Annotated in this window: 48 protein-coding genes (2 of these 48 running past the window's edge); 24 read left to right on the plus strand and 24 right to left on the minus strand. The window is 50.7% G+C overall.

The features are described 5' to 3' along the window. Positions 1–6,109: the 3' portion of an alpha-2-macroglobulin family protein gene (locus tag ACN0YN_RS00655; protein WP_417383040.1), read on the plus strand. It extends 68 nt beyond the left edge of the window; only the last 6,109 of its 6,177 coding nucleotides appear in the window; its start codon lies beyond the left edge, outside the window; the stop codon is at positions 6,107–6,109. 105 nt (positions 6,110–6,214) lie between these two features. Here ACN0YN_RS00655 and ACN0YN_RS00660 read toward each other — a convergent pair whose 3' ends face one another. The 4 genes from ACN0YN_RS00660 to ACN0YN_RS00675 all read right to left on the minus strand — a co-directional run bounded on the left by ACN0YN_RS00660 (position 6,215) and on the right by ACN0YN_RS00675 (position 12,504). Then, entirely contained in the window at positions 6,215–8,191 is a 1,977-nt protein-coding gene (locus tag ACN0YN_RS00660; RefSeq protein WP_417383041.1) for an ArnT family glycosyltransferase, read from the minus strand. Positions 8,192–8,332: 141 nt separating this feature from the next. Beyond that, positions 8,333–8,719 (minus strand): hypothetical protein, encoded by a 387-nt coding sequence (locus tag ACN0YN_RS00665; RefSeq protein ID WP_417383042.1) that lies wholly within the window; start codon positions 8,717–8,719, stop codon positions 8,333–8,335. A gap of 125 nt (positions 8,720–8,844) precedes the next feature. Beyond that, on the minus strand, positions 8,845–11,445 hold the full coding sequence (gene mutS / locus ACN0YN_RS00670; RefSeq protein ID WP_417383043.1) for a DNA mismatch repair protein MutS: 2,601 nt from the start codon (positions 11,443–11,445) through the stop codon (positions 8,845–8,847). 42 nt (positions 11,446–11,487) lie between these two features. Beyond that, complete coding sequence (locus ACN0YN_RS00675) at positions 11,488–12,504, minus strand: ribose-phosphate diphosphokinase (RefSeq protein ID WP_417383044.1); 1,017 nt, start codon at positions 12,502–12,504, stop codon at positions 11,488–11,490. 264 nt (positions 12,505–12,768) lie between these two features. Between ACN0YN_RS00675 and serC the strand changes: the two genes are divergently transcribed. Both serC and ACN0YN_RS00685 read left to right on the plus strand, forming a co-directional pair. Then, on the plus strand, positions 12,769–13,854 hold the full coding sequence (gene serC / locus ACN0YN_RS00680; RefSeq protein ID WP_417383045.1) for a 3-phosphoserine/phosphohydroxythreonine transaminase: 1,086 nt from the start codon (positions 12,769–12,771) through the stop codon (positions 13,852–13,854). Further along, on the plus strand, positions 13,851–14,609 hold the full coding sequence (locus ACN0YN_RS00685) for a 5'-methylthioadenosine nucleosidase (protein WP_417383046.1): 759 nt from the start codon (positions 13,851–13,853) through the stop codon (positions 14,607–14,609). Before serC ends, ACN0YN_RS00685 begins: the two co-directional genes overlap by 4 nt. Positions 14,610–14,819: 210 nt before the next feature. On the opposite strand, the gene ACN0YN_RS00690 is transcribed toward ACN0YN_RS00685, so the two are convergent. From ACN0YN_RS00690 to ACN0YN_RS00715, 6 genes are all read right to left on the minus strand, one after another. Next, positions 14,820–15,722: a DUF1559 domain-containing protein gene (locus ACN0YN_RS00690; RefSeq protein WP_417383047.1), complete on the minus strand. Its 903-nt coding sequence runs from the start codon at positions 15,720–15,722 to the stop codon at positions 14,820–14,822. A 70-nt stretch (positions 15,723–15,792) separates the two neighbouring features. Next, the gene (locus ACN0YN_RS00695) at positions 15,793–16,539 is read right to left on the minus strand and encodes a DUF1559 domain-containing protein (RefSeq protein ID WP_417383048.1); all 747 of its coding nucleotides are present in this window, start codon (positions 16,537–16,539) and stop codon (positions 15,793–15,795) included. A 24-nt stretch (positions 16,540–16,563) separates the two neighbouring features. Further along, on the minus strand, positions 16,564–17,337 hold the full coding sequence (locus ACN0YN_RS00700; RefSeq protein WP_417383049.1) for a DUF1559 domain-containing protein: 774 nt from the start codon (positions 17,335–17,337) through the stop codon (positions 16,564–16,566). Then, the gene (locus tag ACN0YN_RS00705) at positions 17,327–18,277 is read right to left on the minus strand and encodes a DUF1559 domain-containing protein (protein WP_417383050.1); all 951 of its coding nucleotides are present in this window, start codon (positions 18,275–18,277) and stop codon (positions 17,327–17,329) included. The genes ACN0YN_RS00700 and ACN0YN_RS00705 overlap by 11 nt, the downstream gene beginning before the upstream one ends. Before the next feature lie 48 nt (positions 18,278–18,325). Continuing rightward, entirely contained in the window at positions 18,326–19,285 is a 960-nt protein-coding gene (locus ACN0YN_RS00710) for a DUF1559 domain-containing protein (protein WP_417383051.1), read from the minus strand. A gap of 73 nt (positions 19,286–19,358) precedes the next feature. Further along, positions 19,359–20,273 (minus strand): DUF1559 domain-containing protein, encoded by a 915-nt coding sequence (locus ACN0YN_RS00715; RefSeq protein ID WP_417383052.1) that lies wholly within the window; start codon positions 20,271–20,273, stop codon positions 19,359–19,361. A 206-nt stretch (positions 20,274–20,479) separates the two neighbouring features. On the opposite strand from ACN0YN_RS00715, the gene ACN0YN_RS00720 reads away from it, so the two are divergent. From ACN0YN_RS00720 to ACN0YN_RS00730, 3 genes are read left to right on the plus strand one after another with little or no spacing between them, the layout of a single operon-like run. After that, positions 20,480–21,283, plus strand: coding sequence for a creatininase family protein (locus ACN0YN_RS00720; RefSeq protein WP_417383053.1), 804 nt, complete (start codon positions 20,480–20,482; stop codon positions 21,281–21,283). After that, complete coding sequence (locus ACN0YN_RS00725; protein ID WP_417383054.1) at positions 21,264–23,015, plus strand: CRTAC1 family protein; 1,752 nt, start codon at positions 21,264–21,266, stop codon at positions 23,013–23,015. The genes ACN0YN_RS00720 and ACN0YN_RS00725 overlap by 20 nt, the downstream gene beginning before the upstream one ends. A gap of 2 nt (positions 23,016–23,017) precedes the next feature. Next, positions 23,018–24,142: a tetratricopeptide repeat protein gene (locus ACN0YN_RS00730; RefSeq protein ID WP_417383055.1), complete on the plus strand. Its 1,125-nt coding sequence runs from the start codon at positions 23,018–23,020 to the stop codon at positions 24,140–24,142. 27 nt (positions 24,143–24,169) lie between these two features. Here ACN0YN_RS00730 and ACN0YN_RS00735 read toward each other — a convergent pair whose 3' ends face one another. The 4 genes from ACN0YN_RS00735 to ACN0YN_RS00750 all read right to left on the minus strand — a co-directional run bounded on the left by ACN0YN_RS00735 (position 24,170) and on the right by ACN0YN_RS00750 (position 27,978). Next, positions 24,170–24,553: an Hsp20/alpha crystallin family protein gene (locus tag ACN0YN_RS00735; RefSeq protein WP_417383056.1), complete on the minus strand. Its 384-nt coding sequence runs from the start codon at positions 24,551–24,553 to the stop codon at positions 24,170–24,172. A 9-nt stretch (positions 24,554–24,562) separates the two neighbouring features. Further along, entirely contained in the window at positions 24,563–25,018 is a 456-nt protein-coding gene (locus ACN0YN_RS00740) for an Hsp20/alpha crystallin family protein (protein WP_417383057.1), read from the minus strand. Between the two features lie 483 nt (positions 25,019–25,501). Next, positions 25,502–26,911: an MFS transporter gene (locus ACN0YN_RS00745; protein ID WP_417383058.1), complete on the minus strand. Its 1,410-nt coding sequence runs from the start codon at positions 26,909–26,911 to the stop codon at positions 25,502–25,504. A gap of 59 nt (positions 26,912–26,970) precedes the next feature. Continuing rightward, positions 26,971–27,978, minus strand: a complete 1,008-nt coding sequence (locus ACN0YN_RS00750) for a 3-keto-disaccharide hydrolase (protein ID WP_417383059.1) — start codon at positions 27,976–27,978, stop codon at positions 26,971–26,973. 356 nt (positions 27,979–28,334) lie between these two features. Between ACN0YN_RS00750 and ACN0YN_RS00755 the strand changes: the two genes are divergently transcribed. Further along, positions 28,335–29,774, plus strand: coding sequence for a tetratricopeptide repeat protein (locus ACN0YN_RS00755; RefSeq protein WP_417383060.1), 1,440 nt, complete (start codon positions 28,335–28,337; stop codon positions 29,772–29,774). A 251-nt stretch (positions 29,775–30,025) separates the two neighbouring features. Beyond that, positions 30,026–30,298: a 30S ribosomal protein S20 gene (gene rpsT / locus ACN0YN_RS00760; RefSeq protein WP_417383061.1), complete on the plus strand. Its 273-nt coding sequence runs from the start codon at positions 30,026–30,028 to the stop codon at positions 30,296–30,298. Between the two features lie 81 nt (positions 30,299–30,379). Here rpsT and ACN0YN_RS00765 read toward each other — a convergent pair whose 3' ends face one another. Next, positions 30,380–31,189 carry an SDR family NAD(P)-dependent oxidoreductase gene (locus ACN0YN_RS00765; RefSeq protein WP_417383062.1) on the minus strand — a complete coding sequence of 270 codons (810 nt, stop codon included), beginning with the start codon at positions 31,187–31,189 and terminating at the stop codon, positions 30,380–30,382. 140 nt (positions 31,190–31,329) lie between these two features. Here ACN0YN_RS00765 and ACN0YN_RS00770 point away from each other — a divergent pair, with 140 nt between their 5' ends. The 8 genes from ACN0YN_RS00770 to ACN0YN_RS00805 all read left to right on the plus strand — a co-directional run bounded on the left by ACN0YN_RS00770 (position 31,330) and on the right by ACN0YN_RS00805 (position 40,644). After that, positions 31,330–32,151: a sugar phosphate isomerase/epimerase family protein gene (locus tag ACN0YN_RS00770; RefSeq protein WP_417383063.1), complete on the plus strand. Its 822-nt coding sequence runs from the start codon at positions 31,330–31,332 to the stop codon at positions 32,149–32,151. Positions 32,152–32,314: 163 nt separating this feature from the next. Next, entirely contained in the window at positions 32,315–33,574 is a 1,260-nt protein-coding gene (locus ACN0YN_RS00775) for a sulfate adenylyltransferase (RefSeq protein ID WP_417383064.1), read from the plus strand. Between the two features lie 233 nt (positions 33,575–33,807). Continuing rightward, positions 33,808–34,344: a sigma-70 family RNA polymerase sigma factor gene (locus ACN0YN_RS00780; protein WP_417383065.1), complete on the plus strand. Its 537-nt coding sequence runs from the start codon at positions 33,808–33,810 to the stop codon at positions 34,342–34,344. Beyond that, positions 34,341–35,693, plus strand: a complete 1,353-nt coding sequence (locus ACN0YN_RS00785) for a FecR domain-containing protein (protein WP_417383066.1) — start codon at positions 34,341–34,343, stop codon at positions 35,691–35,693. The genes ACN0YN_RS00780 and ACN0YN_RS00785 overlap by 4 nt, the downstream gene beginning before the upstream one ends. A 102-nt stretch (positions 35,694–35,795) precedes the next feature. Then, complete coding sequence (locus ACN0YN_RS00790) at positions 35,796–36,752, plus strand: DUF1559 domain-containing protein (protein ID WP_417383067.1); 957 nt, start codon at positions 35,796–35,798, stop codon at positions 36,750–36,752. 853 nt (positions 36,753–37,605) lie between these two features. Next, positions 37,606–37,923, plus strand: coding sequence for a hypothetical protein (locus ACN0YN_RS00795; protein WP_417383068.1), 318 nt, complete (start codon positions 37,606–37,608; stop codon positions 37,921–37,923). A 178-nt stretch (positions 37,924–38,101) separates the two neighbouring features. Further along, positions 38,102–39,391, plus strand: coding sequence for a Gfo/Idh/MocA family protein (locus ACN0YN_RS00800; protein ID WP_417383069.1), 1,290 nt, complete (start codon positions 38,102–38,104; stop codon positions 39,389–39,391). 17 nt (positions 39,392–39,408) lie between these two features. Further along, positions 39,409–40,644, plus strand: coding sequence for a PmoA family protein (locus ACN0YN_RS00805; protein ID WP_417383070.1), 1,236 nt, complete (start codon positions 39,409–39,411; stop codon positions 40,642–40,644). 49 nt (positions 40,645–40,693) lie between these two features. Here ACN0YN_RS00805 and ACN0YN_RS00810 read toward each other — a convergent pair whose 3' ends face one another. Beyond that, on the minus strand, positions 40,694–41,446 hold the full coding sequence (locus ACN0YN_RS00810) for a hypothetical protein (protein WP_417383071.1): 753 nt from the start codon (positions 41,444–41,446) through the stop codon (positions 40,694–40,696). Between the two features lie 167 nt (positions 41,447–41,613). Further along, positions 41,614–42,918, minus strand: a complete 1,305-nt coding sequence (locus ACN0YN_RS00815; RefSeq protein ID WP_417383072.1) for a hypothetical protein — start codon at positions 42,916–42,918, stop codon at positions 41,614–41,616. 498 nt (positions 42,919–43,416) lie between these two features. Here ACN0YN_RS00815 and ACN0YN_RS00820 point away from each other — a divergent pair, with 498 nt between their 5' ends. The 3 genes from ACN0YN_RS00820 (at position 43,417) to ACN0YN_RS00830 (ending at position 46,617) form a co-directional block, all read left to right on the plus strand. Next, complete coding sequence (locus ACN0YN_RS00820; protein WP_417383073.1) at positions 43,417–45,174, plus strand: hypothetical protein; 1,758 nt, start codon at positions 43,417–43,419, stop codon at positions 45,172–45,174. A 342-nt stretch (positions 45,175–45,516) separates the two neighbouring features. Continuing rightward, a complete protein-coding gene (locus ACN0YN_RS00825; protein WP_417383074.1) occupies positions 45,517–45,801 on the plus strand; it encodes a hypothetical protein in 285 nt (94 codons plus the stop codon). A gap of 264 nt (positions 45,802–46,065) precedes the next feature. Continuing rightward, a complete protein-coding gene (locus tag ACN0YN_RS00830) occupies positions 46,066–46,617 on the plus strand; it encodes an RNA polymerase sigma factor (RefSeq protein ID WP_145229181.1) in 552 nt (183 codons plus the stop codon). An 89-nt stretch (positions 46,618–46,706) separates the two neighbouring features. Here ACN0YN_RS00830 and ACN0YN_RS00835 read toward each other — a convergent pair whose 3' ends face one another. The 4 genes from ACN0YN_RS00835 to kdsB all read right to left on the minus strand — a co-directional run bounded on the left by ACN0YN_RS00835 (position 46,707) and on the right by kdsB (position 50,919). After that, a complete protein-coding gene (locus ACN0YN_RS00835; RefSeq protein WP_417383075.1) occupies positions 46,707–47,282 on the minus strand; it encodes a Maf family protein in 576 nt (191 codons plus the stop codon). Positions 47,283–47,330: 48 nt separating this feature from the next. Then, positions 47,331–48,263 carry a tRNA pseudouridine(55) synthase TruB gene (gene truB, locus ACN0YN_RS00840; protein WP_417383076.1) on the minus strand — a complete coding sequence of 311 codons (933 nt, stop codon included), beginning with the start codon at positions 48,261–48,263 and terminating at the stop codon, positions 47,331–47,333. A 58-nt stretch (positions 48,264–48,321) separates the two neighbouring features. Beyond that, complete coding sequence (locus ACN0YN_RS00845; RefSeq protein WP_417383077.1) at positions 48,322–49,998, minus strand: CTP synthase; 1,677 nt, start codon at positions 49,996–49,998, stop codon at positions 48,322–48,324. Positions 49,999–50,166: 168 nt separating this feature from the next. Next, entirely contained in the window at positions 50,167–50,919 is a 753-nt protein-coding gene (gene kdsB, locus ACN0YN_RS00850) for a 3-deoxy-manno-octulosonate cytidylyltransferase (RefSeq protein WP_417383078.1), read from the minus strand. A gap of 234 nt (positions 50,920–51,153) precedes the next feature. Between kdsB and ACN0YN_RS00855 the strand changes: the two genes are divergently transcribed. Next, a complete protein-coding gene (locus ACN0YN_RS00855) occupies positions 51,154–51,648 on the plus strand; it encodes a DUF420 domain-containing protein (protein ID WP_417383079.1) in 495 nt (164 codons plus the stop codon). Positions 51,649–51,661: 13 nt separating this feature from the next. On the opposite strand, the gene ACN0YN_RS00860 is transcribed toward ACN0YN_RS00855, so the two are convergent. The 3 genes from ACN0YN_RS00860 to ACN0YN_RS00870 all read right to left on the minus strand — a co-directional run bounded on the left by ACN0YN_RS00860 (position 51,662) and on the right by ACN0YN_RS00870 (position 54,241). After that, complete coding sequence (locus ACN0YN_RS00860) at positions 51,662–52,090, minus strand: response regulator transcription factor (protein ID WP_417383080.1); 429 nt, start codon at positions 52,088–52,090, stop codon at positions 51,662–51,664. Positions 52,091–52,298: 208 nt separating this feature from the next. Continuing rightward, entirely contained in the window at positions 52,299–52,958 is a 660-nt protein-coding gene (locus tag ACN0YN_RS00865; protein WP_417383081.1) for a phosphoribosylanthranilate isomerase, read from the minus strand. Between the two features lie 101 nt (positions 52,959–53,059). Continuing rightward, positions 53,060–54,241, minus strand: coding sequence for a lactonase family protein (locus tag ACN0YN_RS00870; RefSeq protein ID WP_417383082.1), 1,182 nt, complete (start codon positions 54,239–54,241; stop codon positions 53,060–53,062). Between the two features lie 185 nt (positions 54,242–54,426). Between ACN0YN_RS00870 and ACN0YN_RS00875 the strand changes: the two genes are divergently transcribed. The 4 genes in view from ACN0YN_RS00875 to ACN0YN_RS00890 are tightly spaced (at most 23 nt apart) and all read left to right on the plus strand, a layout consistent with a single transcriptional unit that may run on beyond the window. Continuing rightward, a complete protein-coding gene (locus ACN0YN_RS00875; protein WP_417383083.1) occupies positions 54,427–55,770 on the plus strand; it encodes an AAA family ATPase in 1,344 nt (447 codons plus the stop codon). Continuing rightward, positions 55,760–56,707, plus strand: a complete 948-nt coding sequence (locus tag ACN0YN_RS00880) for a metallophosphoesterase (protein WP_417383084.1) — start codon at positions 55,760–55,762, stop codon at positions 56,705–56,707. Before ACN0YN_RS00875 ends, ACN0YN_RS00880 begins: the two co-directional genes overlap by 11 nt. Continuing rightward, positions 56,697–57,002, plus strand: a complete 306-nt coding sequence (locus tag ACN0YN_RS00885; RefSeq protein ID WP_417383085.1) for a hypothetical protein — start codon at positions 56,697–56,699, stop codon at positions 57,000–57,002. Before ACN0YN_RS00880 ends, ACN0YN_RS00885 begins: the two co-directional genes overlap by 11 nt. A 23-nt stretch (positions 57,003–57,025) precedes the next feature. Further along, positions 57,026–57,671, plus strand: the 5' portion of a protein-coding gene (locus ACN0YN_RS00890) for a DNA repair protein (protein ID WP_417383086.1). It continues 56 nt past the right edge of the window; the window shows 646 of its 702 coding nt (coding positions 1–646); its start codon is at positions 57,026–57,028; its stop codon lies off the right edge, out of view.

Below are 57,671 nucleotides of genomic sequence, written 5' to 3' on the forward strand. Positions count from 1 at the left end.
CGTTTATCTCTTCGCTGATGAGAAAAGCGTCACGGAATCCCGTTCCCTGGCTCAGACGTATCAGAAACAGGGGAATTATCGGGATGCCTGGCAGATCTACCAGAAACTGGCGGTACAACCCGGTATTATTGATTCGGGAGTCGTGCATGACTTACAGAACGGAATAGAGTGCCTGCAACGATTAAACAGAATCAATGAGATGGATGAATTCCGCGATGCTGTTTTAAGTGCACACCAGAATCAGCCGCTGGTACTCTGGAAGCTGGCCGAGAGTTACATTCAGGGTCAGAATTATGGGTACATCATTGACGGCAAGTTTTATCGGGGACATCAGAGAGGGGGAGGACGCTATATCGATACTCAAGAGCAGGACCGATTGACTGCCCTGAAGCTGATGCATCAGGCGATTGAGCAATTAAAGAACAGCAATGATTCAGAGCTGGCATCTAATATCTTTTTCAACGCGGCAGAATACTATATGTCCGGTCGTCAGGGCCAGAATGCCTGGAAACTGCAGATTCTGACAGACCTGAATGCATCTCCGGATTTTGAGAGTGTTGGTTCCGAACCCGGCAGCTTCTTTCGCGGAGGTCCGAGTGGAGGCCCCGAGGGGGCGCCCGTGGACGATGCCGGTAATCCCGTCTATTACCGGGTTCCCGCTTCATTTGAAACGGCGAAAAATGATGGGGAACGCTGGCGGTGGATGCTCGATCAATCCATGAAACAGAAGCCAGCGAGAAAAGCGGAGGTGATTCTGCAGATTGCCGATTTTAATCGCAGTCAGTTTGGTGTCCAGACGCTGCGGAATTTTATGCATTATTTTTACCAGCAGAGTAGTACCGAGGATCCACAGGGGGAAGAACAGGTGAATCCCTACTCGCTGGAGAGCCTCAAGGAAACGGAAACGTTAACTCGACTGGCGACAGGCATTCAGCGGATCAATCTGCCTGACGATCTGAATTATATTCGCCTGTATCAGCGTGTGGTTGAACTGGGGAAAAGCAGTGCGGGCGAAAATGCGTTGAATCAGTTAACCAGTATCTTCGAGAATCGCAGACAGTATCCCCAGGCGGCAAAGTACCTGCAGCAGAATATTCAGGTATACGGCGACCCGGGTCAGAATAAACAGCAGCACTTGAATCAGATTGTGGGGAACTGGGGTCAGTTTGATCCGAATCAGGCGCAGGTCGCCGGGCAGGGAGCCGAGGTTGATTATCGATTTCGTAATGGAACGCGTGTGGAGTTTGAAGCCTATCAGATCCATGTCGAAAAACTGTTGACCGATGTCAAAAACTATCTCAAATCACATCCTCAAAGGCTGGACTGGAATCAGGCCAATATTTCGAATCTTGGGTATCGACTGGTTCACAATCAACAGAAAAAATATCTGGGAGCCCTGGTCTCACGCTGGGGCCTGGACCTGAAACCGTTATCCGGGCATCGCGACCAGCACGTCACGGTAACCACACCGCTGCAGAACGCGGGTGCGTACCTGCTGGTTGCCAAAATGCAGGATGGAAATACCAGCCGCATTGTTGTCTGGCTGGATGATACGGCGATCATTCACAAAAGAATGTCAGACAAGACCTGTTATTACGTCGCTGATGCCCGGAGCGGTAAACCGGTGGCGGGGGCGAATCTGGAATTCTTTGGCTATCGACATACGAATGTCGGTCGAAATCAACAGCAGACGCAGACCATTAACTTCGCAGAAAAAACCGACGAAAACGGCCAGGCATTCCCCACGGAATCCCAGCTGGAAAAAAACTACCAGTGGATCACAATCGCCCGGACAGCCGATGGGCGATTTGCCTTCAGCGGATATGATCGTTTCTGGTATTCACCTCAATCTGACCAGAGATTGCATGCGGTTAAGATTTATGGGATTACGGATCGCCCCGTCTATCGCCCCAAACAGAAAGTCGACTATAAATTCTGGGTACGGAATGTGGGTTATGATCTGACGAAGGCAGAGGACTCTGAATTTGCAAATTATAATGTGAACGTAAAACTGATCGGGAAAAATAACAAAACCGTCTTTGATAAAACACTCAAAACAGATGAATATGGTGGCTGTCAGGGAAGCTGGGAGATTCCAGAAGATGCAGATCTGGGCGTTTATCATCTGAATGTTACGGTTGTCTCACCTCAGCAGCCAGGCGTCCGGCGGAAACCCAGAATCGCTTCCAATATTTCATTTCGAGTAGAAGAATATAAAAAGCCGGAATTCGAAGTACTGGTGGAAGCTCCCGATGAACCTGTTGCTTTAGGTGATGTTGTCACCGCAAAAATCAAGGCGAAATACTATTTCGGCAGCCCGGTGGTGAATGGGCAGGTCAAATACAAAGTCACTCGAACAGCCTACAATCAACGCTGGTATCCTTACGATCCCTGGGACTGGTTATATGGTTCCGGTTACTGGTGGTTCTCCGGAGATTACACCTGGTATCCTGGCTGGGGTAAATGGGGGTGTATCGCGCCCGGACCATGGTGGATTCATCGTCCTTCACCACCGCCGGAAGTGGTGCTCTCCAATACGGTGGAGATTGGCGCTGACGGGGAAGTCGAGATCAAAATTGATACCGCGCTGGCAAAAGCGATTCACGGTGATCAGGATCACAAGTACGAAATCACGGCGGAAGTTGTTGATGAGTCACGGAGAACGATTGTCGGGCAGGGATCGGTGCTCGTTTCGCGTAAGCCATTCAAAGTCTTCAGCTGGATGAACCGAGGTTATTATCAGGTCGGCGATACGATGAATGCTTCTTTTAAAGCCCAGACACTGGATTCCAAACCAGTCACAGGCAAGGGCAAATTGGTCCTGTATCGCATCTCCTACAATGAACAGGGAGAACCCAAAGAGACCGCAGTTCAGGAGTGGGACCTCGATCCTGCGGAAGATGGTACGGCCCGTCAGAAAATCGCAGCGACCCAGGCGGGGCAATATCGCGTTGCTTATACGGTGACCGACAGACAAGGGAATCAGATCGAAGGGGGAAGCCTGTTTTCCATCCGTGGCGCAGGCTTTGATGGCAGGGAATACCGTTTCAATGATCTGGAACTCGTGGTTGAGAAAAAGCATTATCAACCGGGCGAAAAAGTCAAACTGCTCATCAATACGAATCAGCCAGGCAGTACGGTCCTGTTGTTCATTCGGCCTGTGAATGGAGTTTATTCCAAACCGAAAGTACTCAAGCTGGCAGGTAAAAGTACGGTTTATGAACTGGATATCGCGAAGAACGATATGCCCAACTTCTTTGTCGAAGCGGTCACCGTTCATCAGGGAACCGTGCATACGGTTGCCAGAGAAATCGCAGTACCACCTGAAAAACGGGTCGTGAATCTGGAAGTCGAACCTTCCGAGAGCGAATACCTGCCGGGCGAAGAAGCGACAGTCAAACTGAAGGTGACCGACGTGGACGGGAAACCGGTTCCCGGGTCCCTGGTGGTCAGCGTCTATGACAAGAGTGTGGAATATATCAGTGGCGGTTCCAATGTGAGTGATATCAAATCGTTTTTCTGGAAGTGGAAACGGTCTCATCATCCGTCAACATCCGAAAGTCTGAGTCGTTATTTTCACAATCTGTTACGTCCCGAGGAAGTGGGGATGCAGGTGATAGGTGCCTTTGGGAATCTCTCCCTGGAATCAGAGTCGCGGTACCCGAATTATGCGGCAGTCGGGGGAGGCTTCGGTGGAGGTGCTATGAGGAAATCAGGTATGAAAGAGGGGATGGTAATGGAAGGATTGGCAATGCCGATGGCAGCCAGAGCGGTGATGGCGGACGCAGCGGCGCCGGCCGATTCCTCCGCTGTGATCGAGCCTGTCGTGCGCCAGAACTTCGCTGATACTGCCTATTGGAATGCCATGATCACGGCTGATGCCGAAGGCCTGGCGGAAGTCTCGTTCAAAATGCCCGAAAACCTGACCAGCTGGAAAATTCGCAGCTGGGCAATGGGAGAGGGGGCCCGCGTTGGTGATGGAGAACAACTGGTTGTCACACGCAAAAATCTGATTCTGCGTTTGCAGGCCCCTCGCTTCTTTACGGAGACCGACGAGGTCGTATTGAGCGCGAACGTACATAATTACTTGAAGACTGCCAAAGATGTGAAAGTCGTTCTGGAACTGGATGGGGACACTCTGGAACCATTGGATGATGCTACTCAGACAGTCACGATTGACGCCAACGGCGAACAACGGATCGACTGGCGTGTGAAAGCGGTTCGTCCCGGCTTTGCCGTGATTCGCATGAAAGCGTTAACCGATGAAGAGTCTGATGCGATGCAGATGACGTTCCCGGTGAAAGTGCATGGTATTCTGAAAACAGAGTCTTTCACAGGTATGATTCGCCGTGATGCAGATCAGGCCGAGATCAGTTTTCAGGTTCCCGATCAACGCAAAGCGGAACTGAGTCGACTGGAACTCCGCTACTCACCCTCACTGGCGGGAGCGATGGTCGATGCTCTGCCTTACCTGGTCTATTCACCCCATAAAACAACCGACTGCACACTGTATCGTTTTCTGCCGACGGTAATGACACAGAATATTCTCAAACGGATGGGATTAAATCTGAAAGAAATTGAGGAGAAGCGGACTAATCTGAATGCACAGGAGATTGACGACGATCAGAAGCGGGCCGCACAGTGGAAACGCTATGATCAGAATCCGGTCTTCAGCCAGTCGGAGGTAGAGCAAATCGTCAAGCAGGGGGTCGCTGATTTAACCAGTATGCAGCTGGCTGATGGAGGCTGGGGCTGGTTTTCCGGCTGGCAGGAACGTTCTTCCCCCTACTTCACCGCACGAATCGTCCAGGGGCTGGCTCTGGCCAAACAGAACGATGTGGCGCTCGTCCCCGGTACTCTGGAACGGGGGATTGAATGGTTGAAAAACTATCAGGAGAAAGAACTGCAGAAACTGCTGAATGCTCCGTCAAAGAAAAAACCATATAAAACGTCGGCTTCCAATCTGGATGCGTACGTGTTTCTCGTGCTGGTCAACCAGGGGGTTACGAATCAGAAGATGTACGATTTCCTGTATCGGGATCGGACCAAACTCTCGGTTTATGCTCTGGGAATGCTGGGGCTGGCATCGCATGAACTGAAAAATCAGGAACGCCTGACGATGATCGTCAATAATATGGATCAATACCTGGTTCAGGATGCGGAAAATCAGACCGCTTATCTCAATCTACCTGAAAGTAATTACTGGTGGCACTGGTACGGCAGTGAAGTCGAAGCCAACGCGTACTACTTAAAGCTGCTTTCAAAAACTGATCCGCAGAATCCGAAGGCGGCGCAACTCGTCAAGTATCTGTTGAACAATCGCAAGCATGCGACTTACTGGAACTCCGTTTCCGATACTGCGATTGCGATTGAAGCATTAGCAGAATACTGGTCCGCCAGTGGAGAGGATCAGCCTGATCTGACGTTAGATATTTTTCTGGATGGGCAGAAGCAGAAAACGGTTCAGATCAACGCTGAGAATCTGTTCTCCTTCGATAATAAACTGGTGATTGAAGGAGCAGCACTGACATCCGGTGCCCATCGACTGGAAATCCGCAAACAGGGGAATGGGCCGTTGTATTATAACGCGTACGTGACGAATTTCACGAAGGAAGATTTCATCACCGCAACAGGACTGGAGATCAAAGTACAACGAAAGTATTACCGGTTGATTCCGGAAGAAGCTTCCATAAAGACCTCTGGCTCAAAAGGTCAGGCCGTTGATCAGCGGGTTGAAAAATACCGACGTGAGGCCATTGAGCATGAAACAGAACTGACCAGTGGAGACCTGATCGAAGTAGAACTGATATTCGAAAGCAAAAACGATTACGAGTACCTGGTCTTCGAAGATTTCCGGCCGGCGGGGCTGGAAGCGGTCGACCTGCGCAGTGGCTATTCCTGGAACGGCCTGGGGGCCTATCAGGAGTTTCGTGATGACCGTGTGGTCAACTATCTGCGTCAGTTGCCGCGCGGAACGCATAGCCTGAGTTATCGCCTGCGGGCAGAAATTCCAGGTCACTTCAGTGGTCTGCCCACACAAGGGTACGGAATGTATGCACCGGAACTGAAAGCCAATTCTGATGAAATCAAACTGAAAATCAGGGATTAGACTGTGTCCAGTTTTACTGTAGCGTCTCCAGGTCCATTTGGTTCGAGTATATTAGATTGACAGACGCTATCGTTAAATGTGATGCGCTCAAGTCATCAAGTATTGTCAGAGAGGATCCCAGGAACGGCCGTTCCAGCGATTGAGCCGGTTTTGAGCAACGTCGAACAGATACAAGGTGCGGTTCGGGAACATCGACTGCAGTTGAGCGGGAGTATGCTGCTCGGGACGGTAACGGCCTGTCAGGACCGGCGTGTTTAACTGGGGATCATTGATGACATAATCGATGTGCCTGTCAGAGGGATCATGCTTAACCAGTACCAACGCACGTTGTCGCATATAAGGATGGTGTTTCAGCATCATTTGAAACCAGTAATGTTTCAATCGGGAGAATGCGACATTGTTGACCACGATTTCCAGCTTGGAGACGGTCCAGAGCGGAGGAACTGCGATCAGATTTGTCGCAAAGGCGATTAATATCATGGCGGCCCAGAGCCAGCACATCAGAGGTCGCTCGAGTTGATGCCAGATACGAAACAGGGTCTGAGTCACCCGCGCAAAGAGGAGTGCCCATAGAGGTCCGGTTTCGAACACGTAATGCCAGTGCATGATGCCGTCGTACCAGTAGGGAATATGCACCACATGCAGAGAGACGATGGAAGCAAAAATCAGCCACCAGCGACTCCAGCGTCGGCATTCGGTGATCAGGAAGAGCAGTCCGGCCAGCGCGAGCGGTACCAGTCCCAGTGTCCATTGCAGGCTGGCCAGCAGTCGGTTTTTAACGTTCGAGGCAGCTAAAGCAGGCGTCAGATTTTCGGCCCACTTATCATAGTTCTCCAGGACTTTCGGACCGAGCTTCTGTTCTCCCCGCACGACATTATCGAAGCCATACACATGGCGTGGCGTGTAGATGTCTGTGTAAAGCTGGTAAGGCATTTTTAAGCCGTTACCAGTGATGGATTGATTGTAAAAGTACATGACCGTCAGACCGCAGACCAGAGGGATGGCCAGGCCTGTGATGAGGGGCGCGACAGACTTTTCTGGTGTTGCGTCGGGCGAAGAATGTTTCTTTTTTTTCAGGTACCAGCGAATGGTTTCCACACCCAGCCAGATGCCAAAGGGGAGTGCAAAACCCGCTGCAGTCATGGGGCGACAGAGCATTGCGAAGCTCAGTCCCAGACCTGCCAGCAAAGCCTCGCTGAATGAACGCGTTCTTTGCATTCGTAAAAAGAAGTACAGGAAGATCGACAAGCCTACCAGCGTCGGGTGATGTGCCAGCAGCAGGTTACTGAAGATCGCCATGCCAGGTGAGAGGGCTACGATGAGACCGGCCAGCAAGCCGACCCCGTTTCCGGACAGTTCTCTGCCGGACCAGAAAATAAAAAACGAGATGATGGCTCCCGCCAGCCAGTAAGCCAGATACGGTTTTCCGCAGGCCACAAACGGAGCCAGCCAGAAACCGGTACCGGGGAAATAGCGGCTGGCCATTTTGCCTTCATTCAGGACATGAACCTGATCGAAGACTTCAGGTGCCTCAGGGTGACTGGGAAACCAGGTCTGTCCTTTTCGGAATGTTTCCGCCTGAAAGAGATAGCTATATTCATCATGATAAGCGGGGGGTAAGTCGCCGAGTTTGAGATGAAGTTCCTCATTTACGGTGTGAGAGGCAGTCCAGCAGCTGATCGTGAACGAAGTTCCCGCCACCAGCAGGCTGAGTACGACAGCGAACAGATCCGGTTTATTTTCACTTTGTCGCTGGTTGACCCATTCCTGTGACAATCGGGGAATTAAAGTGCGGGAGAGAAATCGAACATGCAGAGCAGGGCGGATCCACCAGCACAAGGGGCTGAGAAGTAACAGCAGGAAGTAGGGAGTGGTATCAACATTCACATAGAGAAAAAAACGTGTAAGTAATGGCAGTTGCTGATTGTCTGCTTGAATCCGTTGCCACTCGAAATAGCCCAGAAAACAGAACAGAACGAGTAGGATCAGGAAATGGATCAGTGGAACCCAGACGGAAAGTTCTGGTTGAGTCTGCTCACTCTCGGGAGTCTGATTGACTGATGCAGGCAGTTTGGGTTCCATGAGTGAGTGGTTTTCAGAAAGCTGGAGATGGTTAATTATATGTATAATTAAAGAGTATAGCTTGAGACTTCGTCAAAAAGAAAGGGCGTGACCAGTTATGGTTCACGCCCTGCATTTGTTTTAGTCAGTTAACCTGTGGGGTTATTTCTTCGCCGTTTTTTTACTGGACGCTTCTGCCAGAATCTTGTCCAGAATTGATTTCTGAGAGGGTTCCAGAACAGTGACAATTTCTGCGTCTTTTTTCTTATTCAATTCTGCGAGCTGCTTTTTCAGACTGTCAATTTCTGATTTGTAGCTGGCCTGAATCTTGTAAATTTTATCCCGTTGTTCATCGGAGAGATTCAGTTTGCCATAATGATTGGGGAGCCGCCCTTTGGACTTTTTCGCAGCAGGCTTGGTCTCTTTGGCTGTGGCCTCTGATTTCGTCGTCTCTTTCTTTTGTGCCGGCAGGGAGTCGACTGAGCAAATGGCTAAGGATACGCCTGTCAGTAAAACAGCAAATACTTTCAGATAGTAATTTGAAATCATCGCATACTCCTGTTCTCTGGTGAAATACAAAGTTGAAGCACTCGTGCACTTCTGTTGTGTATATTGTGAACAGGTGATATCGACAGGATCAACTGCCAGGCAGTGTAAATTTGAAAATATGCAAATTAGTTCAGTTGTTCTCGGATGCGGTATAATTCTTCCAGCGCGGCGAGAGGCGTCATTTCGTCGACGTTTAAGTCTCTTATTTCATCCAGAACAGGATGTGCCGTATTTCCAAACAGGGAGAGTTGCTGATGCGATGATTTTTTGTCGACGCGTGGCGGAATTGTCGTCTGTCCACTCTCATCGAAATGGTCTTTTTCCAGTGTGCTGAGAATCTGATTGGCGCGCTGAATGACCTGATCCGGAATACCCGCGAGCCGAGCCACATGGATTCCGTAACTTTTGTTGGCAGAGCCTTCGACGATTTTGTGCAGAAAGACGATTTCCCCATCCTGCTCGTGGACAGCCACATTCCAGTTGCTGGCCTGTTTGAGCGTCTGAGTTAATTCGGTCAGTTCGTGGTAGTGTGTCGCGAACAGCGTACGCGATTTAATTTTGTCGTGCAGGAATTCCGTCATCGACCATGCCAGGGAAATCCCATCGTAGGTACTCGTGCCACGCCCGATCTCATCGAGAATGACCAGGCTTCGGTCCGATGCGGAATTCAGAATACGGGCCGCTTCGGTCATTTCGACCATGAAGGTACTCTGACCTTTGCTCAGTTCATCGCTGGCTCCCACGCGGGCGAAGATACGATCGGCGATACCAATTCGTGCTTCACTGGCTGGAATGAAGGAGCCGATCTGGGCCATCAGCGTCAGCAGAGCCGCCTGACGGATATACGTACTCTTACCCGCCATGTTGGGACCGGTGATGATCTGCACGCGACCATAGGGTTCTCCCAGCAGCACATCGTTGGGAACGAATTCCCCGGAGGGTTGCAGGCGGTCGAGCACGGGGTGTCGGCTTTCCCTGATATCGAGAACCGGATCTTCTGTCATTTCGGGGCGCGTGTAACCGGCGTGCATTGCCAGGTGCGCCAGGCCAAACAGGACGTCAATCTGCGCCAGGATTTCCGCTGTTTTCTGAGTTCGCGGTGCTTCTTTGGCAACCCGTTCGCGCAATTCGTCGAACATCGACTGTTCAAGTTCAATCGCCCGGTCTTCCGCTTTGAGCACTTTTTCTTCGTACTCTTTCAGTTCGGGAGTGATATACCGTTCCTGGTTTTTCAGCGTCTGTTTGCGGATATAGTGATCGGGAACCTTTGCGGCATGGGCGGCAGAGACTTCGAGGTAATAGCCGAAGACTTTGTTGTAGCCGACCTTGAGATTGGGGATGCCGATGCGTTCGGATTCTTCATTGCGATAGCCGGCGATCCATTCTTTGCCCCCTTTGGAGAGTGAGCGGAGTTCGTCCAGTTCATCGCTGAAGCCCGGTCGAATGACGCCCCCTTCGTTCAACGTTAACGGGGGATCTTCGATGATCATGGTCTCAATGTCGGAGCGAACTTCGGCACACAGATCGATGTCTGCTTCCAGCGACTGCAGCAGTGTCGCTTTGCGGCCTGTCAGTTTTGCTTTCAGTTTGGGGAGCAATGCCAGTGTCTGTGCCAGAAAGCTCAGGTCGCGTGCGCTGGCACGCCCGGTTGCGATGCGTGCGGTGAGTCGCTGCAGGTCGTAGGTTTTCGCAAGTTGCTCGCGCACTTCAGTGCAGAGCACCGGGTTTTGCGAGAGTTCTTCGACGGCATCGTGACGGCTTTCAATCTGCTTGAGACTGGTTAATGGATTGGCGATCCAGTCGGTCAGTAACCGCGCTCCCATTGAGGTGACGGTTTCGTCCAGAACCGAAATCAGACTGCCTTCCCGCTTGCCTTCCCGAATGGTTCGCGTCAGTTCCAGACTGCGGCGGGTGGCTTCATCGATCAGCAGGCGATCGCCACGCTCGTAAGGCTCGATCTGATTGATGTGTGGGATCGCGCTTTTCTGCGTGTCCTGGACGTATTCAAGCAGGGCACCGGCGGCTGTGATGGAAGGAGTGCCTGCTTCCAGGTTGAAGCCTTCCAGCGTTTTGGTACCAAAGTGTTCCAGCAGACGTTTTTCGCATTCCCCTTCTGCAAACGACCAGGGCGGCCGCTCGGTCAGCATGGTGTCCAGATGACCGACGGCATTCTGCAATGCCGTATTCCCTTCGGCGAATATACACTCCGCCGGATGAATGCGGGCCAGTTCGTCAACCAGATGCTCGGCAGTCGTGTTGGATGTCAGGAAGCGACCGGTCGAAAGTTCCAGCCAGGCGAGGCCGATATTCGATTTGCCAAAATAGATGCTGGCCAGGAAGTTGTTCTCATGCGGATCAAGCAGGGCATCGTCTGTCAGGGTTCCGGGGGTGACGACCCGGGTGACTTCCCGTTTGACCATTCCCTTAGCTTTCTTCGGATCTTCCACCTGATCGCAGATGGAGGCCCGGTAGCCGGCATGAATCAGCTTATACAGATAGTTGTCCAGAGAATGATGCGGGAACCCGGCCATCGGGATCGGGTTGCTGGAGGTTTTGTCCCGACTGGTGAGTGTAATTCCCAGAATACGGGCCGCGATCTCGGCGTCTTCATGGAAGAGTTCGTAGAAATCACCCATACGAAACAACAGGAGCGTACCTGGATTCTGGCGTTTGACTTCCAGATACCGCTCCATCATCGGGGTCAGCTTCTTGCCTGATTTCGTCATGCGTCCTGATTTTCTCTGACTGTTAGCGATAAAAAGAGAGTGTTATTTCTTCGTTCGTTTTTCCGGAAACAGCGTACTCACACTCGTCCGGTCGTGAATGGATCGAATGGCGGCGGCAAAGGAGTGCGCGACCGAAAGTACTTCGATGTTATCCGGCAGCGGATCAATCTGAGTTTCCAGGGTATTGGTCATAAACATCTTTTTCAAAGGACTCGCGCCGATCCGCTCGGCTGCTCCTTTAGACAGAACGCCGTGTGTCACCGCGGCATAGATGTCTTTGGCCCCTTTCTTCTTCAGAACTTCAGCCATACTGACCAGGGTGCGGCCGGTGATGGTGAAGTCATCCACCAGGATCACATTTTTCCCTTCGACTTCACCGATGACTTCCAGAACTTCAACGGTCTCGGAATGGTCTTTGCGAAGTTTGTTACCAATCACAACGGGTGTTCCCAGGAGCTTCGCGAAGTCAGAGGCTTCTTTGGCAAAGCCGACGTCCGGACTACAGACCACCAGATCTTTGATATTCATCTTGCGAATATGATCGCTGATGACATGGCGTCCATACAGGTGATCGACGGGAACACTGAAGAAGCCCTGAATCTGCGGGCTGTGCAGGTCCATCGTCAGTACGCGGTCGGCGCCGGCGACTTCAATCGCGTCGGCACAGACGCGGGCCCGGATCGAAACCCGTGGCTCGTCTTTTTTGTCCCCCTTGGCATAACTGAAAAAGGGGATGACCGCGGTAATCTGCTGCGCGCTGGCCCGTTTCAGGGCATCAATCCAGAACAGAAGTTCAACAAAGTTATCGTTCACAGGGTAGTGGACGCCTTGAATGATATAGACATCGCGCCCCCGCACATTTTCCAGAATCCGGACGAAGATATTCCCTTCACTGAACTGGTGGGCTTCACAGGGTGTCAATCGAATACCAAGCTCATCGGCAATGGCTTGTGCCAGGATGGGATTTCCCGAGCCGGCCATGATGGTCAGGTCGCCTTGGGGAGGTTGAAAAGACTGGACGCGGGGTCCTCTGGAAAGTGGATTGGGAGAGCTGGACATTAAATAACAGATCAATCAAACAGGGCAATGATTCGCCGGAAAACGTGACTATTCTTGGGAATTCTGGATAATTTAGCTCTGCTCCATTTATGAAGAAAAGCAGACTCCATAATATCGATGCTGAATGGCAAAACAAGCGAACGCTTGCCAATATCCTCAAGGATGGTTCCAAGAGGTACGGTATCGTCCGTAATATTGACACAAAACTGGTGACTCAGGACTGAACCCATCAATCAGTCCGCAACTGATGTTGAGATATCTAAAATGACAGAAAGAATTTACAACTTTTCTGCGGGACCGGCGGCTCTTCCCTTACCAGTACTGGAACAGGCTCAGAAGGACCTCATTTCTCTGGGCGATACCGGAATTGGCGTTCTGGAACACTCGCATCGCAGTAAAGCATTCATCTCCGTTTATGATGAAGCGGAAGCGCTGGTCCGGGAGCTGGCTTCCGTTCCCGAGAACTACAAGGTGCTGTTTCTGCAGGGCGGGGCATCGAGCCAGTTTTTTATGATTCCGATGAACCTGCTGAAGAAGGATCAGACCGCCGATTATCTGGTCACCGGTTCCTGGTCGAAAAAAGCGGTCAAAGAAGCCAAGAGCTTCGGTAATGTGAATGTCGCCTGCAGCAGTGAAGACAAGAACTTCTCTTACATTCCTGAGGAAGTTTCTCTCAGCGAAAATCCTGCTTACGTACATTTCACTTCCAATAATACGATCTACGGAACTGAGTTCGCGACCGAACCGACCGTGCCAGCAGGCGTGCCCCTGATCTGTGATGCGAGCAGTGATATCTTCTCGCGTCCCATTGATATCTCTAAATACGGAGTCGTCTACGCAGGTGCTCAGAAAAACCTGGGTCCCAGTGGCGTGACGCTGGTCATCATTCGCGATGATCTGATCGAACAGGGACCGACTGACATCCCGACAATGCTGCAGTACCGGACCCACTCCGAAGCGGGTTCCATGTACAATACGCCGCCCACATTCGGGATTTACGTGTTGGGACAGGTTCTGAAATGGTTGAAAGCAGAGGGCGGATTAGCTGCGATTCAGGAGCAGAATCAGGCCAAGGCTGGTAAACTGTATGATTACCTGGAGCAGAGCAAGCTGTTCAAAGCGACCGCTGCGAAACAGGATCGTTCGCTGATGAATGTCACTTTCGTGACCGGCGATGCAGACCTGGATGCCCAGTTCATTTCCAAGGCAACCGCAGCCGGGCTGGATGGTCTGAAAGGCCATCGTAGTGTCGGCGGAATGCGTGCCAGTATCTACAATGCTTTCCCCGCAGAAGGTGTGGATAAGTTAATTGAAATGATGACTCAGTTCGAACAGGAACACGCCTCTTGAATCCACCCGAAGTCGATAAAGCGCATGCGGATATAGGGCTGGTTTGTGCTCTGCCGATGGAGATCCAGCCTTTTCTGGATCGCTGTGAGCACGTCAAAAAATATACCGGCGGTTCGTATGTGTTTCGGGGTGGTTTTCTGGATCGAATCAAAGTCGCGGTCGTACAGACGGGAGTGGGCTTTGCCCGCGCCCGGGCTGCGACCCAGGCGCTGATCGACGCGCATTCGCCCCCTTGGGTATTGTCGGTGGGGTTTTCTGGTGCCTTGAAACCGGAAATGAAAACGGGCGACATCGTGGTCGCGACTTCGGTGAGTGACCTGCACGGACAGGAACTGCAGAACGATGTCCATTTCCCGGAAGATCCGGAGCACGGGCTGTATGTCGGGCGGATTCTGAATACGGACGAAATAGTTCGTACCGTCGACGAAAAATTAAAACTGGCAGCACAATTTGACGCATTGGCCGTTGATCTGGAAAGTCTGGCGGTGGCGCAGGTCTGTCAGGCAGCGAAAAAAGGCTTCATGGCGATTCGCGCGATCAGCGATGACTGTTCAACCGACCTGCCTCCCGAAATCATGTCGATCCTGGGAGAAACGGGGGCCGTCCGAGCAGGAGCAGCGTTAGGAGCTGTCTTCAAACGACCGGAGAGCATCAAGGAAATGTGGAAGATGCGCGGCGATGCTTCGCGGGCGGCAACGCGTCTGGCCAGTTTCCTGGATGGTGTCGTCGTTCAACTCTACGAAGCCCGACATTAAGGTGCGGTTTCATCTCTACGAGATGAAGAACCGGGGCTAACGCCCTTCGGCTAATAGCGAATGACTTGCTCTCGCTAGAGGGGAGCAGGGAACGCCGACTGACAAAGTTCTTAAAAAAAATCAGCCGCACGGCGTTAGCCGCGGTTAATACCAATCCTGGTGAGCGTCACTTTCCTGCGAATTACCCTCAAAACAATTAAAAAATGATGCCTAATACTCTCCAATCTCTTCACCGCCCGCTGGTGTGCTGAGGGCTTTCAATATCGCAGGATCAATGTCTTGCGGGATAAATCGTACTACCCCATCTGCGAGTAAGACATGAGTTCCTCCGGTGGAAGGAGATTTTCTGTTGGGGCCGATCACTTTTTCGGGTACGTTCAGCGAAGTCGGATCGCCCCAGGTTTTGAACTGTTCGCCGATTTCTACCGCCAGAATGGTATTTGACATCCCATCGCAAATCTCATTGAAGGGCATGCCGGTGTTCTGTTTCAGGACCAGTTCATTTCCGATGTAATGCGATAAAGCATAGTCATCCGACGTGCGTCTGGCTTTCGTTCTGGGATTGAGATATTCCGGGACTTCCTGTTGAAACGGTTTCTGGTTGGCGCGGACATTCCACGGCTTGCTGAAATCGATCTGTTTGTAAAGAGCCTGCTGATCCAGATAGGGGAGGATCAATGCCTGCCAGCTATGCAGGGGTTCTCCATTCGCTGTGGTAATCGCTCCCGGCGGAAATGTTTCAGAAGAATGAGAATTGTTATAACTGTAATTATGGAGCGCCAGACCGATCTGTTTCATATTGTTTTTAGTGACAGATCGTCGAGAACCTCTTTTCGGCTGGAAGGCGGGCAAGGAAAATCCAATGACAAGAATGAGGCACAGTACGAGTAGCAGTACCGGGACTCTACTGTGGTGGTCTTCAGGGGCCGATTTCGTTTCATCGATTTCAAAGAACAGGCCGGGCAGCATGGAAGCGGGAAAGAAATCTCGGGCTGCTTCCTGTCTGATCAGGTCTGATTCGGTGATCTCGCCCGCAGCCACGAACTCTTCCAACTGTTCTCTGGAGAAGGGACCGGTGATTTGATCATCTCTTTTGATGTACCAACCTGACATGTCTCTGCCTCCCAACCTCTACTGTTAACTTGAGGAATCAGGGCCTGATATTATTGTACCAGAGCGGGACTTAATAGTCTCCCACTTTTTCGCCGCCATCAGGTGTGCTTAATGATTTCAGGACTGCAGGATCAGTGAGTTCTGAAAGAAAGCGCACACTTCCATCTCCGAACAGGACGTGTTTCCCTCCCACGTACGGATTTGTTTTGCCGGTCGCAAACATCTGTGACGGGTTAGTCAGGTTGGCAGGATCACCCCAGGGCTTGAAGTCCTCTCCAGTTTCGACAGCAAAAATGGTGTTCGACACCCCGTCCCTGATTTCACTGATGCGTGTTCCCTGGTTCGGTTTTAAAACCAGTTGATTCCCCTGGTAGCTGCTCAGTGCATAGCCAGCGGGAGAGACTGTGTCCTGAATTTTGGGATTATGATAGGCATTGATTAATTGCTGAAACGGTTTCTGATTGGCGGGATCATTCCAGGCTTTGTTAAAATCGATCTGCCGATAAAGTGGTTCCTCGCCGATATACGGCAGAATGGCAGTCAGCCAGCTGTGACCGGGTTGACCTGCTGCTCTTTCAATCGAACCGGCGGGGAGCAGATCATGACGGTCATCATAAAGGTGGATTGCCAGTCCGATCTGTTTCAGATTGTTTTTTGATGTACTCCGCCTTGCCGCATCTCTCGACTGCTCAACCGGAGGGAGGACAGCAGGGACTATGATGAGTCCCAGCAGGAGGATCCCCCCTGTGAGAGCCGTGTAATACAGGAATGAGCTCTGTTCGGTAGGGGGGGCCTGGTTGAGTTCTTGATCGTCCATGTTGTCTCCCTGTCAAAAGCGAAATTAGAATTCGCATTTTGCTTCTCCCCCATCGGGGGTGCTGAGGTCTTTCAGGATTTGCGGGTCGATTTTATTTGATACGAATTGAACGTGACCGTCACTGAAGAGGATGAGGTTGCCGCCGGGAAACAGGGTTTTCTTATCGGGACCAATGACATCGGCGGGCCTGGCAACGTTTGCGGGATCTCCCCAGGCTTTGAAGTGATCGCCTCGATCAACCGCCGAAATCGTGTGTGAGGCTCCATCGGTGATCTGACTGAGCGGTATCCCCTGATTTTTTGTCAGCAGTAGTTCGTTTCCTACATAATGAGATAAAGCATATTCCTCAGGCGATTTCAGTTCATCACTCCAGGGAACGACATAACACCGAACGATTCGTTGAAAGTGCTGTTGATTTGCCGGATCGTTCCAGGGTTTCTCTAAATCGATCTGCTGATACAGTTGATCCTGATCGACAAAGGGGAGGATCCGGGTCTGCCAGCTATGCAGAGGCGTTCCTGTTTTGGTGAACGTCGCACCCGCAGGGAACGTCTGGTGCTCTTTCTGATAGTTCCACAATGCCAATCCCAGCTGTTTCATGTTGCTTTTTGAAACTGATTGACGGGCGAGATTGCGTTTCTGGATTTTCATCTTTTCGACGACAGGGCTGAATAGAAATGCCAGAAGAGCGACGGCAAACAGGCAACCCACCAGAATAATGAGGAATGTACTGGCAGAAGGTGTGAAGTTGTCGGGGGCCGTTGGTTGGACCAGGGACTGTTCGGTATTAGTAATCATAGATTCGTTCGCCTCCATCAGGGGTACTCAAAGCTTTTAATATCGCGGGATCAATATTCTCTGACACAAAACGGATGCTGCCATCTCCCATCAGGACCTGGTTCCCTCCTGTGGTAGAAGGCCGGTTGGGAGGACCGATGCGGTCCGCAGGGTCAGCGAAATTAGTGGGATCTCCCCAGGGCTTGAAGTTTTCTCCCACTTCAAAGGCCATGATCGTATAGGCCAAACCATCTTCGACCTGGCGAAATCTGTCGCCATGATTGGGGCTCATCAACAATTCATTTCCCACGTAATGGGAGAGTGGCAATCCTTCCGGGGAGACCTTTTCCTCAATATTCGGGTTCAGGTAGAAGGGCATCTCTTTTGTAAAGATGCCCTGGTTGGCAGGACTGTTCCAGGCATAGTCGAAGTCAATCTTATTGTAGAGGGGAGCCTCACCCATGAAAGGGAGAATAAAGGTTTCCCAGCTTTGCGAAGGCGCGCCGTCAATCGTTAAGGTTCCACCCGGCGGTAAAATTCCATGTGTTTCATGGTAGTTGTGCAACGCCAGCCCAATCTGCTTGAGATTATTTTTTGAGTGCGATCGACGGGCTGCTTCCCGCGCCTGTTGCACTGCCGGCAGAAGTAATGCGAGCAGGATTCCCACGACAAAGATTCCCCCCACGCCGACCACGGCCAGTATGATAATCAGGGACGTCTTGCTGTTTTTGGGAGGGGATGGGGGATCAGTTTGCGATCCTGTTTCAAACTCATCCCAGGCGGAGGACACCGCTCCGGTGAAGAGATCGCTCACTTCTGCAGCGGGGTGAAATTCACCTTCCTCACCCTCTCTGACGAGATCTGCTTTTTGAACTTTGCCTTCGGCAGCGAGTTGATTCAGTCTTTCCCGAGTGAGGGGACCTGCAACCTGACTTCCGCGTTTTACGTACCAGTTCGCCATAAACGTCTGCTTTCAATATTATGAATGCTGTCAAAGTTGGTCACGAAGTCAAAACTCACCAAGTCGTTCTCCACCGCCGGGAGTTTCCAGTTTTTTCAAGATTGAAGGATCGATGTTTTCCGAAACGAAGCGGACGCTGCCGTCTCCCAGTAATACATGACTGCCTCCGCTGAACGCCGGTTTGTTGCCGGGGCCCATTCGATCTGCCGGAAGTGCGATATTCGTAGGATCTCCCCAGGGTTTAAAATTCTCGCCGACTTCGAATGCCAGAATCGTATTGGAACTACCATCGGTGATATCACGGATTCCGATTCCTGAATTGATTTTCATGACCAGTTCGTTGCCTACGTAATGAGACAGCCCCAGGCCTTCCGGCGAGACGCGTTCTTCGATATTGGGGTTCAGATAAATCGGGATTTCCTGTTTGAACAAATCGATATTATCCGGGGCGGTCCAGGGTTGATCAAAATCTACCCGACTATAAAGGGGGGCCTGTTCGACGTAGGGTAACAGCGCCGTGGACCAGCTCTGGTAAGGCACACCGTCTGTGGTCTGGGTTCCACCGGGAGGGAAAGAACTATAGACGTCGTGGTAATTGTGTAAAGCCAGCCCGATCTGCCTGAGATTATTTTTTGAAGCAGATCGACGAGCCGCTTCCCGGGCCTGCTCTACTGCAGGCAGCAAAAGCGCGAGCATAACCATCACCATAAATATGCCGCCGACACCGATGACCGCCAGGATGATGATCAAAGTGGTATGACTCTTTTTCGGCGCAGCTTGACTGGACTGTGGTTGTGTTTCCGGACCTGCTTCAAATTCATCCCAGGCGGAGGTTTCAGAGCCGGTGAAGAGATCATTCACATCAGCCGCAGGATGAAATTCTCCCTCTTCACCCTCTCTGACGAGGTCCGTTTTTTGAACTTTGCCTTCCGCAGCCAGCTGATTCAGGCGGTCTCGTGTCAGAGGGCCGGCGATTTGACTTCCACGTTTCACATACCAGTTAGCCATAGCAGCTATCCTTGATGGTGGGGGTGATTTTTTTTCTTCAGTTAATCACAGCAGAAAATGAGAAAACAAAAATTCAGAATTTGTCCATTCGCTCGCGTCCCGCGGGTGTACTCAATGCTTTGAGTAATTCCGGGTTAATCTGATCTGTCACAAAGCGAACCGATCCATCTGCAAACAAGAGATGGTTTCCGCCGGTAAAGGACGATTTCTTTCCGGGGCCGATTATCTCAGCAGGCTCTGCCGTGTTTGTGGGATCGCCCCAGGGTTTAAAGTTTTCCGCCACTTCCACTGCCAGGATGGTATTTGCGGTGCCATCTTTAAAATAAGGGTAGCGCATGACACCGTTGGTTTTGAGTACCTGTTTATTGCCTGCATAATGAGTCAGGGCTAATCCTTCTTCGGAAACGTTCTGTCTGATTGCCGGATTTAAATACAGATCAATGACAGTTTTGAACAAGGGATAGTTTTGCGGATGAGTCCATGGTTGTTCAAAAATAACTTCATTGTAAAGCGGGGCCTGATCGATATACGGCAAAATCGATGTTTGCCAGCTGAGATAAGGCTTGCCATCGTGAGTCTGGGTTCCACCGGGAGGAAAGGTACTATAGGTGTCATGATAATTACTCATTGCCAGGCCGATTTGTTTTAAATTCTTCTGTGACAAAAGTCGATTTTCCGCTTCGACTTTCTGTAACAGGAGAATTGCGCCTAGTCCCAGGATGATTGTCAGGACGGCAATCACAAGTCCTGAAATGAGAACTGTATAACTTTTACGGGGAGGCGGTTCCGTTTCTTGAGCCGCGTGTTGACTGGTACCACTACCGGGAAACAGCTCCAGAACGTGCGCTGCCGTAATGAAATTGCCGTCTTCGCCTCTGCGAACCAGATCCGATTTCTGGAGTTTTCCTTCCTGGATCAGTTCGCGCATTCGGGCCAGCGTCAGGGGACCAGCGGTTTCATTCTCTCGTCTGATGTACCAGTTCTCCATGATTCTTCCTTTAAGCGATCCTGCCAGATAGTGACATATTCAGAATACCGCTTCTGTTCATTAGAATACAGGGAAACATCAGGCAAGAATGTATATATTTATAATATCTGGAGGTGAGAGAATAGGAGCTTGCACACAGATTCTGGTAGGATGATTGTGGTCTGAAAATGATCGATTCAAATCTCAACAGGTGAGGAGAAAACCGCGTGTCTGCTGAATCTGCAATCCGTCCCTGGATTCTGTCCGAGATCAATTATGCTTATGTGAAAGAGAATCCTTACCAGGTCGCCGTATTGCCGATGGGGGCGACCGAGCCCCATAATCTGCATTTGCCTTACGGGACAGACACCTACGAAGCCGACGCCATCAGCGCGCGGGTCTGTGAGGCTGCCCACCAGCGAGGGGCGAAAGTTGTGATGCTGCCGCCGATCCCTTACGGTACGGAAACCAATCAGTCTGCCTTTCCGCTGTCGATGAATGTGAATCCCTCGACACTGGGGCAGATGATTATGGATCTCGTCGATTCCCTGGCGAATCATGGGGTTAATAAACTGCTGATACTCAACAGTCATGGCGGGAATGACTTTAAACCACTGCTGCGCGAACTGCACGGTTCTACGACGGTGCAGATTTTCCTGGCCGACTGGTTTCGAGGCACATCGGCAGATGTGAAAGCGGAGATTTTTGAAAATCCGGATGACCATGCAGGCGAAATGGAGACGTCTCTGGCACTGGCCTACTTTCCCCATCTGGTTAACCGCGATCCCGCATCCGGCGCGTTACACGCTGACGAGGGGGCGACGAATGCCACTCGTTTCTCTGCAGTCAATGAGGGCTGGGTCAGCATTACCCGCCCCTGGCATCTGCTCACGACGAATTCGGGTTCCGGAAATCCGCACAAGGCGACTGCAGAGAAGGGGGAGCGGCTGATGCAGATCCTGGTTGACCGCCTGTCTCAATTTGTCGTCGAACTCTCTGAGGCCAATCTGGATGACCAGTTTCCTTTTTAATCGAAGTGTCAGATCGGTCTGCCTGGCTGCTTTATGCGGTCTGCTGCTTTTCTCGCAGAATTGCTCCCTCTGCGCAGAAGAGAAACCATCGGCAATCTCCTTTCAGGATGTGACCAATGCGGCGCAGATAAACTTTCAGCATCGTTCTCCCGTGACGGTCAAACGACACCTGCATCTGATGATGGGGTCCGGCGTGGGCTGGGTTGATTTTGATCGCGATGGTTTCCCTGATCTGTTTTGTGCACAGGGGGAAGAGTGGAGTAACGTTAAACGGAAACAGGGGCAGCCTGTCGACGTGGCGCTCTCCAATCGTCTTTACTGGAATCGCAGAAACGGTCAGTTTCAGGATGTGACCGCTGTCTCGGGATTGACGGTGATGAACTACTCGATGGGAATCGCGGTGGGCGATTATAATCATGACGGCTTCGATGATTTGTATGTGAGCGCCTTCGGACGCAACCTGTTGTACTGTAATCAGGGGGACGGAACCTTTTCACAGGTTTCTTCTTTAGCGCACGTCGATGATCCGGGGTACGGGGCCAGTTGTACCTGGGCCGACATCAATGGGGATGGACTGCTGGATCTGTATGTGGTGAATTACCTGGAGATCGATCGGGAACACTATCCGATCTGCAGTCGCCGGGTCGACGGGGCGCGCGTTTATTTCATCTGTCATCCGCGCTACGTTCCGGGCCAGTATGATGTGGTCTATCTCAATCTGGGAAATGGTGCGTTTCTGGATGTGTCCCAGAAAGCGGGCCTGCATAGTGAGCCGGCGCGACAGGGGCTGGGAGTCTTCGCAGCCGACTATGATCAGGATGGCGACATCGATCTGTACATCGCCAACGATTCGGTCGCGAATCAGCTCTGGATCAATAATGGCCAGGGTGTATTTACCGATCAGGCGCTGGTTGCCGGTCTGGCATTCAACCGAAGCGGTGACCGGGAAGCAGGGATGGGACTGGCGGGAGCCGACTATAATGGCGACGGTGAAGTGGATCTGTTTGTCACTAATTATTTTGGTGAAACCAATACGCTATATCGGAATGAAGGGGGATTGTTTTTTCTGGATGTGACCGATGAGACGGGGCTGGCTGCGCCCAGTCATGCGCGTCTGGGGTTTGGTACTTCGTTTCTCGATGTGAATAATGATGGCTGGGAAGATCTGTTTGTCACGAACGGGCACGTGCACGACCGGTTATCTCAGTTGGGGAAAAGCGAACCTTACGAGCAGGAGCCGCAGTTGTTTCTCAATCAGGCTGGTACGCGGTTTCAGGATGTTTCCGAAAAGTCCGGAGAATTCTTCAAAACGAAACAGGTGGGCCGAGGTTGTGCCGTGGCTGATTTTAACCAGGATGGACTGGTTGATCTTGCCGTCTCCCATTTGAATGAGCGACTGGTCCTGCTGGAAAACCGCTCAGAACAGATTCACAAAAGCATGGCGCTGCAGTTAGTGGGTACCACTTCCAATCGGAGTGCGATCGGGGCGGTCGTGGAAGTGGTGAGTGATTCACGAAAACTAACCCGGCTAAGAAAAGGGAGCAGCAGTTATCTTTCCGCGGATGAAGCCTGGATTACCTGTGGGCTGGGTGACTGCCGTTCAGAAATCTCCGTCAAAGTCAGATGGCCGGGTGGGAAAACCGAAAACTGGACTGGATTACAGCCGGGGGGCCGTTATACATTGATAGAGGGAACCAGCGTTTTACCAGACCAGTCTCAAACCCAACCCTGACTATGAATCGCCTGACAGAATCTGAAAAACTGACGAGTCCTTTCGTTAAACAGAAAAGAAATCCCTTTTTATCCAGCGGTTTCCTGATTCTGACTGGCGGCTGTCTTGCGTTGTTTCTCTTTCTGCTGTTTGAATCCGAATCAGGGGATTCCAGTACCAGCCAGCCGACGGCTTCAGAAGCGTCTGCGCGAAATTCAGAAAAGGCAAAGCGGAAAGAACTGATCGCGTATCTCCAGAATCACCCCGATGATGAATTTGCCCATTTCCAACTGGGCGAACTGATTCAGGATCGCGCTCCCTTCCAGGCTCTGGAAAATTTTTCGCATGTCACAGAACGGCATCCCCGCTATTACGAAGCGGTCGAAGCCATTGCGAAGATTGCGATGGAGCAGGGACTCGATGATCGGGCGACGTCGGCGTTATTCATTCTGGTGCGTGAGTTTCCTGAAGAACGTCGCTATCAGAAAAGCATGGCGGAACTGCTGTTCCAACAGGGGAGATCCAACCGGGCGCTCAGATATGCCCGGCGTAATATCGAACTGGGGGGAGAAGCGGCAGACGACTATCTGCTGGTCGCTGAAATTTTAAAACAGGCAGGACGCACGATAGAAATGACGGGACCTTTGAAACAGGCTCTGTATCAGGAGCCCGGGTTGTATGACGCTCATTTAAATCTGGCGTATGCCGCTTTGTATTCGGGGGATCTGGAAACGGCGACGCGCGAAGCGAAATGGTGTCTTGCCGAAAAACCCGAGTCGACGACGGCGTTGCGGTATCTGGCAATCATCAATCGAAATCAGGGGAACATCGAGAAGTCGATTTCGTATATTGATCAGGCCATGGGCACTGATCCGGAGGATCTTGAATCTCTGCTGCTGAAAGCCGACCTCCTGATTTATCAGAGAAAAGGTGAGCAGGCTTATGAACTGTTAAAGCCTCTGTATGCGAATCAGCAGACTGACAGACGTTATATTTCTGCTTTGGCGCGCGCCGCTGGTTTAGCGGGCAAACGTGAGGAGGCGCTGGAACTGCAGCAACTCAATCAGAGGTTGATCAAGGAAGAAGATTTACGCCCCTCTTCACTACAGAGTGAGAGTGTGCAGAAGAGGCAGGCGGGGAGAAAGTAAACTTCGAATGTTGCAGAGAGTTTCCACTCAGCCCGTATTCACCTGGATTCGGCGTGGTTCTGCTTTGGGAGCTTTGGGAAGGAAAATCCGCAGGACCCCGTTTGCCAGCTTGGCTTCGATTTCGCTGTGTACAATTTCGCCGCTCAGGATGAACGAACGCAGATAATTGCCGACTTCGTATTCCTTATGTAAGGGACGTGCCCCCTCGGGAATTTGTGGTTCGACTCTTCCCAGCAGGGTCAGTTTATTGTCCTGAACCTGCAGCTCCAGCGAGCCGACCGAAACTCCGGGAAGATCCGCGTACAGCACAAGACCTTCGTCGGTTTCATAGATATCAATCGGCGGAGTGAAAACAAACTGCTCCGGGGAGGAAAGTTCCCTTGGTTCATCTTCGTTGTGTTGTCGGCTCATTGCTTTGTCCTATTCTCCTGAACTCACCGGAATCTGACGGGGAAGCTCTTCTTCCAGTTTGGGAAGATGAATCTTCAACACGCCGTCATTAAATTCAGCGGAGAGCTGCTCGTCCGAGATCCGATCCGGGATGCTGATTGATCTCTGCCATTCACCGAAGGTACGCTCTCTGCGACGGAATCGCTCTTCGGGAATGTCTCGATTATCCACCACTGGAGAATCGCGATGTCCCTTTAAAGTCAGTACGCCATTGGCGATGGTCAGTTCCAGATCCTGAACCTGCATCCCTGGCAGCTCGGCTGTGATCAGAAACTCATGTTCCAGTTCAAATATATTGACGGCAGGGTACTGGCGGGGCATACGAATTCCCTGAACGGTGAACTCAACCCCTTGAATCAAACGGTCGACTTCACGCTCCAGGTCCCGTAATGGATTCCATGACTGGTCCCAGCGAAATATCGGCATTTTCTCTATCCTTAAACGTCAGTGAATTTCAGCTGTATCCAGTAATAAGCAAAGGGCATACCATTTGGTAGTAGAGAGCCTTTTTCACTTAAAGGAGTTGTATGTTCCTGTTGTGTAATGGATTACGTCGTGGAAGCTGGCCTCGGAGATGGCAGGGAAAGGGGCTCGGATGTCAATCTGGCATGTGGATATCGTCACAATTGCGGTTCAGGACGGTGCCAATCTGGCAGGTTTAAGAGGCCGGACTTCATCGATCCCACTGTATGGGTTGGATTGATCCTGTTACCAGTGTTGTCCCAAAGAGAATCCCTGTGATGAAGATCAGCCGAAAAATCCAGAGCGCATACTTCGGCCCGAAAGAGATTGTGAGCCTTTGCCCTTTGCGAGTGTTAGCAACAAACCATTGTGCCTTGATCAAACCGATCAGGGAAAGGATCAGAAGGATTCCACCAATCAGTTGATGTTCTGCGATATGAAAAGGCATTAACCCAGGTCTTCTGTATGTGCCATCCGTTGAGATGTATCGGTTTTGGGAAACAGGACCCAGAACATGAGCGTGGCGAACAAAGCAATCGCCGCACTACTGAGCCAGATGCCAGGCCAGTCCCGCAGCATCTGTGCGGTTTCACCAGACAGGTTTTTCTGAGTGAATTCGATGATGCCCGTCTGCGAGGGAATATTCCATGTGGTGCGCACCAGCGTGTCTTTTCCCGTCGAAGTGAAATAGTCGCCGATCGATCCGCTGATGAACCCTCCGGCGAACATCCCGAGTCCAAACACGAACGTTCCGAAAAACGTCTGCATGCTGCCGCGTACATCCAGGGGTGAGACTTTATCCACATAGATATAAGCGGCGGCCAGGAAGCAGCCGAAGCAGAGTCCGTGCATCGCCTGTCCCACGCAGGTGAGGGCGATGGCGACCGTGAAGCCTTTCACGATGGCAACGGTTCCAATTGTGGATGCATAGGCAAAGATGAGACTGCGAACCAGATAGGAAAGCAGGCCGACCAGCATGACCGTTTTGAAGCCATACTTTTTAATCCCGAAGCCGAGGACCGCCATCACCAGAACTTCGAATACCTGACCGATGGAACTGATGCGTTGTTCCCAGGCACCGGTGACGTCCGCCTGCTTCAGGACCGCACTCAAAAACGGACTGTTCCATTGAAAGTAAAACTTATGCACGATTGATATGATAAAAGCGACAGTCACCAGGACCAGAAAATGGCGGTACTTGAGCATCTTCAGCACTTTTCCCGGGGCCAGATCTTTCTTGTCACTTTTCACAGGGGGAGTGTGAGGCAGAGTCAGACAGTAGGCCGCCATCACGAGTCCCACGACTCCTGCCATGGCGAGTACAACACCCCGACCCGTGTTAAGTGCTTCTCCTTTGAGATTCGCCAGAAAGACGCCCTCAGCGATCCAGGCGGGAACGACAAAACCGATCGTACCCCACAGGCGGATCAGAGGGAACTCTTTATCGGAGTCTTTCAGATGCTGGAAGGACAACGAATTCGTCAACATCATGGTGGGAACATACAGAATGGAATACAGCACGCCCAGGATTACAACGGGCCAAAAGCTCTGTTGTACGAACAGTGCCAGCATGATGATCCCGCCAGACAGGTGGCAGAACGCCAGCACACGTTCGGTCGCATAGTGGCGATCGACGATCTGCCCAAACAGGAAGGGGGCGAGCAACGGACCGACGGCCAGCGCTGCTCCAAACACACCAATCTGCCAGGCAGAGAAGCCCAGAGCCTGAATCAGATACAGAGTGATGATGGGCAGGTAGCATCCCTGCACAAAATACTGCAGAAACATCATCAGGCAGAGTCTGGTTTTCAGCGCGATTTCTGTACTTTCTGCAGGCAGATTTTCCGTGTCAGTCATCTGGGTGTGGCCCTCAATCAGGAAATCTCAGGATGGAAATGCGGTAAAGGAACGCTTGATTATTTTTCCTGCACCCAGATATTTCGGAAACGAACCGGATTGGAATGGTTCTGCAGAAACAGGGGACCTGCTACTGATTCATCCTTGTTGGTGCCGCCCGGAGTGGGCTCGTCAATTTCCTGATCGTCCTGCACGGTGACACCATTGTGCTTGACTGTGATGCGTGCTTTGGCAGTCTTGTTTCCGTCTTTGTCATATTTCGCGGACTGGAAATCGATATCATAAGTCTGCCAGGCCAGAGGGGGGAAGCACATGTTGACGCTGGGGGCTCCCAGTTTGTAGATGCCTCCGCATTCGTTGTCTTTGCCTTCCAGGCCGAATGAATCGAGGATCTGAACTTCGTATCGTCCCAGTACGTAGCAGCCACTGTTACTTCTGCCCTGTCCGCGAGCCTGTGGCATGAAGGGTAACTGAAATTCCAGATGCAGGTGACCATCTTTGAATTTCTGTTTGCTGGTGACGCCTTCTTTCAACAGACCGTCTGCAGTGATCTGACCATTTTCAAAATTCTTGACGGTCTGTTCTGCCTGGGCAGAATCAAACAGTACGATCGCGCCTGCCGGTGCTTTTTTGCCGAGCGTGGGGCTTTCGCGATGAACTTTCTCAAGCACGCCGACCTCATTTCCGTCTGAGTCGAACAGAGTCATTTCGCCGTCTTTGAGATCGCCGCGACCATGTTCCGAGACAAAGCTGATCACATCGCCTCGCTTTTCACCGGTGACGGTGATTTTCTCTTCCTGCTTCCAGCCATCACCGGGCAGGCCGCCGGGATAACCGACCGCGTCGAACTCGCCCTCTCCCTTTGCGATTACCTGAACGCCATATTTCAAAGCTTCATCACCTTCGCCGATGGTTCCCGAGTATTCTCCCTGGATCTTAAAGTCGGGGCCTGCCTTTTTAATGCTGGTCGCTGCCCACTTGGGGGATTTAGAGTCTGCCTGGCAGAGGTGTGTGAAAAGTAAGAGTGCACAGCAGCCTGAAAGGGCGCAAATCGAAAACTGCTTCATGGTATTCTCCCAAAGGCGTTCGTTGATCGGGTGGTGTATGGATTAATCGTTGAATGGAGTTCAGAGCCAGACAGGCTCCTGATTTGAAATCTATTGTGGGTTTCAGAGATCAGAGTTGCAAGTACAGTGACAGTGGTTTCTGGTCTGAAGGGGACGAGTGTGTATTAAAATTAAGTAAAACTTGTGATGGCAAGGTGTTAAAAAATCTTGTAAGATGTAACACTGATGCGTAATGAAGTATAACCACCGGAAGTGCGGGCAAACCCACCAGATCAGTAAGAGACTGCTCTCGCGCGGGCGTGTCGCTGGCACTCATTTATTTTGATTTGAGAATTTGGTTAACAGCGGAAGAGCAAATGACATCGGACAGAAACAAAAAGATCGCTGCAGACTGCTGGAGACGAGGCAATGAAGCCCTGTCGAAAGAGAACTGGGATTATTCCATTGAGATGTTCACAACCGCGGTGAAACTGGAACCGGAAGCTTTATTGTATCGCCAGACCAAGCGAGGGGCCGAGCGTAAAAAATATGGCGATAATCATTCCGGTTCGAAAATGGGAATGCTCAAGCTGGCTGGTCTGAAAACGAAAATCAAAAATTCCCGCCGCAAAAAAGACTGGGCGGCCGTAGATCAACTGGCTGAAGAAGGTCTGTCCCTGAACCCCTGGGATGCGGGATTAAATGCCGATATGGGAGAAGCCTGCGCCAACCTGGGCTACGAAGATGCAGCCATCTTCGGATACAAGGTGGCGATTGAGAATGATAAAACAAACAAGTCTTATTTCATGGAACTGGGAACACTGCTGGAAGAAAAAGGGGAATACAAACCGGCCCGAGAATGCTGGGAAATGGCGTTTAAACTTGATCCCATGGATGGTGAAGCCCGGTCTAAAGTGACTTCGCTGATGGCGACTGAGACCCGGGTTAAAGGCGGATATGAAGGTGCCGATAAGGCTAGTAGCGTCAAGAAACAGTCGGCCTACGACGAAGGGCGCGCCACCCGTGAGCAACGTCAGCAGGCTCAAAGAGGGAATGTGGCAGATGGTCCCGGGCAGTCACAGGAAGCAGACTTGCAACGGGCCATTCGCAAAGAACCGGAAAATAAGGACCATTATCTCCGACTGGCCGATTTCTATCGTCGTGAAGGGAAGCTGCTCGAATCCAAGGAGAACTACGAAAAGGCGTATGAACTTTCCGGAAAAGATTCGAATATCGGCGAACAGATCGAAGATATTGAACTGGAACTGCTGCGCGATAAACTGACCGCCGCCAAAGATCAGTTTAACAATGATCGTGAAAATGCAGAGGCGAAAAAACAGGTCACTCTGATCAGCAAAGCTCTGATTAAAAGAGAAATCGAAGTCTTTACCAAACGCGTCGAACGTTATCCGGCGGACATGAGAATCAAGTTTGAGCTTGCACAGCGATTCATTCGACTGAAGAAATGGTCGCCGGCGATCTCACTGCTGCAGCAGTCGGTTAAGGATTCCCGTATCAGCTCGGATGCACTGGTGGCGTTAGGAAAATGTTTCTACGCCGATGGGAAAAAAGAGCTGGCCAAACGCCAGTTTGAAAAAGCACTTCCGAAACTGTCATCAGATGAGAAACCTGAAATCTTCAAGGAAGCACATTACCTGCTGGGACGCTTGTACCAGGAAGCTGGGCAGAAGGATCTGGCAGATGATCATTACAGTGAAATTCTTGCCGTCGATTATGAATACAAAGATGCCCGTCAACGGCTGGAAGATGATGGCACCGGGGGAAGTGGTGGATCAGGTGAAGGAGTTCCTGCCTGAATGTGATCAGAGTGAGTGTGCGTATGTGTAGTTTTGTTGTGGGCTTTCCTGATGAATTTCCGTCATTAAAACTGCCGGTTTCCCAAAATTCCTGATAAAAGCTGGTAATAGCAGTTCGGAATAGCTGGAATATCGATCCGCAGGTTGTTAAACTCCTCAATCTGCCTGAGATCATCATGTGGCGACTGTCTTCAACGACGTGAGCCAGTTTGTATCGTAAACAGTTACTCAGATAATACTTAAGTCGAAACATGCCAAACACAAAAAGTGCCAAAAGAGCGTTGCGAAAAAGTGATGTCCGTCGTCTTCGTAATCGTTCCACCCGTTCGGAATTAAGAACCGCAATCAAAAATGCCCGTGTTGCAATCTCAGGCGATGATGCACAGGTCGCTGCCAAAGCTCTGCAGGCCGCTGCCAAGCAGATCGACCAGGCTGCTGCGAAAGGTGTCATTCACAAGAATGCTGCTGCCCGCACCAAGTCTCGTCTGGCTAAATCAGCCAATCAGACCAAAGCTGCTGAATAGTCCGCAGCTCTAAAAATACTGAGCCCTTCGTAGCTGGTTCCATTAATCAGGAACCGATTTCGAGGGGCTTTCTTTTTTTGATCACCAGTGCATGACGAATCCGCCATCGACGTTGATGGTCTGTCCTGTGACCTGCGATGCGCGCGCGGAACTGAGAAAGACGATCATGTCAGCGATGTCTTCAGGGGTCTGCCAGCGTTGAAGTGGCACGAGTTGTCTGATCTTTTCACCTGCCCAGTCTTCATATGATTTCTGATCTGCGGGTGCCTGTCGATTATTCCAGGCTTGCCAGACGGATCGATTTAGAGGCGTCTGCACCATACCGGGGCAGACCGAGTTCACACGGATTCCATGTCTGGCCAGATCTTTGGCGAGACACTGCGCAAAGTTGATGTTGGCTGCTTTAGAGGCACTGTAAGGGGGATCGGTCTGAGAGCCTATCTGGCCGGCGATCGAGCTGATGAAAATCATACTCCCTGTCCCGGCTTCCTGCATGACGGGAGCTACGGCGTGGGCAACATGCACCATGCCCTGCATGTTGACTTCAAACACGCGCGGCCAGTCTGCGGGGGTCAGGTTCGTAAACGGAAATCCAAACTTGCCGGAACCGATGGCAGCAGCATGCACCAGGTGAGTGATCTTTGAAGTCTGAGCGACGGTCTGTTCTGTCGTTTTCTGCACGGCGGTAAAATCCGTGATGTCGACCTGAAAGCCGGTGACGCTTTGCCCCGTTTCTTCGCTCAACTCTCGTGCAGTTTCAGACACCTTGTCCGACTGGTCCCAGAGTACAATTCCGGCGCCTTCCGCAGCAAATGTGCGGGCCGTCGCCAGACCGATGCCGCTGGCACCGCCGGTAATGACGACTGCCGCTCCCGTTAATTTCAGATCCATGTGTTCTCAGCCTGTTCAGAATGGGATTTCTATCAAAGAGTCGAACGCTCATTCTGATCAATGACTTTTCCCTCTGCAAGCGGGCTGTTATCTTAATATGACAGGAAATCGATTCAGGTTGAAACCGACGGAGGCAGACGATGAAACTGGGGATGATTAATTCCGCCTGGGCGCAGGCGGGCCGCGATACCGCCTGGGGACTGCAGAAAACAAAAGAGATCGGTTTTGACTGCGTCGATATCTTCATCGACCCGTTGGATGTGGATGTACGCGAACGCAGGCTGGTCAAGGACACCTGTGACCGTCTGGAACTGCCGATTGTTTCTGTCTGCTGTGTCGCCGTGGGATTAATCGACTTTAATGCCAGTGTCCAGCGATTTCATCTGCAGCGCGTCAAATCGTATCTCGATCTATGCTATGAATACGAGGCGAAGAATCTGCTGCTGGTGCTGGGAGAGTACATCTGGAACCGCGAAGTCATTCCGCCGGCAGAGCAATGGCAGCTCGCCGTTGATCACTGTCGGGAACTGGCCCGGTATGCCGAATCGCTCGGGCTGGAGATTGCTCTGGAACTGGAGCCTTTTCCGCTTTCGCTTCTAAACAGCGTCGATGCGATGGTACGTTTTGTCGATGAGGTCGATCATCCGGCTTTGAAAGCGAATATCGATGTTTCACATCTGATGCTGGCGAATGTGGAGCCAGTGGAACTCCGGAAACTGCAGGATAAGGCGATTCATGTCCATATTTCGGACTGCGACGGCAAAGTGCACGGCGATCTGCCTCCCGGGCGGGGAGTGGTTCCGTTTGCACCTTACCTTAATGAGATACGGGAGTTACACATTCCAGGCGCCATTTCGCTGGAGCTGGAATATTCTCCCGAACCCGACAAAATCGAGGAATGGGTGAGAGAAGCTTATACGGCAACGGATTTATTGATGAGGGAAGCGGGATTAAGAGGTTAAATTCCCCGGAAATCCTTCTGAAATAAGAGAGTTTTTTGAATTCGCTGAATCCGCGCGTCTGTTGCTTGAAGTTTTCCCTGCGTTTCCCTAATTTCGCAGCTGGAAACGCCCAATGGTTGGCGTTGCTTCTGGAACCCTTTTGTAAATATTGAGAATTCAAACAATGGCCGATCTTATTGCCCCTCATGGAGGTTTGAGCGAACCTGTCTGTTGTACAGTACCTGCTGGCGAAATTGACAGCTTCAAAGCCGAAGCAGCAGGACTTCCCCAGGTCCCTGTTTCTGCGGCGGATTTGTCAACCGTATATCGTCTGGGCGATGGCACACTCAGCCCGCTGACAGGCCCTATGAATGGTGAAGTTTTTAACCGCGTTCTGGACGAAGCCTGCATCGAAGTTAACGGCAAGCAGTACGCCTGGACGATTCCTCTGTCACTGCCCGTCACTTCAGAACTCGCTGCGACACTGTCTAGCGGACAGAAAGTGGCCTTAACCAATCCAGAGGGAGAGATCGTAGCTACTCTGGATATCACTGATGTATTCGAATGGGATAAACCCAAATACCTCAAGAGTGTTTATCAGACAGAGCGTACCGATCATCCTGGTGCCGCCATGGTACTCGAAGGTGACGCTGATAAAACTCATCTGATTGGTGGAGAAATTAAAGTTCTGCCTCAGCCTAAAAACAGCTCATTCGGTAAATACGTCCTCACACCTCGTGAAGTGCGTGCTCTGATCGCTGAAAAAGGCTGGGATGCTGTTGTCGCATTTCAGACCCGTAATCCGCTGCACCGTGCTCATGAATATGCACTCGTCTACGGTCTGGAATCACTGCTGAAGGCCGGCAAAAACGCAGGCGCTGTTCTGAATCCGCTGATCGGTGAAACCAAGAGCGATGACGTCAGTGCTGAAATCCGCATGGAAACCTATGAGAAGCTGATCGAAAACCGCGAACTGGGTGAAGGCGACAGTGATCCCGAGCTCTGGGGATCTCGCGAAGATACGCCTCCCGATCGTGTTTTACTGCTCGGTCTGGATATCAAAATGTTCTACGGCGGTCCTAAAGAAGCGGTCATGCACGGCATTTACCGTCAGAACATGGGCTACACTAACATTGTCATCGGTCGTAAGCACGCTGATGCTCCTTATGCTGATGGTACTGCCATCTGGGGTGACTTCGACGCACAGGAAATCTTCAATAACCTGGCTGGTGAACTGCTGATTGAGCCGGTCAACGTTGGATTTGCTGCCTACTACGAATCACTGGGCCGCGTGGACCTGATGGAAAACCATTCTGAAGAGAAGCCGGTTTTCATCTCAGGGAAACAGGTGCGTGCCACTCTGCAGGAAGGCGAAATGGTCGATCCACGTATCATGCGTGAAAGTACTTCCAAGATTCTGGCTGAAGCCATGAAAGTATCCTGATTTTTGATCAGGTTATCTGAATCGTTTGCCAAAGGCAGACAGGTCTTAAAGCCTGTCTGCCTTTTTTCGTGAACGGTCAGTAAGAAACAGTCATTGGCAGGAGCCACTCTGTTTTTTTTTCTGGTGTAACATGCTTTTTGCTGATTTTTTAATAATCTTCAAAATAGCGCGTAAAAAAATGAGATTCTGATTCCTTAATAACCTGGGAAGCTCAAACTCGTTGAAGGTAACTTATGTCTACTGATATGGATACACAATCAGAAGCTGCTCAACTGCTCCTGCAATATAAGGCACCATTGTATGCCTATATTCATGCGAGTGTGCGCAATCGTTCTGATGCAGATGACATTTTTCAGGAAGTGTCTGTTGCAGTGGTCGAGTCGTTTTCAAAGTTGGAATCGGAAGCCGGTTTTTTTCCCTGGGCTCGTGAAATCGCGTTTCGTCGTGTTCTGGCGTTCTATCGAAATTATGATCGGGAAAAACCAGTGAATCCGCAGCTGATTGCTGTTCTGGCGGAAGCGGCAGAGCGGGTCGAGCAGAAACAACCTGTTTCCAACCGACGGGAGAAGTTGCTGGAATGTCTGGATCGTCTGCCAGAGGTGAGCCGAAAGCTGATTGCCCGTTGTTATGACAATTCCGGCCAGAGCCTGGGAGCCATCGCGGCACAGTCTGGGCTCAAAGTGACCGCTTTTTATGCCAGGGTTCATCGCATTCGGGCCATCCTTCGAGAATGCATCGCGCAACGACTCCTGGAGGACTCCGTCGAATGATTCAACGAAATCATAATGATGACCGGCTGTTACAGCAGTATCTCGACAGATCAATGTCTCCGGAAGAACTCGATTCGTTTGAAGAACGTCTCTGTCAGGAAGAGGAGCTCGCCGAACGATTGATTGCTTTTGCCTGTGATGATCTGGTGCTGGCGGAATGGGGAGCTGCTTTAGAACGGGAGCAGCAGACAGTCTCAGCTGTGAGTACGACACACCCTGTCTCCGGTCAGATCTTTCACAGAGCGAATCGCACTGTCGTTGTATCGGTAATGGCTTCGATCTTCAGTGTGTTCCTCCTGCTGGGGGGATATCTGCTTTTCCAGTCTGTCATGAGCTCTCCCCGGGTTAACAGTCAGCAGCGGGTTGTTTTCAGTTCCGGTGAACCGGTTGAAAACCATATTAAACAGACGCTCAATGAGGGATCGGCTGAGCTGCATTTCCCCACCGGCGCGAAGGTACTGATTTCGGCACCGGCTTCGTATGAGGTGACCGGTAATAATTCGATGCATTTGCAGCAGGGTAGTTTTATCGCCAACGTACCCAGTTCCGGAATTGGATTTCAGGTTGATACGCCCCATGGTCGTGTGATTGACCTGGGAACTTTATTCTCTGTGCAGACCGTGGAAAAGCTTGACACGCGCGTTCAGGTTTATCGGGGAAAAGTGATTGCCTCGCTGATGAATCGCGCGGGAGGGGTCCAGTCGAGTAAACAGCTTTCAGAACATCAGTCTGCAACGATCAATTCTACAAAGAATGAAATCGAAGAAGCCGACGATTCACTTTCACTCGCTGAAAAGTGTGGCATCCTGCAGCATTCTGATTCGGTGGTTTTGCAGGAAAGCATGCCTGACGCCCTGGCAACCGGTAAATATCAGGTCTTCGAACATGACGCCCTGGCATTTGTGTTTCCGGAACGGACACAGGTTTCTCTGCATAGTGACCTGGAACTCGTGACGCAACCTGCAGAAACCAGATCAAAAAAGCGATCAGGCGTGATCACTGCCGGGACGAACGTCGACTGTTACCGGATCTATTATGATCCTGCGCAGAAAGAAGGAGCTTTTATTCCGGTGCAGGGGGAAATTCAATTTGACCGTCCGATCCTGGGGGTCATATTGGATCGAAAAGTACTGACTCAGACAGACAGACTGTTTCATCCACTCTGTCGGAATGATGCGAATCGTTTATTCATTCATCAGGGAACGGAAACTGATACCGGGGGTAAAGATCCCAAGGCCCGTTATGATAAAGTCACGATTTCGCCCGACAGGCACACGCTTTCCTTCATGTTGCTTTCAGGCGAACGTTTCGTTGATGAATTTCGCGTGATCGTTCAATCCCCCCAGTAAGAATCCCCCCGAATGAACTTACCTGCTAGACAAGCCGCTCCCTTAACTTCCCACTGATTTATTATATTCCCGTGTTCCCAATTCTTAACGAAGAGAGAAATTATGGTATTTCAACATCGCGTGCGAAAGGGTTTTACGTTAATTGAGTTGCTGGTCGTCATTGCCATTATTGCGATCCTGATTGCGTTATTATTGCCGGCAGTACAGCAGGCCAGGGAAGCGGCCCGCCGGAGTACCTGCAAGAATAATCTGAAACAACTGGGGATTGCACTTCATAATTATCATGATTCACATCGCGTCTTTCCTTTTGGAACCGTTTGCGGCGTGAATACGACTGCCTACACCGGACAGAATTATGCACGACAGTCCTGGTTTCATATGGTTTTACCTTATGTCGATCAGGCACCGTTGTATGATAAGTTGAGAGACGGTTTTCAATCAGGTACTGTCAGTGACTTTGCGACTCATCCGCAGCGCTCAGTCAAAGTGCCGGTTTTTATGTGTCCTTCCGATCCCAACAGCGGCAAACTTGGTAGCCAGAAGAGTACCTTTTATTCGAATTATTTACTCTGCTCGGGATCAACGACACAGGGAGCAAATGGAACGTTCCCCAAATTAAACGGGATATTCTTTAATGTGTCACGTGTCAGAATCAGCGATGTGACCGATGGTACTTCTAATACCATCGCCGCCGGGGAAATCAATCTGGTTCCCGATGTCGCAGGTGGCAGTTCCGTTGCAGACTGTCTGACGATTGGTGACGTGCGGGGCAGGATCTGGGGGACAAAATATGTAGGCGGCGGAACCTTTACGACGCTGCAGGGGCCCAATACCAGTGTGCCCGATACGGTCACCTATGGTTATTACCGGGATTATGCCCCGATCAGTACCACCTGTTCCAGCGGTGACAATGCCGTCTTTGCACGCAGTCGACATACAGGGGGTGTTCATTTTCTTCTGGCAGACGGCGCGGTGCGGTTCATTTCCGACAATGTCGATACCGCTACATTCCGTCATCTGGGGACACGGGCAGGGGGAGAAGTGCTGGGAGAATTTTAGACCTGGTTTAACCTGTTCAGTGATTCGGAATGTTTATCTGCAGGCGTAGAAACGAGATCGGATAGAATTTGTCTGCAGGGTTGGACGGAAGTGTGAGACTAATTTGCATCTTTACACTGACCGTTTCCTGTTATCTGCGACAACCTCGGATTGTATTCGAGGTGACTCAATCAGCAAGAGATTCGCAGGTTCTGCAACAGCACCGTTGGACAAGCCAACTGTGCCACCCAGGGCGTGAGAGGACTGTGCCACCCGGGGCGTGAGAGGAGATTGAGCTTTTGTCGATTTTGAAGGACTTACTTATGTTTGATCTGATGTCTCAATTCTGTGTTCTGTTGCATGAGGGAGTATTTTCGGAAAGGGCATGTGGGGGTCAAGAGGAGATGGAGCAGAAACTGTGGCGATACCGGTTGATACCGGCGCGATGCCGGGCGTTACCAGAATGGTGCCGGGACGAAAGTGTCGCGAAGTGTGGCGACCCGCAGGGTTACATCACGAACGGGTGTCGTTTCAGGCAGTGCAAATCTGGAAAAAACAGGCTCTTTTGCAGTGAAGATTTTGAACAACTGGCCCGTGTTTCAGTGCACTGTAAACTGGTCACGCGCGCGACTCAGATTAGCGCTTATCTTGTCTGGATGCAGGTGGGAGTCAAGTCGAATTTAATCAGTGACCGTTTTCACTGATTCTGAATTTTTATTATTTGTGAAGAAGTGTTTGGGCCAAATTTTTATTAATGATCGAGGTGTCAGCCATTTTTAATTCTAGATTCAAATCATGCTGTTATCTGTTATTGTTACTACTGAATCTGTCGGTCTGCACCGGTTGTGGATCGCAGGGGAACAGTGGACCCGAAATGGTCGAAGTGAAGGGGACCGTATCACTGGACGGAGCTACGATTCCTGCAGGTGATATTATTTTTGAACCCGTCGATGGAATGGGGCCAGCGGGAGCCGGTCAGATCCTGGATGGAAAATTTATCTTCCAGTGCCCGGTGGGACCGAAAAAAGTCATCATCTCAGCATCGCGCAAGACAGGCAAAAAAGGCAAAGACTTTGGTGAGGATATCATGGAATCCTACATCCCTGCGAAATTTAACACGGAAAGCGAACTCCAGGAAAAAGTGAGCAAGGATTCGGAAAACGAATTTCATTTTACTCTGAAAACCAGCTAGACTGTATCCAGTTTTATTGTAGCGTTTCCAGGGCCATTCGGACTGAGTATATTAGATTGAGAGTCGCTATGGTTAACTGGATGCGTTCTAGAATTAAAACTATCTCCGATTCTGAGATCTGAAAGCATAGAGAGGTCGAAACGACATGCCAAATAATACCAGAATAACGCGACGAAAAATGTTACGGGATTCGGTGCTGGGAAGTGCCGGTCTGTGGCTGGGGGGGAGTGCTCTGGCGGCAGGGAGTAATTCCCCCAATGAGAAGCTCAACATCGCCTGTATTGGCCTGGGGAACCAGGGGAATGCGAATCTGGGGCTGGTGTCCAGTCAGAATATCGTCGGCTTGTGTGACGTCGATTCGGCGCGAACTGCAAAATATGCAGCGAAATATCCCAAAGCGAAAACCTATGCCGATTTTCGCGTGATGCTGGATCAAATCGATAAAGAGATTGATGCCGTCGTTGTGACGACCCCCAATCATTCGCATGCCACGATCGCCATTGATGCGATGCGTCGAGGAAAACACTGCTACTGTGAAAAACCGCTGGCACATTCCATTCACGAAGTCCGCGAGATGCAGCGGGTCGCGAAGGAGCAGAAAGTGGTGACCCAGATGGGAACACAGAATCATGCGGGAGAGAATTACCGCAGGACAGTCGAACTCATTCAGTCAGGTGCCATCGGTGATGTCAAACAGGTGCATGTCTGGTTCGGCAAACCGGGGGGCTGGAGGCGCTACCAGCATGTCGTTGATCGGCCCTCAAGTCCACAACCGATTCCCAAAACACTGAACTGGGATTTGTGGGTAGGGCCTGCTCCGATGCAGAATTTTCATCCCTGTTATCATCCCCACGACTGGCATTACTGGTGGGATTTCGGGAACGGAACCCTGGGCAACATGGGGTGCCACTACATGGATCTGATTTTCTGGTCGCTTAACCTGCAGTATCCCACGACTGTTGAAACCAAAGGGCCCGAACTGCATCCCGATTCCACTCCTTTCTGGCTCGACTGTCACTGGCAGTTCCCAGCGAGAGATTCGATGCCTCCGGTGGAAGTGATCTGGTATCATGGCCGCAACACACCTCAACCCGTGCTCGATCTGGGAGGTCCCAACTGGGCTGCCGGGATTCTGTTTGTGGGGGAATTGGGAATGCTGGCTGCGGATTACAATAAGCGAGTCTTAATGCCGGAAGAGAAATATGTCGGCTTCAAGCCACCGGAGAAATCGATTCCGGATGCGATTGGCAATCATCGCATGGAATGGTACGAAGCCTGTAAGGGGAACGGGGAGACATTGTGTCACTTTGATTATGCCGCCCCACTGACCGAAACCATTCTGCTGGGGAATCTGGCTTTCCGGGCAGGCAAAAAAATAGAATGGGATGCGGAAGCGATGCAGGTCGTGAATGCTCCCGAAGCAGCTAAGTATCTTCAACGCGAATACCGATCAGGATGGACTCTCTGATAATGAAAATTCAAAAAATGAAACAGACACCAATTTATTGTTGCGTGGTTCTGCTGGCGATCCTCTTTGGCCATTTCAATGTTTCTGAAGCTGGTCCTGGTTTATACCTGGAAGTCGCTGCAGGCGATCAGGCACGTCAGAACTGTGTGGTCAGCATGCCTCTCCCCGATCTGTTCAAAAATCAGAAGCAGCTGACTCTGTTCCGCCTGGATAACAAGCAGGAAATTCCTGTTCAGATCGATCAGATGGGGGAACGCAAGGAACTCGTCTGGATTTTAAGAGAACCCTTACCCGCCGGTACGACGAGAAAATACCAGATCCTGACTGGGGGGGCTGGCAGTCAGCTGAAAGAGCAGGTCACCGTAAGCGATGATGGCGCACACTTGAATGTCAAAGTCGATGAGAAACCGGTACTGACCTACAATCATGCGATTGTCAAAGCACCCAAACGGGATGAAGCCTACTACGACAAAAGCGGTTACATTCACCCGCTCTATACGCCTTCCGGGAAGGTGATCTCTGACGATTTTAATCCCGACCATCCGCATCAGCATGGCATCATGTTGTCGTGGCGTAAAATCATTTTTGAAGGTCGTGAGAATAACGGCTGGGATCAGAAATCGCAGCTGGGTAAAGTCGAACATAACCAGGTTGATTCCTTTGCCGGCGGTCCCGTTTTTGGATCGTTTACGACCACCATTGATCACATCGACCTGACGAAAAAATCGGGGCCTGTGACTATGCTCAAAGAGACCTGGCTGGTCAGGGTGTATGCGTTGGATGAGCAGTTTCTGTTCGATATCAGGTCAACCCAGACGTGTGCAACAGACAAGCCCGTCACGATTGACAAGATCCATTATGGAGGCATGACGGTTCGCGGTCACGCTGACTGGCACGGAGCGGATGCTTACAATTATCTGACCAGTGAAGGAAAAGATAAACTGACCGGAAATCAGTCGCGACCTGCGTGGGTCGAAATGTATGGCAAGCTGGGAGCCGAGACTGCGGGAATTACGATTCTGGATCATCCCGGAAATTTCCGGTTCCCGCAGCCGGTCAGACTGCATCCGACGATGCCTTACTTCTGCTTTGCTGTCGCCTCTCTGGATCCGTTTACCATTAAGCCGGGCAAAACGTTTGTCTCACGCTATCGCTATTATGTGCATGACGGCAAACCAGATGCAGAGCTGGATCAGCGGTTATGGGAAGATTATGCTCATCCTCCTAAAGTTAAAATTATTTCAGCGCCGTGACGATGACTGCTGAAACAGAGGTTCCGCTGCAGGTTTCAGTCAGCCGGGTTTATTTTGAATCCGACTGGGGAGCCTGCTCAGCGGCGGGTTTTGCTTCCTCGACGGCGGGCTCTTTTTCAGTATCGTTTTCTGCTTCGTCTTCAGGACCCTTTGCCGGGAGCTTGATGGATTTAATCATCCCAACGATTTCGTCTTCGTCATAGTTGTCGCTGGCGATTTGCAGAAACAGGAAGGCTGCCCCTGATTTTCCCGGGAAGACACCTGAAACCTGATGGAATTTTTTACCGTTATTGTCTGTGCCTTCGGCAAAGTTGAACTTGAGAGTCTCGCCATCGATGTCGAATTCCCGCTGCTCTTCCTTGGTGATCGTCAGATCGCGATGGTCCTGGTTTTGATTCTTCATGTTTTTGCGGAACTCTTTGTCCATATCCAGCATGCCATCATCGGCAATACCCATGCTGAGTAAAACCATCTCACCAGGTCTGGGATCATACTCATAAATTGCCATGCGCATGTTGAGGAACTTCATCGAAACACCTGCCTGCGGTTCAAAGGAATCGGGGATCGTGATGTCGGCGATCTCGTCCTTTAATTTTTTGATTTCCGCCTTGTTCTGAGTGATTTTGAGCCCCGCCTGTTTAGCGAAGTAAAAACCACCACCACAGCAGAGCAGCATACAGAGGCCACCAAATCCAAGGAGTGCCAACAGAACTTTCACCCCGGTACTCATTCCTTTCTTAGGTGGCAAAGAAGATTCTGGTGCAAAGTCATTTTCTTCTGAATAAAAATTGTCGTCAGACATGGGGTTACCTTTTTGAATCTTCAATCTGTTTCAAGAATAGCAGTGAATCGAGAAGCGGGTGCGGGACTTTCGCTTGCCTGCACAATGAAAGTCTCACAGAGAAAGTCTATACGGAATACTGTCTGGAAACGAGCGTAATCCAAAACCGGATCATAAAAATCTGGGAATTATGACCAGTCAGATTCGTCGTCAGTGGCATTCTGGCGTTCCGCTTCACGCCACTGCTTCTGCAGTTTGCGGCGTTCCCGTTTGCTCAAGCCTTTGAGCTGCTCCGGGTCGTGTTTCTGATCGACACGAACTTTCTTCTTCGCCTGCTGCGATTTTTGCTGAGACGCATTTTTTGCAGGTGCCGGTTGAGGCTCAGCCTGAGCTGGTTCAGAGGCTTGGATTTCCTCAGGAACCGAAAACAGCTCTTCGGGCTCTGAAGCAGGCTTGGGGGCTTTTGCTGCGGCAGGGGGTTTCGGCTGATTCTGTCTGGCGGCAGCTTCTTTTTCCAGCCGGGCCTTTTCAGTTGCGGCCTGTTCTAACTGGTCTGCTTCCAACTGCTGCTTACGTTGGATCGCTTTGGCTACCCGTTTTGCTTTCCGTCGGATACGACGACGACGCAGATACTCTCCCCCGATTTTACGGAGTCGTGAGGGGGCCTTTTCCGGCAGGTCGACGGATCGATACAGCAGGTAATGTATATGTAACAGCAGGCTGGTAAATAAACTCCAGTGTGCGAACATCAGCAGGCCGGATCCAATCAAATGGTGATAGGCGGCTCCTGGAATCAGATTATCGGTGAACTGAAAGGTCAGGAAGCCAACGTAGGAAGCGACCGCGATGATTGTCATGTTCAGACCGGCACGATCTCCGCGGAGTTCCAGATACGTCATCAAAGCAACGCTGGAACCCAGTACCAGTGTGGGGATGATCCAGGCTAACAGCTGAGTATGAGGTCCCCAGTCGAACAGCTTCAATTCAATGACAGAACTGGCCCAGACCTGATGCAGACTGGTTGTCGTACAAAGGGCAAATAAAAACAGACCACAGGCAACCCATTTCCACAGCCGGTATCTGCCTGAAAAGTCGTGCAGGCTCAGAGTTCGCAAGGAAGCGATCAACAACGCCAGTTGTCCCGAAACCAGCAGCAGTCCGCCACACAGAACGTGCGAGAGAGGACTGGTCTTCAGAGACAGATAACCTGCCAATGCAGAATCGGGTCTTGTTAATTCCGGACGATAAAGGTCAGCCGCAATCAACGAGGAAAAGCATAAAAGCACTGGAAGATAATAGAGTGCCAGTTTCCAGCGACGTGGAAAAATGACTGTCCGTAGCGGAAACTGTCCCGCCGCGAAACGATGAGTTCGGGCGATATTTTGAGATACAGTATCCTCGTTCGAATCTTCTAGAGACTCGGAAGATTCCGACGCCAGTCTGCGACGTCGGCGTTCATCCATGGAACGAGAGCCGGCAAATCCAGTAGACATTGATACTCTTTGCGATCCTTCAACGAGATCTTTGTCGTTGTCTATGAGTACATTAAAGAACAGTTGGGGAATCAGATATTGAGTGGGCCATTCTCCTCAGGCGAACACTCACTGATTTCATCAACTTTAAATTAGCAAGACCCTTCTTTCATCGGAAAAAATCAATCTCAGACAAGAGAGTCGGTCTTGAATTGGATTCTGATTTAAAGGTTCAGCTTGCTTCAAGAGATTTATGTTTTTTAATTGATACAGTTTGGCTGACGGTCAATCTTCACTCAGGTGCCCCATGGTTCCCAGATTAAATGGAATGAATTTGATATGAACGATTTCGCATACAATTAAACTCAGTGGAAATTTATTAAATACAGAATTTTAAATGGTTTAAGAATAGTTGTGGATTCCGGGTCTGGAGCAGTGCTCACGCTGATTTATAAAGTATATAATAGGCTCCTCAGGTTAACGCCATTCGCAAATTTTAATAAATGGAGTGTTTCGAGTATGTTTGGTAAATGGAAGAATCTGCTGGTCATCAGTGTGTTTCTTTTTTCTGGTGTCAGTCTTTCGGCTGCTGAATTTCCGCAATCAGCTGTTTCCTCAGAGGCTGGAATTGTGATCCGGCTTAAGCAGCCTCAAGAGACGCAGCAGAAGATAACCACCGTTATAAATCAGGTGGATGAATCTCTGAGTACAATCCTGGGGGGCAATTTACGAACCTTTCTGGGACGTTCTATTTCCAACCCCACTCTGGCTGGGGTCGACACCACACGTGACATGTGTGTGGGGGTTTTTCTCAGTCAGACTAAACGACCGGGGTTGTTGTATGTGGTTCCGATCAAAGATGAAGCGGCGTTCAGAGAGGAGCTCAGTGAAAAATACAAAAGTGTGGTTCAGGACAAGTGGATCATTTACAGTGAAGACAAGAGCCTCATCGATCATGCCGTACAGGTCAGTCAGGACCCGATACTCAGTTTCCGTTCTCTCATGAGTGAGGAAGCTAAAGCTATGTTTGCGACAGGTGATTTCTCTGTATTCGTCAATTCAGAGAAACTGGTCACGATTTACCAGACTCAACTGCAACTGGCCGAACAGCAGTTAGAGCAGGCATTGACTCAGATTTCCAAATCAGTAAAAACGGCTCCTGGTGTGAATACACAACCGATTTTGTCCCTGTATTCCTCATTGGGCAAAGGAGCGCTGCAGGCAGTTCAGGACTCCCGCAGTTATACGACGGCGCTTACGATCGAACAGGGGGGCATCGAACTGGAAAGTCTGTTTGAAGTCAAAACAGACTCGCAGACGGATCAGTTATTTCAGAAAAACCCTCCTCAGGGGTTTGAACTGCTGGGGAAATTTCCTGCAGGTCAGCTGGCCTATTTTGCCGGTGCCGGGAATACCGATGCCCTGATTACCTGGGGAATGAATATCACAGCACAGATGTTTGATGAGACGAAAGAGAACGATGAAGCGCGTCAGAAATTTGAGGCAATCGTCAAAGAGATTTGCAGTTTGAAATTTGGGAGCTATTATTTCTCATTCGAATTAGGCAAGCTGTCACAGGGGGTATTAAATGCCTACACTGTTTCGGAAGTATCACCGTCTGCCGATATGAGAAAATATACCCGTCAAATGATGGCGATGATGAAAAACATGTCGTTCCCCGGCATAAAGCAGGAGATTAAATACACACCCGATGCGGAGACAATTGGGAACGAAACGGTCGACCTGACCGTGATCAAACAGGAAGTAGATCTTGGCTCTGACCCGCTCCAGATTCAGAAACGCATGCTGGAAATTCTTTATGGCCCGGAGGGAATCATAAACAGGATGGCTTACCCGGAAGGGAAAGTACTGCAGGCAATGGGGGGGACGGCCTCGATGAAAAAATTCCTCGAGGCGCTGAATGCAGCTGACAGTTCAGAGGAGATTGCCAGGAACCAGCCTGCGTTTGAAACAGCCCGCAAACAGGGACTCAAAGAAGCCAATATTCTGGCTCTGATTGATGTGCCCGTCACTGTTGCCAGAATCTATAATGTATTATCGGAAAGCCGTCAAAAGGAGGGAGTTTTTTCCGATGAACTGATGAAGAAGCAGGGGATTTCAGTCTCGTACCTTGCCTTCAGCCTGGGGCTGCGGAAAGAGGCAATGGTTACAAAAACCTATCTCCCCGTCGAGACTTTGCAGGGAGGGTTCAAAGTTTTCTCTATTATTTCCAGCCAGAAGTTCTCCCAGCGATCTGAAAAACAGAAAAATAACTGAAAATATGTTTCGGTTGGAAGAGTCTGGTGGATGGTGTGTAAGGTCTTATTCAGTAATAAGATACGTGTTGATCAGTTTTCGAATGAATCCCTGTCAGTCGTAGAAACAGAGTGGATTTTGCAAAAGATCTCTTGAAAGATTCGACATTTTACCGAAAACTGTCAAAAATACGCGAACCTTTCGCAGACAGCCTCTGTCTAGTTTGCGTAAGAGAGTTCCTGGGTTATGAGCTGGGGATTTTCTGTATTTTATTTGTGAACGGAATTGTTCCGTTTTTCTTTCGAGGTAGTAACCTCGCTTTTTTAGTCTCTTTCTCTGCGGTTTAACGCAGGAGGTGCACTGATGATTTTCAATAAACAGAATCGTCGTTTCGTCGTCAAAGCAATTAACAACAGCGCGTTTGTCAAAGCAGCTGTCGTGAAAGCCATCGATGTCGTCCGTGCCGCCCTCCGTCTGGATTCGTTAAGCCCTCTAAGTGGAGAACGATTGTCGGAATCCGGTGGTATGCCGGGGACCCCCCCGATGGGTTGGCATTGTTGTCAACATCAACCATCAATGCATTCGCTATATCAAAGATATACGCGGATAACGGGTACCCAGACCACTGTGACCGGAACTGCTTCGTAGGCAGTCTCCTGTTCCCTGCTTTTCAGCAGAAAATCGTTTTCTCAAAGTGGTTGGTTTAGCTCAAACCGAGTTGAACTGATCGTGCCATTTTCGATGGCGAGAGCAACTCCCCGGGTGTCTGTCCTGCTGGTGAAAGACGTCTTCTTTTTCCTGCAATCGACTGACTCTGGTGCTGTTCTGTTCTCACTTCGAAATAGCGTGTCATGCCACTTTGATACTCCTTGAATAAAAGTCCTTCTTCAGGGACAGAGAAGAGATAGTACAATGGAAGATCAGAATTTAATTGAATTAGTTACTGCTGCTCAGAACGGGGATCGTGAAGCTTTTGGTTCACTGGTGGTTCAGTTTGAATCAACTGTATTTGCGATTGTCATGAAGCGATTACGTAACCATGCAGAAGCCAGCGAAGTGACTCAGGATGTGTTCATCCAGGCAATGCGAAAACTGTCTCAGCTGAATGCACCGGAACGATTCGGTGGCTGGTTGCGGCAGATTGCCGTCCGGATGTCTATCAATCGAGCTGTACGTCGGCCAAACGAATGCATTCAGAGCCCGGATACCATCATCGTCCTGGACGATGAGCCAGAAAGTCCTTTGGACAAACTTCTGGAAAGTGAACGGGCTACCGAATTGCGAGGCGGACTGGAACAGCTGGGTGAAGTTGACCGGCAGACGCTGATCTCATTCTACTTCAAAGGTCAGTCCCTGAAGGAGATGAGTCACGAATTTGATCGACCCATCGGGACGATCAAGCGTCGACTGCACACCGCGCGTAATCGTCTGCGGGAAGCATTGCTCGACCTGCAGTCCGTTTAATGCGGTTAAAATGTAACATGAAAAACGCCTGTAGAGGGAAACTTCTGCAGGCGTTTTATTTTGTCCTGTTCTTGGAAAGGCAATTCACTTCAGGGAATCGATATCCCTGCTTTGATCAGCAGCGAAGTCAAAGCGATCAGCGGGATTCCGGTAATCGCAGAATGATCTGTGGACTGGATCTCTTCAAATAATGTAATTCCCTGGCTTTCGAGTTTGTATGCTCCCGCACAATTCAAAGGTTGGTCGAAGCGGACGTAGCGTTCGATGGCAGAGCGACTCAAGTCTCTCATTTTTAGTGTGGTCTGATTGATGTGAGTCTCTAAAAAATCGGGGCCGATTATAGCTATCGCGGTGATCAGCAGATGCAATCGTCCCTGCATGGACAGCAACTGTTCTATCGCCAGTTCTTCTGAGCCAGGCTTTCCCAGTATTCGGTTTTCAAATGAAACCAGCTGGTCACCACCAATGACCACCGCTTGAGGGTGCTGTTGAGCGACCGCTTTTGCTTTTTCCAGGGCCAGAACTTCGGCCAGTGTCTCAGGATTGAATCCGGCCTGCTTGAACAGGTCTTCATCCACCTGGGGATCGCACGTTTCGAATTCTAATCCGATTCGTGTGAGTTGTTGTGCACGATAGGGAGAAGTACTGGCCAGAATGAGTTTCATGTTGTGGGCTCTCAACAGGGATTTCCAGGTCGTTTTGGCTGGCGTCAATTAAAGATGAGGTGCCGGTTGAAATACCTGTCGTGGGGACAACTGATTTTCTGCAGGTTCCCAGTCGGCAATGGCTACCAGTCCACCCTGGGGGCTGATGACAGCTACTTCGATGATCTCCGGCGTGGCTGGAAAATGTTCCGGTTTACATTTCAACTTTTGTCCCTGGCTCATTGAAAGGAGTTCCCTCTCGTTGCAGTGGTAGTGTGGCAGATGTTCCACAGCCATGACTGCCGGCTGCAGTTTTTCAGCGATCGTGCCGAGAGAAAGTTCTTCATTTAATTCCAGCGCGGAATCCAGAGTGAAGGGGCCTATACGGGTTCGTACCAAAGCTGACATCGTGGCCCCCACTCCGAGCTGTTCACCGAGATCGCGACCGATGGAGCGGATATAGGTCCCCGATCCACACACGATGCGCAGCTGAAACCGGGGAAACTCAAAGTCCAGTAATTCGATTTTGTAAACTTCGACTTCGCGTGGCTGAATTTCAAAAGATTTACCTTGTCGCGCCAGATCGTAGGCGCGGCGGCCATCAATATGAACTGCAGAATACTGAGGCGGAATCTGTTCGATCTTTCCCTCGAATGCAGGCAGACAGTTTTCCAACTCCTGTCGTGTTATTGCTCGACAGTCGGCTGTTTCGCTGATTTGACCGGTGATGTCGTCCGTATCACTGCGTTTCCCCAGAACAAAATCACCGATATATTCTTTGGGTTGTTGCTGGACAAAACGAATCAATCGCGTATTTGAACCGGTACACAGAACCAGCACACCCGTCGCCAGTGGATCCAGGGTCCCTGCATGGCCTACGCGGTTTGGTTTAATCAGCTTCTGGACCTGATTGACAACCTGACGGGAAGTGATGTCCTGCGGCTTATTGATATTCAGCAGACCTGAGATCTTCAGGTCTGCTCCAGATTTTTTGGAACTCATCGGAGAATGCGCCCATTGATTCTGGTGGTGACAGTCAAAGATACGCTCTGTCTTTATTTCAGACAGAGACTCGCACTTTCTGTTGGTGATAATTCAAAGCGGCACCGACAAAGCCTGCAAACAGGGGATGTGGGCTGACAGGTTTCGATTTGAATTCCGGATGGAACTGCACTGCCAGATACCAGGGATGATCCGGAATCTCCACAATTTCCACCAGGTTTCCATTGGGACTGGTTCCGGTGGGAATCATGCCTGCTTCAATCAATGGTTTGCGATACTCGGGATTGAATTCATAACGGTGACGATGACGCTCACTGATTGAGTCAGCGCCGTAGCAGGTATGCGCGTGCGAGCCTTGGGAGATAATGCAGTCCTGGGCTCCCAGTCGCATGGTGCCTCCCTTTTCCGTAATCTCTTTCTGCTCTTCCAGCAGGCAGATTACAGGAGCGCTCGATTCGCTGTTGAATTCGGTGCTGTGTGCATCAGGCAGTCCCAGAACATTTCGGGCAAACTCAATGACAGCGCATTGCATCCCCAGGCAGATTCCAAAGTAAGGGATCTTGTTTTCACGGGCAAACTTGACTGATGCAATTTTTCCTTCGATTCCGCGCTTGCCAAATCCACCTGGGACCAGGATTCCATCTACATTTGAAAGCAGGGCTTCAGCACCCTGGCGTTCGACTTCTTCTGCTTCGATCCGTTTGAGCAGGATGCGTGTAGAATGATGGAACCCCGCATGGAACAGTGATTCATAAATCGATTTGTAGGCATCTTTGTGATCGATATATTTTCCGACCACTGCGATTGTGACTTCATGTTCCGGGTTTTTGATGCGGTTCAACAGAGATCGCCAGTTAGCCAGATCCAGTGGTTCCGCATCGATCTGCAGTTTTTTGACAATCAACTTATCCAGCCCATCGTCAGCAAGCCCCTGCGGGACTTCATAAATCGAATACTCCGTATCGACCTCTTCAATGACGGCCCCTTTTTCGACATTACAGAATAAGGCGATTTTGTCAGCATGGTCTTTATCCATGGGACGTTCTGTGCGAACAATCAACACGTCTGGCTGGATACCAATTTGACGAAGCAGGCCGACACTATGTTGTGTCGGTTTGGTTTTCATTTCCCCGGCAGCTTTGATGTAGGGGACCAGAGTCAGATGGATAAACAGACAGTTTTCCTTGCCGATATCCAGGGGGATCTGACGAATCGCTTCCAGAAAGGGGAGCCCTTCAATGTCCCCGACTGTGCCCCCCAGTTCCGTAATCACGACGTCGACGTCGGAACTGGCCAGATTATAAACGGATTCTTTAATTTCATCTGTAATATGGGGAATCACCTGAACGGTGGCTCCCAGATATTCGCCACGACGTTCTTTTTCAATCACGCGCTGATAAATCTGCCCGGTTGTGTAATTTGATTTCCGCGAGAGTGGGCTGTTCGTGAATCGCTCGTAATGTCCCAGGTCCAGGTCGGTTTCTGAACCATCGTCGAGGACATAGACTTCGCCATGCTCGTAGGGGTTCATTGTTCCTGGATCGATGTTGATATAAGGATCCAGCTTCTGCATGCGGACTCTCAATCCGCGTTGTTCCAGTAATAGTCCAATGGATGCCGAAGTCAGGCCTTTACCGAGGGAGCTGACTACTCCGCCTGTAACAAAAATATGTTTGGTTGTGTGTTTGGTCATTTCGCGATCTGTTTCTCGAGACGTCGTTGAATAATGTTGCATGATAGGTAATTCTTCCTGAAATTGCACGCTTCAAAATCAGGAAAACCACATCCCGAATTCAGGAAGAGCGGCTGACCTTTCATCAGCGATGAATTCAGTATGCTAGATTAAGATAAATGATATCAGTTACTTATGGTCACGGATGTGGTCTGCTAATGGTGTGGCTTCTCAACTCTTCTGCTGATAGCGTTTGACAAATTGTGCATAATCTTCAGGAGTGTCGATTCCCACTGAGGGATGGGAAACCTGAGCGACTTGAATGGTGGCACCAGATTCCAGAGCACGTAGCTGTTCGAGCTTTTCGAGTTGCTCCAGAGGGGTGGGGGGGATCTGGGTCAGCTCCAGCAGGAAAGGCCGACGGTAGGCATAGATTCCCAGGTGCAGCAGCCAGGGGCTCTGATCTGGCAGGAATGCTTCCGGTTGCTGGTCACGTGTGAAAGGGATTGGCAGACGACTAAAGTACATGGCAGTACCATCCGTACGACAGACGACTTTCGTACAGGATGAATCCTGCAGCTGTGCCAGTTCACGAATCGGAGTTGCCAGTGTTGCCATATCAGCGGTTGGGGACTGAATTAAAACTTCGATCAATTGATCAATAAATACCGGTGAAATTTCAGGTTCATCTCCCTGGATGTTGACAATAATTTCCGCATCGAAGAGCTCCTGTTTTGCCACTTCCGCAATACGATCAGTGCCATTGGGATGCTCACCGGTCAGACAGGCTTTTCCGCCAAATCCATGTACACATTCCATGATTTCCAGACTATCGGTGGCGACGATTAACCGGTCCAGTTTTTCGGAGTTGGCAGCAGCTTCCCAGGTGTGCTGAATTAACGATTTGCCAGTTTCATTCAGCAACAGTTTTCCGGGGAGTCGGGTTGATTGAAGTCTGGCGGGAATGACACCACAAACTTGCATGGGAACACCTCCTGTGTTTTCTAATTGATGCCTCTCACAGGAATTGTTTCCTGTTTCGTCAATTTATCAACCGATTGTGCGAGACTTCAAGTGGGGGACTGCGAAAACTATCTCTTTAATGCCAGGAAGTCCTGGAGAGGAGCAGACAGGCTGCTATTGGATGAGATCTGATGTTCTGATATGGTGTGCGACGACGAGTTTGGTCCCTACCCAATTCCCAGACAGGATATTCAGATGGAGCATGGATTTTTAGGCTATCGCTCAACATTCATGTTGGATTTTGTTGTTTCGGCACTCATTCTGATTGTGCCTCTATTATTATTCAGCCTGTTCACAGTCAAAATCAGACATAACTATTCCTTACACAAAAAACTGCAGATTTTACTGGGAGTAGTCCTGCTCGTTGCAGTCACTGCGTTTGAAGTGGACGTGCAACTCATGCATGGAGGTTGGCAGAATATTGTCAATCAGCGCGAGACACCTCTAACGCCCGAACAGTTTCAGTACGTTCGAACGGTGTTGTATGTCCACCTGATTTTTGCTGTCAGCACACCGCTGTTCTGGGCGACAACACTGTTTCTGGCTTTGAAACGAATTCCTGTTCCGCCTGTTCCCTGTGCACACAGTAATCTTCATAAGAAGCTGGGCTGGATTTCAACAATCGACATCACGCTGACGTCCGTAACAGGTTTGTACTGGTACTATGTCGCTTTTGTAGTCGGCAGTTGAAAGCTTTTTCCGATCAGGATTTTTTACGAGAGCGAGTTACCGGTCCTTTTTCCGGTTTCTCTTCGTCGTTGCTGTCTTTGGCAAGAACACGAGCGATGGCATCCAGGAACACGTCCATGGCGAACGGTTTCCGCAGGTAATCGTCGACACCCAGCATTTCTGCATAGGCTTTGTGACGGCCACCTTCATTGGCAGTGATCATGATCACTTTGGGTGGGGAAGGGAGTGATTTCAGGTTCTCGAGCACTGGAAAACCACCCATTTTCGGCATCATCATATCGGTGATGACCAGATCGGGATTCTCAGTCTGGGCGAGCTTCTGCCCTTCCAGGCCGTTGGGAGCTACGATGATGTTATATCCCGCGGATTTGATCACACCACTCAGTGTGCTGGAAATTTCGCGGTCATCCTCGATCAGTAAAATTTTGTAATCAGTTGACATGGTCGTTTTCATTCCCTGGGAGAAACGATGCGTTCCCCGCAACTCCTGTTTTTAAAGTGACTCAGCGCCACAACATCAGACACTCCGGTCTATGTTATATGGTAGAGCTCCAACTCGGGATTCTCAAGGCAGTTGTATAAAACAGATCTGATTCTTCAGCTTTCGTTTTGGGGCTGTGACGTATTATACCAGTTGCAGTGGTGAAATTTCACGCTTTTTCTGACTCTTTGATAAAGGATGACACCAGTTCCTCACTCTTGATTCCCGGCTCTGTTTCAACTCCGCTGGCCGTATCGACACCATAGGGCTGGACTGTCTGGATCGCTTCCGCGACATTCTCTGGAGTCAGCCCCCCGGCCAGAATCAACGGAGGCCATGTGTCAAACAGGTAGTGTTCCTGAATCACAGCCCAGGGAGCCACTTTTCCAGTCCCCCCAAAAGCCTCTGGTGAATAAGCGTCAATCAACAGATAGTCCGGTCGCTTCCCGTGGCGATTACACTCATTCAGATAAGCGGCGACAAATGCAAGGTCTGATTCACGCACCCGAAACGCACGGATCAAGGGTAACTCGGGAAGGCGTTGCCCCAGTTCAGCTAGAAATTCAGGAGATTCATCGCCGTGCAGCTGAAGCAGATCGAGAGAAATCGCCCCGCAGATCGCCTCGATTTCCTCCAGACTGTGATTGACAAACAGGCCCACCAGCGACACATCTTTGCCTGCGACCGCAGCTTGAATTTCCCGGGCGGTCTCGACGCTGATCGACCGCGGTGAGGGGGCGTAAAAATTCAATCCCAGTGCGGAAGCACCAAGTGCGGCCACCATCCGGGCTGTTTCGGCATCACGAATGCCGCATATTTTCGTCCACATTGTCTGTCGGTCTTATTCTGGCTCGATATTTTGAAAAGCGAATCATCCGCGGCTATCAACGGATGACGCGGGCAGGACTCTCATTATAGTCGCCAGACCACTCAGGGAGTAGCGCTGACAGGCAGGAACTGGATGCAGACCGGCTTCGGCACAGTGATTTCATGCCCCGTCGGTTTGAGTAGACCTGTTTTTTGATCAATCTTGAATACGACCACATTATTCGAATCCTGGTTCGCAGCCAGCAGAAAAGTACCGCTGGGATCGATGTTGAAATTGCGGGGAATGGCCCCACCGGTCGGCTGGTAACCCAGCGACGTCAGTTTGCCAGTCTTCTGATCAATCCGGTACATGGCAATCGTGTTCGGCCCCCGGTTGGAACCGTATAAAAACTTTCCAGAAGGATGTACCAGAACCTGGGCAGTTGAATTCCCTTTCCGCTTTGTTCCTGCGGGAACAGTGGAGATATTCTGAATGATGTCTAATTCACCCGTCTTTTGATTGTAGTCCATAGCGGTCACGGTCAGGTCCAGCTCGTTGATCACATAGCCCCATTTCCCGCTGGGATGAAAGGCAAAGTGACGTGGCCCAGCTCCTGGAGCCATCTTGATCTCTCGAAAACCATTGGGAATTAAAGAGCCCTCTTGAGGGTCAAAAAAATAAACCACCAGCTTATCGATGCCTAAATCTGCTACGACGGCACGTGTGTTATCGGGTGACAGATTGATGGAGTGAGCATGGGGCGATTGCTGACGTTGCGGATTAACGCTAGATCCCAGATGACGTGAAATTGATTTGAGACCAGTGAGCGGACCATCTTCTTCAAGAAGAAATGAGCAAACTGTTCCACTCGAATAATTGGCCACGAGCAGTACTTTTCCAGTGCGATCGACCACCAGATGGCAGGGGGAACCTCCCCGGGAATCTTTCTGATTCAGAAACGTCAGCTTACCATTGGCTGAATCAATCGAAAAAGCGCTGATGGCACCTGAATTACCTCCTTCAAAATCAGTGATTTCGTTCACCGCATATAAATATTTCTGATTGGGGTGAATCGCCAGAAACGACGGATTTACGACATTCTCCGTGACATCCACATGAGTCAGTTTCCCCGTTTTACTGTCGAGCAGGAGTTGGTAGATCCCTTTGCTGTCACTGCCGCGGGTATAGGTGCCGACATAGACCCGGTATTGATCGGCACCTCGGGCGGATCCAGTGAGCAGTGTTGAGCAGGCGACACCTGAAAGAAGTGCAACACACAGGAAATATTGAATTGGTGAGAGCATGGACAATCCTAACTGGAAAATGCAGGAGAAATCGGGCAGAGTATGGGTTTTGAGCCTGTTGGTCGTTATACAGATTATTTGACTCCAATCCTTTGTGGAACGCAAGTCTCTGTTTCGACGCGGATCTGAAATACCGGGGGCAGGAATCCTGTGATTCGGGAAACGAAGTGATTATACTTTGAAGCATGTTGAAACGGATTACACTACATAACTTTATGAGCCATGCGCATACCGAGATTGAGCTGTCGCCCGGGTTAACCGTGCTGACCGGGCCCAATAACTGCGGTAAGTCGGCGTTCGTCTCTGCCCTGCAGGTTCTGGCTGAAAATACCTCTGGCGATTATATGGTCAGACACGGTGCGAAAGAGTGTCGTGTGATCGTGGAAACCGATGATGGCCACGTCATCGAATGGAAACGCAAGAAGAAAGTGGTCAGCTACACGATTGACGGGCAGGACTTTCATCGGCTCAGAAATAATGTCCCGGATATTCTGCCCGAAGTTCTGCGGCTGGCGAAAGTCAAGTCGGGGGACAGCGATGAGTTCGACGTCCATTTCGGCGAGCAGAAGTCACCCATTTTTCTGTTAGGCGACCGGGGCAGTCGAGCCGCCCGGTTCTTTGCGTCTTCCTCGGATGCATCGGTCCTGATCGAAATGCAGAAGCTGCACCGCAGTAAAGTCAAAGCGGCACAGCAGGAATATCAGCGACAGCAGGCCGAGCAGAAACAGAACGCCGCGACTTTAGAACTGCTCCAACCAGTTCCGGATCTGGAAACGCGGTTAGAGAAACTCGATCAGACGTATCAGGCACTCCAGGCCGAAGCACAGCAGATACAGCAGCTGGAAAACCTGATTCAGGGACTGACGCAGGCCAGCGAACGTGTAGAACTCGATGCCCGCCGTACAGCCTGCTTGAGCGGCTTGCCTACGGAGCTTCAGCAGGAAAATGAGCGTCCACTGGAAGTACTCGTCCAGCGCTGGCAGGGTATCGAACAGGAGCAGCAGCGTTCCCAGGTTGCCGTCACTGCGTTAGAGCCCTTGAACGTCCCGCCCACCATTGAAGATGAGTCCGCGCTGGCAACGCTGATCAGAGAGACTCAACTGCAAACCGGGATCTGCCAGCATTCAGCAGCCACACACGGCTGTCTGGAAGATCTGCAGGATCCTCCTCAGCTGACCTCACCGGACAATCTGGAAAAGCTGATCGCGCGACTCTCCGCAGCAGCAGAACGGGTCCATCTGGATCAACGGGAAGCACAAATACTCGCGGAATGCGTTCCCCCCCCTGAACTGGTGGACGGCGCCCGGCTGGCACAAGTCTGTCAGCAGTGGACCGCCGCGGAAACCGAGTTTCTGAAACGGAAGCAGATTCACGCGGAAGCGGAAGCCGCATTTGAACGCGTGCGTGCGGAAATGCGGGAGTGGGTGGCAGAGCACCCCACCTGTCCGACTTGTGGCGCAGAGCTTGAACCGGAGCAGTTTTTGCAGTCTGCAGAGACCGGATTGAGGGGGCACGCACATGACGCATGAGGCATACCAGGGGGTGCTGCTCATCGGGGATCCGCACGTCGAGGGACGGGTTCCCGGGTTTCGCAAAGACGACTATCCCCGCGTGGTCCTGGAAAAACTGCGCTGGTGCCTGCAGACAGCACAGGAACAGAAGCTGCTGCCCGTGATCCTGGGGGATCTGTTTCATGTCCCCCGTGACAACCAGAACTGGCTGCTCTGCGAGTTGCTGACGCTCTTTGAAACGCCCGTGTACGGGATCTATGGTAATCACGACTGCCGGGAAAACCAGCTGAATGAACATGACACGCTGAGCATTCTGATCCAGGCCGGTCGCTATCGCCTGCTTTCGCCTGAAACCCCGTGGCGGGGCAACATGGCGGGACGATCTGTCCTGGTGGGCGGCACTTCCTGGGGACAGAAACTGCCCAAGGCCGACGCCTTTCAGCAGGAAGCCGAGTCGCCACTCGTGGTCTGGGTCACGCATCACGATATTCTGGTGCCCGGATATGAAGAACAGGGTCACCTGCGACCCTACGAAATTGAAGGCGTGGCATATGTCGTGAATGGACACATTCACCGGCAGCTGGAAGATGTGCAAAAGGGACAGACGACCTGGATCACTCCGGGAAACATTATTCGCCGCTCCCGCAGCGATGCCACGCGGGCACACGTCCCTTCCGTACTCAAGCTGGAAGTGACTAAAGCGGGCTGGCAGCGTTCGCGGCTCGAAATACCGCATGCAGTATTTGAAGATATCTTTCATCCCGAAATGCAGGATGAAACCGAGGAAGGGCTTCCTTCCGCTTTTATTTCGGGACTGGCTGAATTACAGTCTCGCCGAACCGACACGGGGGCAGGTCTCAAACTGTTCCTGGAGAAAAATCTGCCACAGTTTGAAACATCCGTGGCAACTGAAATACAGAAATTAGCAGACGAGGTATCCAGTCATGACGTATGACCAGCCGGGAGCTGTTCCCGATATTGAAACACTGACGGAACAGTTCCAGAAACTGAATAAACGCAAAATTGAATCGGAACGCGATCTGGTAAACGCCGAAAAGAATCTGAATGAGCTCAAACAGCAGGCTCAGGAAGAGTACGGCACCGATCAGCTGGAAGAACTCAAAACCAAATTGCAGCAGATCAAAGACGAAAATGCCCGCAAGCGGGCTGAGTATCATCAGAGCCTGGAAAAAATTGAGGCGGAACTCACCAAAATTGAAACGGCCCACAATGCGTCCGATGCACCTTGAACGGGGCAGCTGGAATAAGTGATATGAACGGCGATCTGACTTCTCAAACTGATGCAGCGATCACACCTGCGGAGTTGCGGACTCCCCTGAGTCTGCAGCGACGTTGCTGGGAATTGTCCGCGGTGCGCAAACAGAAAGAGAAGGATCAGGCGCAGCTCAAACAGCAGCTGCAGCAGACTGAAGAGTACCTGGCGATTTCAGAACAGGTGACCGAAGCGCTGGAGACGCTGAGCGGACAGCTGTTCGAGCAGGAACTGCAGATGATTCAGGACAAGCTGACCATCGCTTTGCAGGAAGTCCTGGAACAGCCACTCAAACTCAAGGCGGTCGCCGAGTGGAAACGCAACGCGGCCACTGTCGAGTTTCAGATCGAACGCGAAGGCAACACGGAAGACATCATGCGGGGGCAGGGGGGCTCGGTAGCGAATATCCTCTCGGTCGGACTGCGGATGTTTGCGTTGATGACACTCGATGAAAAAGAGCATCGACGCGTACTGGTACTAGACGAACAGGATTGCTGGCTGCGGCCCGATCTGGTACCACGGTTAGTGAAAATTATTCATGAGGCGGGGCAGGCACTCGGCTTCCAGATTATCATGATCAGTCACCACGACCCGGTAATGTTTGAACGTTATGCCGATACCATTTTTCAGTTCACACCCTCTCCCG

Source organism: Gimesia sp., assembly GCF_048260065.1.
Lineage (GTDB): Bacteria > Planctomycetota > Planctomycetia > Planctomycetales > Planctomycetaceae > Gimesia.

Bases quoted from the DNA above. Each gene is read 5' to 3' on its own strand.
- ACN0YN_RS00660 (WP_417383041.1), bottom strand. From the start codon at position 8,191: ATGGAACCCAAACTGCCTGCATCAGTCAATCAGACTCCCGAGAGTGAG.
- ACN0YN_RS00665 (WP_417383042.1), bottom strand. From the start codon at position 8,719: ATGATTTCAAATTACTATCTGAAAGTATTTGCTGTTTTACTGACAGGC.
- mutS (WP_417383043.1), bottom strand. From the start codon at position 11,445: ATGACGAAATCAGGCAAGAAGCTGACCCCGATGATGGAGCGGTATCTG.
- ACN0YN_RS00675 (WP_417383044.1), bottom strand. From the start codon at position 12,504: ATGTCCAGCTCTCCCAATCCACTTTCCAGAGGACCCCGCGTCCAGTCT.
- serC (WP_417383045.1), top strand. From the start codon at position 12,769: ATGACAGAAAGAATTTACAACTTTTCTGCGGGACCGGCGGCTCTTCCC.
- ACN0YN_RS00690 (WP_417383047.1), bottom strand. From the start codon at position 15,722: ATGTCAGGTTGGTACATCAAAAGAGATGATCAAATCACCGGTCCCTTC.
- ACN0YN_RS00695 (WP_417383048.1), bottom strand. From the start codon at position 16,539: ATGGACGATCAAGAACTCAACCAGGCCCCCCCTACCGAACAGAGCTCA.
- ACN0YN_RS00700 (WP_417383049.1), bottom strand. From the start codon at position 17,337: ATGATTACTAATACCGAACAGTCCCTGGTCCAACCAACGGCCCCCGAC.
- ACN0YN_RS00705 (WP_417383050.1), bottom strand. From the start codon at position 18,277: ATGGCGAACTGGTACGTAAAACGCGGAAGTCAGGTTGCAGGTCCCCTC.
- ACN0YN_RS00710 (WP_417383051.1), bottom strand. From the start codon at position 19,285: ATGGCTAACTGGTATGTGAAACGTGGAAGTCAAATCGCCGGCCCTCTG.
- ACN0YN_RS00715 (WP_417383052.1), bottom strand. From the start codon at position 20,273: ATGGAGAACTGGTACATCAGACGAGAGAATGAAACCGCTGGTCCCCTG.
- ACN0YN_RS00725 (WP_417383054.1), top strand. From the start codon at position 21,264: ATGACCAGTTTCCTTTTTAATCGAAGTGTCAGATCGGTCTGCCTGGCT.
- ACN0YN_RS00730 (WP_417383055.1), top strand. From the start codon at position 23,018: ATGAATCGCCTGACAGAATCTGAAAAACTGACGAGTCCTTTCGTTAAA.
- ACN0YN_RS00735 (WP_417383056.1), bottom strand. From the start codon at position 24,553: ATGAGCCGACAACACAACGAAGATGAACCAAGGGAACTTTCCTCCCCG.
- ACN0YN_RS00740 (WP_417383057.1), bottom strand. From the start codon at position 25,018: ATGCCGATATTTCGCTGGGACCAGTCATGGAATCCATTACGGGACCTG.
- ACN0YN_RS00745 (WP_417383058.1), bottom strand. From the start codon at position 26,911: ATGACTGACACGGAAAATCTGCCTGCAGAAAGTACAGAAATCGCGCTG.
- ACN0YN_RS00750 (WP_417383059.1), bottom strand. From the start codon at position 27,978: ATGAAGCAGTTTTCGATTTGCGCCCTTTCAGGCTGCTGTGCACTCTTA.
- ACN0YN_RS00755 (WP_417383060.1), top strand. From the start codon at position 28,335: ATGACATCGGACAGAAACAAAAAGATCGCTGCAGACTGCTGGAGACGA.
- rpsT (WP_417383061.1), top strand. From the start codon at position 30,026: ATGCCAAACACAAAAAGTGCCAAAAGAGCGTTGCGAAAAAGTGATGTC.
- ACN0YN_RS00765 (WP_417383062.1), bottom strand. From the start codon at position 31,189: ATGGATCTGAAATTAACGGGAGCGGCAGTCGTCATTACCGGCGGTGCC.
- ACN0YN_RS00770 (WP_417383063.1), top strand. From the start codon at position 31,330: ATGAAACTGGGGATGATTAATTCCGCCTGGGCGCAGGCGGGCCGCGAT.
- ACN0YN_RS00775 (WP_417383064.1), top strand. From the start codon at position 32,315: ATGGCCGATCTTATTGCCCCTCATGGAGGTTTGAGCGAACCTGTCTGT.
- ACN0YN_RS00780 (WP_417383065.1), top strand. From the start codon at position 33,808: ATGTCTACTGATATGGATACACAATCAGAAGCTGCTCAACTGCTCCTG.
- ACN0YN_RS00785 (WP_417383066.1), top strand. From the start codon at position 34,341: ATGATTCAACGAAATCATAATGATGACCGGCTGTTACAGCAGTATCTC.
- ACN0YN_RS00790 (WP_417383067.1), top strand. From the start codon at position 35,796: ATGGTATTTCAACATCGCGTGCGAAAGGGTTTTACGTTAATTGAGTTG.
- ACN0YN_RS00795 (WP_417383068.1), top strand. From the start codon at position 37,606: ATGGTCGAAGTGAAGGGGACCGTATCACTGGACGGAGCTACGATTCCT.
- ACN0YN_RS00800 (WP_417383069.1), top strand. From the start codon at position 38,102: ATGTTACGGGATTCGGTGCTGGGAAGTGCCGGTCTGTGGCTGGGGGGG.
- ACN0YN_RS00805 (WP_417383070.1), top strand. From the start codon at position 39,409: ATGAAACAGACACCAATTTATTGTTGCGTGGTTCTGCTGGCGATCCTC.
- ACN0YN_RS00810 (WP_417383071.1), bottom strand. From the start codon at position 41,446: ATGTCTGACGACAATTTTTATTCAGAAGAAAATGACTTTGCACCAGAA.
- ACN0YN_RS00815 (WP_417383072.1), bottom strand. From the start codon at position 42,918: ATGTCTACTGGATTTGCCGGCTCTCGTTCCATGGATGAACGCCGACGT.
- ACN0YN_RS00820 (WP_417383073.1), top strand. From the start codon at position 43,417: ATGTTTGGTAAATGGAAGAATCTGCTGGTCATCAGTGTGTTTCTTTTT.
- ACN0YN_RS00825 (WP_417383074.1), top strand. From the start codon at position 45,517: ATGATTTTCAATAAACAGAATCGTCGTTTCGTCGTCAAAGCAATTAAC.
- ACN0YN_RS00830 (WP_145229181.1), top strand. From the start codon at position 46,066: ATGGAAGATCAGAATTTAATTGAATTAGTTACTGCTGCTCAGAACGGG.
- ACN0YN_RS00835 (WP_417383075.1), bottom strand. From the start codon at position 47,282: ATGAAACTCATTCTGGCCAGTACTTCTCCCTATCGTGCACAACAACTC.
- truB (WP_417383076.1), bottom strand. From the start codon at position 48,263: ATGAGTTCCAAAAAATCTGGAGCAGACCTGAAGATCTCAGGTCTGCTG.
- ACN0YN_RS00845 (WP_417383077.1), bottom strand. From the start codon at position 49,998: ATGCAACATTATTCAACGACGTCTCGAGAAACAGATCGCGAAATGACC.
- kdsB (WP_417383078.1), bottom strand. From the start codon at position 50,919: ATGCAAGTTTGTGGTGTCATTCCCGCCAGACTTCAATCAACCCGACTC.
- ACN0YN_RS00855 (WP_417383079.1), top strand. From the start codon at position 51,154: ATGGAGCATGGATTTTTAGGCTATCGCTCAACATTCATGTTGGATTTT.
- ACN0YN_RS00860 (WP_417383080.1), bottom strand. From the start codon at position 52,090: ATGTCAACTGATTACAAAATTTTACTGATCGAGGATGACCGCGAAATT.
- ACN0YN_RS00865 (WP_417383081.1), bottom strand. From the start codon at position 52,958: ATGTGGACGAAAATATGCGGCATTCGTGATGCCGAAACAGCCCGGATG.
- ACN0YN_RS00870 (WP_417383082.1), bottom strand. From the start codon at position 54,241: ATGCTCTCACCAATTCAATATTTCCTGTGTGTTGCACTTCTTTCAGGT.
- ACN0YN_RS00875 (WP_417383083.1), top strand. From the start codon at position 54,427: ATGTTGAAACGGATTACACTACATAACTTTATGAGCCATGCGCATACC.
- ACN0YN_RS00880 (WP_417383084.1), top strand. From the start codon at position 55,760: ATGACGCATGAGGCATACCAGGGGGTGCTGCTCATCGGGGATCCGCAC.
- ACN0YN_RS00885 (WP_417383085.1), top strand. From the start codon at position 56,697: ATGACGTATGACCAGCCGGGAGCTGTTCCCGATATTGAAACACTGACG.